The organism is Halalkalibaculum sp. DA384 (assembly GCF_043951955.1).
Taxonomy (GTDB): Bacteria; Bacteroidota; Rhodothermia; order Balneolales; family Balneolaceae; genus JAMQKA01.
In genome coordinates this window covers 1-57671 of sequence record NZ_JBINJE010000021.1, presented here as the reverse complement: position 1 = coordinate 57671, position 57671 = coordinate 1, and the positions used below count along the sequence as shown (strand labels likewise).

52 protein-coding genes are annotated in these 57671 nt (G+C 50.7%); 20 read left to right on the top strand and 32 right to left on the bottom strand.

All coding sequences use genetic code 11. The features are described 5' to 3' along the window. Positions 1-94: 94 nt before the first annotated feature. Together udk and ACG2E4_RS12560 are read right to left on the bottom strand one after the other, a co-directional pair. A complete protein-coding gene (gene udk / locus ACG2E4_RS12565; protein WP_395258031.1) occupies positions 95-712 on the bottom strand; it encodes a uridine kinase in 618 nt (205 codons plus the stop codon). 8 nt (positions 713-720) lie between these two features. After that, a complete protein-coding gene (locus ACG2E4_RS12560; protein ID WP_395258033.1) occupies positions 721-1920 on the bottom strand; it encodes an N-acetylmuramoyl-L-alanine amidase in 1200 nt (399 codons plus the stop codon). A gap of 501 nt (positions 1921-2421) precedes the next feature. Between ACG2E4_RS12560 and ACG2E4_RS12555 the strand changes: the two genes are divergently transcribed. Further along, on the top strand, positions 2422-2799 hold the full coding sequence (locus ACG2E4_RS12555; RefSeq protein WP_395258035.1) for an ankyrin repeat domain-containing protein: 378 nt from the start codon (positions 2422-2424) through the stop codon (positions 2797-2799). A gap of 64 nt (positions 2800-2863) precedes the next feature. On the opposite strand, the gene ACG2E4_RS12550 is transcribed toward ACG2E4_RS12555, so the two are convergent. Continuing rightward, positions 2864-3316, bottom strand: a complete 453-nt coding sequence (locus tag ACG2E4_RS12550) for an OsmC family protein (RefSeq protein ID WP_395276774.1) — start codon at positions 3314-3316, stop codon at positions 2864-2866. Positions 3317-3527: 211 nt separating this feature from the next. Here ACG2E4_RS12550 and ACG2E4_RS12545 point away from each other — a divergent pair, with 211 nt between their 5' ends. The 3 genes from ACG2E4_RS12545 to ACG2E4_RS12535 all read left to right on the top strand — a co-directional run bounded on the left by ACG2E4_RS12545 (position 3528) and on the right by ACG2E4_RS12535 (position 5638). Next, positions 3528-3710: a hypothetical protein gene (locus ACG2E4_RS12545; RefSeq protein WP_395258039.1), complete on the top strand. Its 183-nt coding sequence runs from the start codon at positions 3528-3530 to the stop codon at positions 3708-3710. An 81-nt stretch (positions 3711-3791) separates the two neighbouring features. Further along, positions 3792-4607: a UDP-2,3-diacylglucosamine diphosphatase gene (locus tag ACG2E4_RS12540; protein WP_395258041.1), complete on the top strand. Its 816-nt coding sequence runs from the start codon at positions 3792-3794 to the stop codon at positions 4605-4607. Further along, complete coding sequence (locus tag ACG2E4_RS12535) at positions 4604-5638, top strand: glycosyltransferase family protein (protein ID WP_395258044.1); 1035 nt, start codon at positions 4604-4606, stop codon at positions 5636-5638. The genes ACG2E4_RS12540 and ACG2E4_RS12535 overlap by 4 nt, the downstream gene beginning before the upstream one ends. An 86-nt stretch (positions 5639-5724) precedes the next feature. On the opposite strand, the gene ACG2E4_RS12530 is transcribed toward ACG2E4_RS12535, so the two are convergent. From ACG2E4_RS12530 to ACG2E4_RS12455, 16 genes are all read right to left on the bottom strand, one after another. Next, complete coding sequence (locus tag ACG2E4_RS12530; protein ID WP_395258046.1) at positions 5725-6267, bottom strand: DinB family protein; 543 nt, start codon at positions 6265-6267, stop codon at positions 5725-5727. A gap of 138 nt (positions 6268-6405) precedes the next feature. Beyond that, positions 6406-8547, bottom strand: a complete 2142-nt coding sequence (locus tag ACG2E4_RS12525) for a M16 family metallopeptidase (RefSeq protein ID WP_395276773.1) — start codon at positions 8545-8547, stop codon at positions 6406-6408. Next, entirely contained in the window at positions 8537-10069 is a 1533-nt protein-coding gene (locus tag ACG2E4_RS12520) for a M16 family metallopeptidase (protein WP_395258052.1), read from the bottom strand. Before ACG2E4_RS12520 ends, ACG2E4_RS12525 begins: the two co-directional genes overlap by 11 nt. 543 nt (positions 10070-10612) lie before the next feature. After that, positions 10613-11404, bottom strand: coding sequence for a purine-nucleoside phosphorylase (locus ACG2E4_RS12515; protein WP_395276772.1), 792 nt, complete (start codon positions 11402-11404; stop codon positions 10613-10615). After that, on the bottom strand, positions 11391-12215 hold the full coding sequence (locus tag ACG2E4_RS12510; RefSeq protein WP_395276771.1) for an MBL fold metallo-hydrolase: 825 nt from the start codon (positions 12213-12215) through the stop codon (positions 11391-11393). The genes ACG2E4_RS12515 and ACG2E4_RS12510 overlap by 14 nt, the downstream gene beginning before the upstream one ends. Before the next feature lie 75 nt (positions 12216-12290). After that, complete coding sequence (locus ACG2E4_RS12505) at positions 12291-13283, bottom strand: PhoH family protein (RefSeq protein ID WP_395258173.1); 993 nt, start codon at positions 13281-13283, stop codon at positions 12291-12293. Between the two features lie 243 nt (positions 13284-13526). Next, positions 13527-14213 (bottom strand): ribulose-phosphate 3-epimerase, encoded by a 687-nt coding sequence (gene rpe, locus ACG2E4_RS12500; protein WP_395258059.1) that lies wholly within the window; start codon positions 14211-14213, stop codon positions 13527-13529. 3 nt (positions 14214-14216) lie between these two features. Then, complete coding sequence (locus tag ACG2E4_RS12495; protein ID WP_395258062.1) at positions 14217-15050, bottom strand: PASTA domain-containing protein; 834 nt, start codon at positions 15048-15050, stop codon at positions 14217-14219. A 33-nt stretch (positions 15051-15083) separates the two neighbouring features. Next, entirely contained in the window at positions 15084-16052 is a 969-nt protein-coding gene (locus ACG2E4_RS12490) for a hypothetical protein (protein ID WP_395276770.1), read from the bottom strand. Further along, complete coding sequence (locus tag ACG2E4_RS12485; protein WP_395276769.1) at positions 16049-19453, bottom strand: hypothetical protein; 3405 nt, start codon at positions 19451-19453, stop codon at positions 16049-16051. The genes ACG2E4_RS12490 and ACG2E4_RS12485 overlap by 4 nt, the downstream gene beginning before the upstream one ends. Continuing rightward, positions 19453-22644, bottom strand: a complete 3192-nt coding sequence (locus ACG2E4_RS12480; protein ID WP_395276768.1) for a T9SS type A sorting domain-containing protein — start codon at positions 22642-22644, stop codon at positions 19453-19455. The genes ACG2E4_RS12485 and ACG2E4_RS12480 overlap by 1 nt, the downstream gene beginning before the upstream one ends. A gap of 20 nt (positions 22645-22664) precedes the next feature. Then, positions 22665-23768, bottom strand: a complete 1104-nt coding sequence (gene porV, locus ACG2E4_RS12475; protein WP_395276767.1) for a type IX secretion system outer membrane channel protein PorV — start codon at positions 23766-23768, stop codon at positions 22665-22667. 534 nt (positions 23769-24302) lie between these two features. Further along, on the bottom strand, positions 24303-25484 hold the full coding sequence (locus ACG2E4_RS12470) for an acetyl-CoA C-acyltransferase (RefSeq protein WP_395276766.1): 1182 nt from the start codon (positions 25482-25484) through the stop codon (positions 24303-24305). Between the two features lie 125 nt (positions 25485-25609). Beyond that, positions 25610-26746, bottom strand: coding sequence for a cystathionine gamma-synthase (locus ACG2E4_RS12465; RefSeq protein WP_395276765.1), 1137 nt, complete (start codon positions 26744-26746; stop codon positions 25610-25612). Between the two features lie 7 nt (positions 26747-26753). Beyond that, on the bottom strand, positions 26754-28001 hold the full coding sequence (locus ACG2E4_RS12460) for a tetratricopeptide repeat protein (RefSeq protein ID WP_395276764.1): 1248 nt from the start codon (positions 27999-28001) through the stop codon (positions 26754-26756). A 27-nt stretch (positions 28002-28028) separates the two neighbouring features. Beyond that, positions 28029-29345 (bottom strand): tetratricopeptide repeat protein, encoded by a 1317-nt coding sequence (locus tag ACG2E4_RS12455; protein ID WP_395276763.1) that lies wholly within the window; start codon positions 29343-29345, stop codon positions 28029-28031. A gap of 294 nt (positions 29346-29639) precedes the next feature. Here ACG2E4_RS12455 and ACG2E4_RS12450 point away from each other — a divergent pair, with 294 nt between their 5' ends. Further along, on the top strand, positions 29640-30464 hold the full coding sequence (locus ACG2E4_RS12450; protein ID WP_395276762.1) for an alpha/beta fold hydrolase: 825 nt from the start codon (positions 29640-29642) through the stop codon (positions 30462-30464). Further along, a complete protein-coding gene (locus ACG2E4_RS12445; RefSeq protein ID WP_395258090.1) occupies positions 30439-30816 on the top strand; it encodes a RidA family protein in 378 nt (125 codons plus the stop codon). Before ACG2E4_RS12450 ends, ACG2E4_RS12445 begins: the two co-directional genes overlap by 26 nt. 71 nt (positions 30817-30887) lie before the next feature. Here ACG2E4_RS12445 and ACG2E4_RS12440 read toward each other — a convergent pair whose 3' ends face one another. The 4 genes from ACG2E4_RS12440 to rplU all read right to left on the bottom strand — a co-directional run bounded on the left by ACG2E4_RS12440 (position 30888) and on the right by rplU (position 34398). Beyond that, positions 30888-32849: a M23 family metallopeptidase gene (locus ACG2E4_RS12440; protein WP_395276761.1), complete on the bottom strand. Its 1962-nt coding sequence runs from the start codon at positions 32847-32849 to the stop codon at positions 30888-30890. Between the two features lie 9 nt (positions 32850-32858). Further along, on the bottom strand, positions 32859-33524 hold the full coding sequence (locus ACG2E4_RS12435) for a fumarylacetoacetate hydrolase family protein (RefSeq protein WP_395276760.1): 666 nt from the start codon (positions 33522-33524) through the stop codon (positions 32859-32861). A 68-nt stretch (positions 33525-33592) separates the two neighbouring features. After that, complete coding sequence (gene rpmA / locus ACG2E4_RS12430) at positions 33593-33850, bottom strand: 50S ribosomal protein L27 (protein WP_395276759.1); 258 nt, start codon at positions 33848-33850, stop codon at positions 33593-33595. Between the two features lie 20 nt (positions 33851-33870). Further along, on the bottom strand, positions 33871-34398 hold the full coding sequence (rplU, locus tag ACG2E4_RS12425) for a 50S ribosomal protein L21 (protein ID WP_395276758.1): 528 nt from the start codon (positions 34396-34398) through the stop codon (positions 33871-33873). A gap of 162 nt (positions 34399-34560) precedes the next feature. On the opposite strand from rplU, the gene ACG2E4_RS12420 reads away from it, so the two are divergent. From ACG2E4_RS12420 to ACG2E4_RS12390, 7 genes are all read left to right on the top strand, one after another. Continuing rightward, entirely contained in the window at positions 34561-34767 is a 207-nt protein-coding gene (locus ACG2E4_RS12420) for a hypothetical protein (RefSeq protein ID WP_395258104.1), read from the top strand. Between the two features lie 88 nt (positions 34768-34855). Further along, on the top strand, positions 34856-35686 hold the full coding sequence (locus tag ACG2E4_RS12415; protein ID WP_395276757.1) for a tetratricopeptide repeat protein: 831 nt from the start codon (positions 34856-34858) through the stop codon (positions 35684-35686). 607 nt (positions 35687-36293) lie between these two features. Next, on the top strand, positions 36294-36824 hold the full coding sequence (locus ACG2E4_RS12410) for an OsmC family protein (protein ID WP_395258110.1): 531 nt from the start codon (positions 36294-36296) through the stop codon (positions 36822-36824). Positions 36825-37217: 393 nt separating this feature from the next. Further along, positions 37218-37703 (top strand): peroxiredoxin family protein, encoded by a 486-nt coding sequence (locus tag ACG2E4_RS12405; RefSeq protein WP_395276756.1) that lies wholly within the window; start codon positions 37218-37220, stop codon positions 37701-37703. 5 nt (positions 37704-37708) lie between these two features. Beyond that, positions 37709-38377 carry a cytochrome c biogenesis CcdA family protein gene (locus ACG2E4_RS12400; protein WP_395258116.1) on the top strand — a complete coding sequence of 223 codons (669 nt, stop codon included), beginning with the start codon at positions 37709-37711 and terminating at the stop codon, positions 38375-38377. Between the two features lie 94 nt (positions 38378-38471). Next, entirely contained in the window at positions 38472-38801 is a 330-nt protein-coding gene (locus ACG2E4_RS12395; protein WP_395258119.1) for a hypothetical protein, read from the top strand. Next, positions 38798-40273 (top strand): dihydrolipoyl dehydrogenase family protein, encoded by a 1476-nt coding sequence (locus ACG2E4_RS12390; protein ID WP_395276755.1) that lies wholly within the window; start codon positions 38798-38800, stop codon positions 40271-40273. Before ACG2E4_RS12395 ends, ACG2E4_RS12390 begins: the two co-directional genes overlap by 4 nt. 199 nt (positions 40274-40472) lie before the next feature. Here ACG2E4_RS12390 and ACG2E4_RS12385 read toward each other — a convergent pair whose 3' ends face one another. Both ACG2E4_RS12385 and ACG2E4_RS12380 read right to left on the bottom strand, forming a co-directional pair. Then, positions 40473-41195: a sulfotransferase family protein gene (locus ACG2E4_RS12385; protein ID WP_395258123.1), complete on the bottom strand. Its 723-nt coding sequence runs from the start codon at positions 41193-41195 to the stop codon at positions 40473-40475. After that, complete coding sequence (locus ACG2E4_RS12380; RefSeq protein WP_395276754.1) at positions 41192-42118, bottom strand: aminotransferase class IV; 927 nt, start codon at positions 42116-42118, stop codon at positions 41192-41194. Before ACG2E4_RS12380 ends, ACG2E4_RS12385 begins: the two co-directional genes overlap by 4 nt. 622 nt (positions 42119-42740) lie before the next feature. Between ACG2E4_RS12380 and ACG2E4_RS12375 the strand changes: the two genes are divergently transcribed. The 3 genes from ACG2E4_RS12375 to ACG2E4_RS12365 all read left to right on the top strand — a co-directional run bounded on the left by ACG2E4_RS12375 (position 42741) and on the right by ACG2E4_RS12365 (position 45830). Next, positions 42741-43082, top strand: coding sequence for a hypothetical protein (locus ACG2E4_RS12375; protein ID WP_395258128.1), 342 nt, complete (start codon positions 42741-42743; stop codon positions 43080-43082). 6 nt (positions 43083-43088) lie between these two features. Further along, complete coding sequence (locus ACG2E4_RS12370) at positions 43089-44699, top strand: FAD-linked oxidase (protein ID WP_395276753.1); 1611 nt, start codon at positions 43089-43091, stop codon at positions 44697-44699. A gap of 186 nt (positions 44700-44885) precedes the next feature. Further along, a complete protein-coding gene (locus ACG2E4_RS12365; RefSeq protein ID WP_395276752.1) occupies positions 44886-45830 on the top strand; it encodes a hypothetical protein in 945 nt (314 codons plus the stop codon). Between the two features lie 56 nt (positions 45831-45886). Here ACG2E4_RS12365 and ACG2E4_RS12360 read toward each other — a convergent pair whose 3' ends face one another. The 4 genes from ACG2E4_RS12360 to ACG2E4_RS12345 all read right to left on the bottom strand — a co-directional run bounded on the left by ACG2E4_RS12360 (position 45887) and on the right by ACG2E4_RS12345 (position 48516). Beyond that, positions 45887-46042, bottom strand: a complete 156-nt coding sequence (locus tag ACG2E4_RS12360; RefSeq protein WP_395258137.1) for a hypothetical protein — start codon at positions 46040-46042, stop codon at positions 45887-45889. A 217-nt stretch (positions 46043-46259) separates the two neighbouring features. Next, the gene (locus tag ACG2E4_RS12355; protein ID WP_395276751.1) at positions 46260-47102 is read right to left on the bottom strand and encodes a S1 RNA-binding domain-containing protein; all 843 of its coding nucleotides are present in this window, start codon (positions 47100-47102) and stop codon (positions 46260-46262) included. Between the two features lie 273 nt (positions 47103-47375). Next, a complete protein-coding gene (locus tag ACG2E4_RS12350) occupies positions 47376-47579 on the bottom strand; it encodes a hypothetical protein (RefSeq protein ID WP_395258142.1) in 204 nt (67 codons plus the stop codon). Between the two features lie 346 nt (positions 47580-47925). Further along, the gene (locus tag ACG2E4_RS12345; RefSeq protein ID WP_395276750.1) at positions 47926-48516 is read right to left on the bottom strand and encodes a DNA-3-methyladenine glycosylase I; all 591 of its coding nucleotides are present in this window, start codon (positions 48514-48516) and stop codon (positions 47926-47928) included. Positions 48517-48594: 78 nt separating this feature from the next. On the opposite strand from ACG2E4_RS12345, the gene ppc reads away from it, so the two are divergent. Next, positions 48595-51390, top strand: coding sequence for a phosphoenolpyruvate carboxylase (gene ppc / locus ACG2E4_RS12340; protein ID WP_395258147.1), 2796 nt, complete (start codon positions 48595-48597; stop codon positions 51388-51390). Positions 51391-51434: 44 nt separating this feature from the next. Here ppc and ACG2E4_RS12335 read toward each other — a convergent pair whose 3' ends face one another. Then, a complete protein-coding gene (locus ACG2E4_RS12335; protein ID WP_395258150.1) occupies positions 51435-52154 on the bottom strand; it encodes a uracil-DNA glycosylase in 720 nt (239 codons plus the stop codon). Between the two features lie 204 nt (positions 52155-52358). Between ACG2E4_RS12335 and ACG2E4_RS12330 the strand changes: the two genes are divergently transcribed. Further along, entirely contained in the window at positions 52359-53432 is a 1074-nt protein-coding gene (locus ACG2E4_RS12330; protein WP_395258152.1) for a branched-chain amino acid aminotransferase, read from the top strand. Between the two features lie 296 nt (positions 53433-53728). Here the strand turns inward: ACG2E4_RS12330 and ACG2E4_RS12325 are convergent, their stop codons facing one another. Beyond that, a complete protein-coding gene (locus ACG2E4_RS12325; RefSeq protein WP_395276749.1) occupies positions 53729-54658 on the bottom strand; it encodes a 2-hydroxyacid dehydrogenase in 930 nt (309 codons plus the stop codon). 202 nt (positions 54659-54860) lie between these two features. Continuing rightward, entirely contained in the window at positions 54861-55358 is a 498-nt protein-coding gene (locus ACG2E4_RS12320) for a VOC family protein (RefSeq protein ID WP_395276748.1), read from the bottom strand. A gap of 318 nt (positions 55359-55676) precedes the next feature. On the opposite strand from ACG2E4_RS12320, the gene ACG2E4_RS12315 reads away from it, so the two are divergent. Both ACG2E4_RS12315 and ACG2E4_RS12310 read left to right on the top strand, forming a co-directional pair. Beyond that, the gene (locus ACG2E4_RS12315; protein WP_395276747.1) at positions 55677-56393 is read left to right on the top strand and encodes an N-formylglutamate amidohydrolase; all 717 of its coding nucleotides are present in this window, start codon (positions 55677-55679) and stop codon (positions 56391-56393) included. Positions 56394-56622: 229 nt separating this feature from the next. After that, on the top strand, positions 56623-57405 hold the full coding sequence (locus tag ACG2E4_RS12310) for a queuosine precursor transporter (RefSeq protein ID WP_395258164.1): 783 nt from the start codon (positions 56623-56625) through the stop codon (positions 57403-57405). The last annotated feature ends 266 nt before the right edge of the window (positions 57406-57671 follow it).

Sequence of the window (57671 nt, the reverse complement as noted above, 5' to 3'; positions counted from 1 at the left end):
TTATCTGTTTTTGAAGATACATATGTAAGAGCAAAGCAGCGTAAAAAACCGTTCCGGGCTATACCGTTAATATCCCATTGGCGGATAATGCTGGCTAACCAGATAGTTTTTTGTGGATCAGGGCCTGGACCATCTCCAGGGCGACCTCATTTTCTCCTCCTCGCGGAATGATGATATCGGCATACCGCTTGCTGGGTTCCACGAACTCCAGGTGCATCGGTCGCACATGCTTTTCATATTGATTGAGCACCCCTTCGAGGCTGCGGTCTCGTTCAACGATATCTCTGCGAATACGCCGCAAAAGCCGGATGTCATCGTCCGTATCGACAAATATTTTAATCTCCATCAGCTCCCGCAACTGCTTTTCGCTTAGAATAAGGATGCCGTCAACCAGGATCACCGGTTTAGGTGTTACCACCCTGGTTCCCTCTTTTCGGACGTGGCGGGAAAAATCATAGATCGGTACTTCCACCTGGCAGCCTTTTTTCAGTGCTTCTATATGGCGGACCAGCAACTCGGTTTCGAGCGCGGAGGGATGGTCAAAGTTCTGCTTTTTACGCTCTTCGAAAGAGAGGTGAGCAAGATCCTGGTAGTAGGAGTCGTGTTCCAACACCACCATATTTCCAGGGTTAATCTGGTCGGCAATACGCCGGATGACGGTCGTTTTACCAGCACCGGTACCTCCGGCCACGCCTATGACGAGGGGATCCAAAAGTAATCTCAGTTTGTCTTAAAATTCTGGCTTTTTTCATATTCGAGCTTGTAATTTCGAATGGCCCTGAATATGGCAGAAGCGATAATGCTTTGGCCATAGTCGCTCGTCAGATAGCGCTGTTCACTCGGATTGCTGATAAAGCCCGTTTCCACGAGAAGAGCCGGCATTGAGGCGTGGAAGAGGACAATAAACCCGGCCTGCTTTACACCGCGGGAATGGCGTTTGGCACGATGGTCGAACTGGTGTTCCAGCATCCCGGCCAGTTTTTCACTGGTAGCCATATAGGCAGAGTTGGCCAATTCATAAATAAGCAGGTCTTCCTCGGTGAGCTCTTCGCTTCTGTCGGGACCCTCTTCAAACCGGATGACGCTGTTTTCCTTTTTCATCACTTCAAAAGCTGCCTGACTCCGGTGAAGTCCCAGGAAATAGACCTCTGTACCGCGGGTATTTCGGTTGCTGAATACGTTGCAGTGGATAGATATAAATAGGTCGCCTTCCGCCTTGTTGGCAATTTCTCCCCGCTCTTCGAGGCCCACGAAGCTGTCGTCCTCACGGGTGTAGACCACTTTTACATCCGGCAGGTACTCATTGATGTAGCCTCCCAGCTTTTTGGATATATCCAGAACCACATCCTTTTCGCGGGTCCCCTTGTAGCCGATGGCCCCCGGATCGTGTCCGCCGTGACCGGGATCAATGACCACGACATCAAACCGGATCTTATCTTTCATCAGCTGGTAGTCATTATCGCTTGAAAAGCCGCCTGAGGGACCTGCCAGCAGGCTGTCCCTTGAAATCGTTAAACTGGACCATATGATCGGGTCGATATTTTCAGCTATTGTTGAAACACGCTCTTCACTGGAAAAGGTAAGCCCCAGCAACAGGTCGCTGCTGTGGCGATCGTGGTACGCATTGGCAATAAAATATTGATCCTCGGGGATATAGAGGTCGACTCCCACGCCCAAAGGATGATTGTAGAAACCGATCTCATCATAGACGACGGTGGTTGTATCGTATTCGATTTCGGAGCTGTTGATCTGCTCGCCATACAGGGTCATCTGGATGAGGTCGGTCCGGGACTGCATAACCTTGAACGAGTCGACTTGCTGTTCGAGATGAAAGCGGACCACATATCCCTCTCCATCGCTCCGTTCAGCGGTCGAAACCCGGTTCAAAATATTGTCGACATCGGCTTGGCCATGAGCCATCCCGCCAAGCAACAGGAAAAAGAGGAGAAAAGGAGTACAAGCTCTTTTAAAAAAAGAGGCGGGACAGAATAAAGTCGAAATTATGTGCTGCACGGTTCTCACTGAATGCTGAAATATATTGCTTTTAGATGATGGTATTTATTAAAGCATATATTTGCATCTAATATATCAAATTTCGCAAAAGGTAATAGTATATGACCGAATACAAGATAATAAGCTTATCCAAAGTAAAAAAATATATCTGTTTTCCTTCTCGGGGACGTTTTAAAAAGGATGCTGATCGAAGGACAAAGACTGAACGAAATTTGAAATCCCAGGTTGTCTCTCATACCTGGGGATACTCGGGGATTGTACCGGGAGGGCACATACACGGTTTGCCAGTCGCTTGTTACAGCGGAAAGAGCTGTCACAGAAATACAAATTCAGTTGATTATATACCGCCAATGACGTACAATACAAATGTATTCCCACCTTAAATTTAGTAATACGGAGGTATAGAGTATGGACAAGAAAACCTTTCTGGACGCTTCGGAGAACGGTGATATTGATGCAATACAGTCAGCCATTCAGGGCGGTATCGACGTAAACACCAGTGACGAACATAAACGCACGGCGTTGATGAAGGCGGCCAAGCACGGCCATGCGGATATTGTACAGCTGTTGTTAAACAAGGGAGCCGATGTGAACATCCGCGATAATCGTGGAACCAGCGCCCTCTACTGGGCCGCAAGCAAGGGGCACAACCATATAGTTAAAATGTTAATTGACCACAAATGCGAGGTCGATATTGTCGACGACCGGGGCTGGTCTGCCAAAGACCAAGCCAACTATTACCATCACGACAGTATCGTGAATTTGCTGGAAGAAGCCGGGGCTTGACACCCGGCATTTTTTATGCAGGGCCTGCGCGATGTTCGGGCAGGCTTTTTCATGGGGATTGGCGCTATTTATGTGTTATGGACCCTTCGATCTTGATCTCTCCCAAAAGGGTCCGGTTGACCGGGCATCGATTTGAAATCTCCAGGAGGCGCTCGATCTGCTCTTCCGAGAGGTCACCCTCTACTATGAGCTCTTTTTCTATAAAATCGATCTTGCTTTTGGGATCATCGCAGTTTTCGCAGTCCTCGTCGTGCCGCTTGTTGTGCCGGAGTTCAACGTACAGGTCCTCTACCGGCCACTCCTTGTGGTTGGCATACATCTTCACTGTCATGAGCGTGCATGATCCCAGGGCCATCAGCAGGTAGTCATAGGGGTCGGGGCCGGTATCTTTCCCGCCCTTTACGGACTCGGGTTCATCGCCCTTGAGCTGGTGTTTCCCGGCATTGAGGGTTACGGAATAGGTCTCATCTTGTGGCAGAAAGCCGTGTACAATTTTTTGCTTCGAATCGTCAGCCATTGGATCTCTTTTTTGTTAAACTTGTGCCGTCAAGGTAAGAAAATAGGCCGTTTCCCGAAGCCCAAACTTTTTTCAACTTTGGGGTTAAAAAAGGAGTACACGGCCCTGTATGTTTGTTCCTGCGAGATTCCGCGTTCCCTTCTCCATTTTTTTACCACACCATATTAGCCCGAATTTCTCACAAGTATTTCGGATAAAATTACGTCACTTTATGAGTGACAATAACTTATATCATTTAAATTATCATTATTGTCTGGAAAAGGCTGGAAATTGGCCTTTTCCAGCTGCGTTGAAGCACAAATCACCTGTTCAACGTACCGATGTACACCTGCGCAGCCATTTGCCCTTCTCCTTGCTGAAAAACAAATCTCTTGGTGAGGTAAACCCGGGTTAGAACAATCACACTAATTTAATATTCTGGATATCAACAGGTAACACAGGTTTCTTTAATTTGGGATAAATGATTGACAAACCCATGAATAAACGCCCTGTTGATGTTGTCGTCCTCTCGGATCTCCACCTGGGGACGGTGGGCTGCCATGCAGTGGAGCTGGCCCAGTATCTCAATTCCATAGAACCGCGTATCGTGGTGCTGAACGGAGACATCTTCGATATCTGGAATTTTAAAAAGTATTACTGGCCAGACTCCCACATGCAGGTGGTCCGGTGTTTCCTGAGCATGCTGGCCAACGGTACCGATATTTACTACCTGACGGGAAATCATGATGAAGTAATCCGCAAGATATCGCGCCTGCAGATTGGTCCGCTCTTCGTCAGGGACAAACTGGTACTGGAGCTGAACGGGGAAAAAGTCTGGATTTTTCACGGGGATATATTCGACATTACCATGAAACACACCAAGTGGATAGCCAAAATTGGCGGTCAGGGGTACGACCTGTTGATCCTGCTGAACCGTCTAGTGAACTATGTCGGTGAAAAGCTGGGATACGGGAAAATCTCGCTCTCCAAAAAAATAAAGGACAGCGTAAAAAAAGCGGTCAAATTTATTGATGATTTTGAGATATCCGCGATAGAGCTGGCCATCCAGAACAGGTATGATTACGTGATATGCGGTCATATTCACCAGCCGAAGATCAGGGGATTTACGAGTGAGGAGGGATCCGTGATCTATATGAACTCGGGCGACTGGGTCGAAAACCTTACCGCCCTTGAGTTTGACGGACAGGAGTGGTCGATGTACAAATACAACGAGGATCAGTTCATCAATAAAGAAACCACGGTTGAAATTCCTGTCCGTAAATCTGTGAACGAAGTGGCTGTTATAGGATGAAGATATTATACGGAATACAGGGCACCGGTCACGGACATCTGAGCCGGGCCCGGGAATTGCTGCCGGAACTTGGGAGGCACGCAGAGGTGGATGTGCTGATCAGCGGCCACAACTGCCAGCTGAACCTGGAGCGCCCGGTTCGTTATCGAAAGTATGGCATTAGCATGAACTACGACAACACCGGGGGCGTATCGATACTCGAGACGCTGCGCGCGCTTCGCCCCGTCCGCTTCCTTGCCGATATCCATTCCATCCCGGTCCTGGAATATGACCTGGTGATCAGTGATTATGAGCCGGTGACAGCGTGGGCCGCACGAAAGGAAAATGTGCCAAGTGTAGCGCTTAGTCACCAGGCCGCGTTTCTTTCGGAAGAGACGCCGCGCCCCCAAAAGCGGTCGCCGGCGGCCGAGGCGATCCTCAAGCATTTTGCCCCGGCCGATCACGCCATCGGGTTCCATTTCAGGCCGTACGATCGGTTTGTGGAGCCGCCGATCATCCGGTCTGATATTCTTGAGCTGTCGCCCGAACACCAGAATCATATTACGGTTTATCTTCCGGCTTACGACCCGGATCTCCTGATCTCAATATTTCAAAAATTTGATCACCATCAATGGCATGTTTTTTCACCTGATTGCGAGCAGTTTTACCGGAGGAGGAATGTGCTGGTACACCCGGTTGGCAACAACGAGTTTCTCGAAAGTGTTGAAAGCTGTGGCGGGGTCATCAGCAGCTCCGGCTTTGAGATGTGCGCAGAGGCGATGTTTATGGGGAAAAAACTGCTTACGATACCGATCCGGAACCAGTATGAACAGCAGTGCAACGCCGCGGCTATGGAAGAGCTCGGGGTGACGGTCCTGGAGTCGCTCTTTGGGGAGGAAGATCATCTGGAAGAGTGGCTGGAATGCGGGCGGATTATCACCCTGAATGAGGTGGCGAATATCGAGCAGGTGGTTATGGGAATACTCTCCCTGGGTAACGCGGAAAACAGGTCTCCCTCTTTCGTTAAAGAGGAGCAGTTGGTGAGGGAATAAATCGCAGATACAGCCTCATCGAGGAATCAGGAATTGTGAACATCAGTTGCGTTTGGGGACGAATTCGGGCTGAGCTGTTTCATTCCCTATCCACCGGGTAGCTCAATTTCATACCGCTTTTCCAGCAGCTCCAGGTGGTGCCGCTCGTGCCCGGCAATAATGAACGGGATAGCACGGACCGACAGCGAGTAGTTGTTAGCAATACCCGTTCGATTGAGCATCTGTTCGCTGAACCCGGAAAACATCTGAATGTTGGAGGTGCGAAGCCCTTCATATTCTCCCTGTAGATTTTGCAGGCTCCGTTGATTCAAATTGGATTCTCTCACATATGCCTCTTGGTCGTACCCCGGTAATTCTCCCGGGTCGTTGCGGGAGATCGCCAGGGCCCGTACGGAAAAAACGCGTTCGTTGTCGATCAGGTGCCCGATCACCTCTTTGACCGTCCATTTCCCTTCTTTATAGCGGGATAGCGCTTTTTTTTCGTCCAGCGAATCGATGAGTGTACAAACCTCATCCCGCTGTTTGACCAATATATCGATGACATTGCCCGGGGGCAGCTTATCGATATATTTTTGGTAGAATGAACCGTATTCTTCAGTAGCGGGACGGGGATTCCAGATAGATTTCATGGATCCAGTATTGAAATTTATTTTAAGGAGTGTTGAAAAGCCATACCCAAAGTCCCTCTGGAGAAGAGAGACTTTGGGCGAATGAACTTTTTTTTTAATAAAGCTGGGTCGTTTTTAACGCGATAACCACGTTCGGATTTAATGTACTTCATGAGATTTTATAACGGATTCAGCCGCTTTTTCACCGTCACTGAATGTAGTTTCAGAGTAGGCATATGATATGCCATTTACGGTCTGCCAGTTGGAATAGCGTTCCTCCACATGCACCTGGCTGCCCTCCTGTGGATTGAACTGCTGGTACCGCATGATCCCGGGATAACCGGATTCGGGATCAACCAGATAGGTGATGTTTTTATCATTTATTTTGATGCTGAGCTTTGCGTACTGCGTGCCTTCGACCTCTTCCATACCGATAAACCGGGGATTCAGTTCGTCACTGTTGAGTGCCACGGCCAGGTATTTTCGGTTCAGGCTCTCCCTGAGCGATTGTGCCTGCTGCGGTGGCAGGGGACGTTCCTGGCCCATCATGGACATCGTGCCTTTACCGCCTTCATAGTTCAGCGTGATGGTACCGTTGGGGGTCTCCACCGTCTGGGTAATCGCATCGGGATAGTCCACGGTTTGCGTAACCTGCACGGTCATGCTGCCACCGGGAACATTGGAGCCAAACTGTGTGACTTCCGCCTCCACGGTAACGCTGTCGAGCTGCTGGTCTGGCGCAATGATCGCATCTGACATTTTATCCAGCAGGGCGCGGCCTTTCTGGGCATCACCGGCAACCTCCTCACCGGCGCCATCCTGCCCCGGTTGTGGGATACTGATATCGATTTCGTTGACGGTTCCATATTTTTCAAGCTGGTCTCCGATCTCCTGCTTGTTGCCCACCACCAGGATCTGCATGCTGTCTGGCTTCAGGTACTTTTGTGCCATCTTTTGAACGTCTTCTATGGTGGTGTTGCGGACCCCTTCGATAAACTCTTCAAAAGCGTCGGGCGGCAGTTCTCGGTACTCGTTGGATAGGCGGCGGCTCAACACCTCTTCATAGCTGTCGTACCGGAACACCATTGAATTAAGGAACTGGTCCTTGACATCACGGAGTTCCTCCGGCTGAATCGGTTCCTCCTGCAGGCGCTTGATCTGCTCAATGATCGCGTCGATCGCTTCGGCCGTAGTCGAACTCTTGGTCATCACCCCGGTGTAAAACTGCCCGGGATAGAAGGTGTTCATCTCATAGGAGCCAAATACTGCGTAGGCCAGCCCAAGGTCGGTACGCACCACCTGGAACAGCCGTCCCGAAAAGCCGCCGCTCAGCACTTCATTCATCACCTGCACTTTCGGGTAATCCGGATTGCTGCGCAGCCCGCCGATATGTCCCATCAGCACATAGCTCTGGTTTACATCCGGCTTGTCAACCAGGTTGATCGTGCGGTTGAACTCGTAGTCAATTTCCGGGAAGTCGAGTGCCGTTTTTTGCCCCGCCTCAATACTGCTGAATGCGTTGCTCAACTGCTTTTTTATCTGATCCGCGTCAAAGTCCCCGACAACACCGACCATCATATTGGCTCCAACAAAGTGATCGCCGTGGAAATTGACCAGGTCCTCCCGCGTGATGTTATCCACCGTCTCGTATTCCGTGAGCCGCCCGTATACCGAGTCCTCCCCGTAGATCAGCCGTTCGAACTCACGGGATCCGATCTGCTGCTGGTTGTCATTGCGTCGTGAAATACTGCTTTTGACCTGCTTCTTTTCAAGCTCAATTTTCTCCTGTGGCAGGGCCGGATTCTGCAGGAGATCCACAAAGATTGGAAGGAGTTCGCTAAAATCCTCCTTCAGTACATTCATGCTGGCTCCGCCGGAGGTAAAACCGATACCGGTCTCCATGCTTGCGGCCCGATTTTCCAGGATTTTATTGAGCGTATCAGCGGGATAGTTCTCGGAGCCACCCGAGCGGATCACCGAGCCGGTGATGGATGCGAGGCCGGCTTTTTCGTTGGGTACCAGCACGCCGCCGGTGCGAATGTTGACGGAGAGATCGATGAGCGGGAGCTCGTCATCTTCCACCAGGAAAACCTTGATGCCGTTTTCCAGCGTAAAGGTCTCTACTTCCGGGCGCTGGAACTCATTTAGTTCGGGGAAGTTGAGCTCGTCGTACCGTTTTTGGGCATGCACAGTTGCAAGTCCTGCGCACAAGATCAGAACTACAAGACTGGTAAACCGTTTCATCATTCGTTCTCTTGACTGGTTCATGAGATTCACGTTACTCTTCTTATCAGTTTGCATCGGCGACCTCCTCTGACTGTGACTGTTCTTCGTTCCTGATGATACCAACGGTGCGATTGTCTTTGGTAAAGTAGGTCTGCGCTACGCGTTGCAGGTCCTCCAGCGTGACCGCCTGCAGGTCGTCGAGGTCGGTAAATACACTGCGCCAGTCGCCTTTTTGAGCTTCGGCAGCGGCGAAGGCGCGGGCCAGCCCGGTGTTGGAGTCAAGGCTGCGGATCAGGTTGGCACGGGCGTTGGTCTTGGCCCGTTCCAGTTCAGCCCGGGTGATGTCACCGTTCTTGATTTTTTCGATCTCCTCGTAGATGGTCGTCTCCACCGTATCCAGGCTGACGCCCTGGTTGGGAACCGCCAGTGTCATGAACATCGTCTCAAACTTGGTGCCGGGAAACCCGTTGAACGCCGAAACCTGCAGGGCGGTCTGCTCATCCTCTACCATGCGCTGGTAAAGACGGGAGGTACGACCCTCGGAAATAACGCTGCCTAAAAGCTGAAGCGCTTCAAAGTCGGGGTGATCCTGCGCCACGGTGTGATAGCCCATCAGGAAGATCGGCTGGTTCTGCTCGATCATCTCAAACCGGCGCTCCCCCCGCTGTTCCGGCTCCTCGGTATAAACGGGCGGGGGTTCCGGACCTTCCGGTAGGTCACCAAAATAGGTTTCGGCCAGCTCTTTTATTTCATCGGGATTCACATCCCCCGCGAGGGCGATCGTGATGTTGTTGGGGACGTAGTACGTGTCGTAGAACTGGCGGGCATCCTCCATTGTGGTGGCAGTGATGTCGGAATCCCAGCCGACCACCGGGCGCCCGTAGGGATGGGCTGTGTAGGCCACCGCCAGAAATTCTTCCACCAAACGTCCGACCGGGCTCGACTCGGTGCGCATGCGGCGCTCTTCGCGGACGACCTCTTTTTCAACATAAAACTCGCGGAATACCGGGTTCTTAAAACGGTCCGATTCCAGGCTGAACCACAGTTCGGTCCGGTTTTCCGGGAGGCTGTAAAAATAGACCGTTTGGTCGGCGCCGGTCCCGGCATTGAGGCCGGTCCCCCCGTTGCGTTCGATAATCTGTGAAAACTCGTTGTTGACCACGTACTGCTTTGCCTCCTCCTGCTGCTGCTGAAACTGCTCCCAGAGGGTGGAGAGCCGGGCAGAGTCCGGAGTGGCGCTGTACTTCTCACTGAGCCACTGCCGGTAGGTTTGGTCCAGCTTTTCCAGGACTTTTTTCTCCTTTTCCCAGTCAGTGGTGCCGATGTAATGGGTACCCTTGAACGCCATGTGCTCAAAAATATGGGCGATGCCGGTATGTCCCACCGGTTCGTTGGCCCCGCCGACATCAACGTAGGTCACAAAGCTGACTACCGGCGCGATCGGTCGCTCGACGACGAGGAATGTAAGGCCGTTGTCAAGGGTGAACTCGGTTACTTTTTCTTCGAAATCTTCAAGAGATTGCGCCCCGGCATTGAACCCCGTAGAAAAGAGCAGCAACGCAAGGCAGATAGTGAGGAGCAGGTTGTTAGACTTCATGCGTCTCCTGATTGGATTAATGTTTGAAGTTGGATGAGAATTGTTGAGCTGCTTGAATAAATATGCAAAAAAATTGTACCTCATGAATTCTAAACATTGAAATGATAAAATAATGATCGAAATCAAACTGTCAACTGGCGATTGTTCTCGCATACACTCGTTGTGAATTAACGAAAAATTGCTTCAGGTGTTACAATTTGCCGGGAGATCGGTCAAAAAAACGAGGTGATCTTGTTACAGATCCGTTCAGAACTGATTTATGGTGTGATTGTGAATCTCTATTGGTTGGATGCAGTACCAGTATCCTGCAGCGAGTTTCCCGGTTTATGGAGCTCGCACCTGTTAGATCATTCCGGAGAGATGACAGAATGTAATTTGACCGTATTCAGGAAATTGTAGCCGGTAACAATAGCTTCCTAGAGGGCTTTACAAACCCCTCGTTTCCGCCTGGCAAAATAGCAGGTTCTGCAAAGGTCCCTCTGAATTATTAAAAAAGGCTTCTATTTTCATGTCAAAAAGTATTCAAAGGTGAAGCTGAAGAATTTATAACATTTTGATAAGTGCTTTTATCAGCACGCTGAAATCCGTGGTTCGGAGGCCGGCAGCCTCGGCGACCTCCTCGTGGCTCAACTTGCCGTGGTTGACTCCCGTCGCCATGTTACTGATCAGTGAAATTGCGACGGTTTTGATGCCGAGCCGGGCTGCTTCCGTCAGTTCCGGGACGGTACTCATTCCCACCGCATCGGCTCCCATAGTGCGAAAAGCGCGAATTTCAGCCTTGGTTTCATAGTTGGGGCCCTTGGCATAGAGGTACGTTCCCTGCCGGGTAACGATGTCCCGTTCCGCCGCCAGCTTACGAACACGGTCCACCCACGGGCGATGTGAATAGCGAAACTTTGCGTGCCCCGTTGGAGAGACAGCATGGTTCTGGCGTATTATATCCTCAATCACCATCAGGTCGCCCACCGAAAAAGTGGTGTTGATGGCGCCCGCAGCGTTGGAGATAATCAGCTTTTCCGCGTCGAGAGCCCGGGCGAGGTATACCGGCAGGGCGGTCTGTTCAAAAGAGAAGCCCTCGTAATGGTGGAACCGCCCCGAAAAAGCGATAACGTTGCTGCTGCCAACCTTCCCGCAGATCAGATTTCCCCTATGTCCCTCGACAGAAGTTGTGGGAAAGCGGGGAATATCAGCATAGGGGATCGCGCCCGTAATGTCGATCTGACCGGTAAAGTCACCCAGACCCGAACCCAGTATGATAACGGATGTTGGAGCATCCGGAACTCCTTTCCTGTACAGGTATCGTGTAATTTCGCTGATATAATCAGGAATCGGCATCGGCGGCGATGTTTTCGATCGTGTAGCCTTTTTTTTCACTGTAGTCACTCAGGCGGAAGAGGGGATGGTGACTGTCGTGATAACCCATGATGATATAATCTTCCTCATATGCCTTTTCCAATATTCGTTTTCGTATTTCCATGCTGCGTTCCGGTTCGAAGTCGTATTTGGCGGCAAACTTCCGGTTAACCTCGCCGCGCACGGCCAGTACGTCACCGGCCATCATGTACCGGGATTCTCCATCATCAAACCAGATTATTTGGGAGTGCTCGGTATGGCCGCCTACTTCCTCCACCGTAATTTCCGGGTAGGGGGCCGCCTGCTCATCCAAAAAATGAAGATCGGCCCGGGTATCGACAAAGTGCAGGAACTGGGTCTTCTCATCGTCGTAGTAGGTGTCTTTTTGAGTGGTCTGCTGCCAGGCCCGGTCCGAAACCCAGAGCCGGGCATCGGGAAATGTCAGTTCCCAGAATCCTGAGCTGCGTCCCGCGAGTCCGCCGATGTGATCGTAATGCAGGTGGCTGCAGATGATGTCGGTGATTTCATAGTCGGCGACCCCGTGGGTTGAGAGATTTTCCTTGATGGTTTCAGTGCTGGTATCTGCTCCAAAATCGCCGATACCCACATCAAACAGGTAGTTCCTGGTTTCGGTTTTGATCAAAAAGGGGTTCAGGGATATTTTAAGGGCTCCCTTCGCCGGGGGATCGTCACGATCAATTCTATTAAATTTTTTGTCGGTGCCCACGCTGAAGGTACCTTCGTAAAGCGGGTGGACTGTTGCGCTGGTTTTTGTTCCGGGTTGTTCTGCCATTAAAAGATCCAGTGCTGAATATTAGTTTTTGCTCCGGCCTGACATTTCAACATTCAAAAAAGTGTGAAGCCGAGGCTACTTGCCACGGTCGTTCTTTGATTCATGCCGGTCGTAGGCGTCAATAATTTCGCGAACCAGCCGGTGCCGAACTACATCGTCTTGATTGAGATAGACAAAGCGGATGCCGTCGATATCTTTGAGGATATCCTGGATTGAGATCAGCCCGGAGTGTCTTTTTTGGGGAAGGTCGGTTTGTGTAATATCGCCGGTGATGATCGCCTTGCTGTTAAACCCGATGCGGGTCAGGAACATCTTCATCTGCATGTTGGTGGCGTTCTGGGCTTCATCCAGGATAACGAAAGCGTTGTTGAGGGTACGACCGCGCATGTACGCCAGCGGAGCAATTTCGATCACATTTTTGGCCAGGTGCAGTTCCAGCCGGTCATACTCGATCATCTCCTCGAGCGCATCGTAGAGCGGGCGCAGGTAGGGGTCGATCTTTTCGCGGAGATCGCCGGGCAGGAATCCGAGTGTTTCGCCGGCTTCCACCGCCGGGCGGGCCAAAATGATTTTTTTAACCTGCCGGGACTTGAGCGCCCGGACCGCCAGTGCCACCGAAGTATAGGTTTTGCCCGTTCCGGCGGGACCGATGGCAAAAACGATATCATTCTGCTCAGAAGCTTCTACGATCTCTTTCTGTCCGGGCGTTTTGGCCGTAATGGTCTGGCCGGACTGAGAGTTCAGGATAAAATCTTCCGAGGTACCGGACGGCCCGCGCAACGGGTTGGTTGTGGTGGTTGTCGAGTCGCCACCCGTTTTAAGGGCAAGAACGGTGTCGACATCACCGGTGGTCAGGTCACCATTTCGGTCGACCATGTCGATAAGCTCTTCAAGCACTTCTGCCAGCTCATCAAGATCTTTTTCCGGCCCCTTCAGTTTGATGCTGCGGCCTCGCACGGTAATGGTGGTATCCGGGAATGCCTTTTCAAGTTTGGTGAGATGCTCATCCTCAAAACCAAGGACAAGGACAGGTTCTACATCTTCTATATGAATGGTCTCTTCACCGATGTTCTGTTCTGTCGCGATAGGCGTTCCTCAACACATTTAATTACACTTAATTCACGGGCTTTGGGAAACCGCAGGCTACCCTTTTTGTTCAGGGAATTGAATTTGGGCAAACGCCATGGTTTCCAAAACCAATTTCAAAAATAAAGATAAGGATTTATGTGAAATGTATTAAAAAAATTGTGAGTGATGAAGATCGCCGATCCGAATGTTCTGCATGTCATGCAGCTGGCATGTCACCGGTTCCTATACCCACTCCTGGCTTCCCGCGACAGCCTTTTTTTGAAGCACTTGAATGCGTTTGGGGATATTTTTCGCCTTGAAAACGGCGCTGCCGGCCACCAGTACGTCGGCCCCGGCGCGGGTCACCTTCTCAATATTTTCAGAGTTTACCCCACCGTCTACTGATATCAGGTAGTTGAAGTTGCCCTCTCTGCGCCAGGCAGCCATTTTTTTCAGTCGGTCATAGGTATTGGGAATAAAATCCTGTCCGCCAAAACCGGGATTGACGCTCATAATCAATACCAGGTCCACCAGATCAAGTACGGGTTCTATGTTTCGGAGAGAGGTGGCCGGATTTACCGCCACTCCCGCCAGCGCCCCGTGCTGCCTGATCACCTGCAGGGTCCGGTGCAGGTGCGTACAGGTTTCAAAGTGAACCGTAATTTGATCGGCTCCCGCATCAATAAAATCTTCGAGGTAGCGGTCGGGCTGCTCAATCATCAGGTGTACATCCAGGAACAGGTCGGTAACCCGGCCGACCGCCTCAATAATTCCGGGCCCGAATGTGATATTGGGTACAAAATGGCCGTCCATGCTGTCGCAGTGGATCCATTGCGCCCCCCCCTGCTCGCACTTGTTAATCTGTTCGGCCAGATTGGCGTAGTCAGAGGCCAGTATTGAAGGTGCCAGTACCGGGAGTGTAAAATCCATTTGTTAATTTTGTTCGTTTTGCTGGAGGGTATCAGATTCAATGTAGGTGGTATCTGCCTGAACCGCCCCCGATTCGCTCTCCTCTTTGACGTCGAACCGTTCAGAGACAACAAGATTTATAGTTTCGCCCTCCACCACCTGATCCTCCCGGGGAGTATAATCAAGCACGAAGTTAGGCTCAACCTCTTTGCTGGGCTGAAAGCGGAGCTCTCCCACCCGCAACCCTGCCTCCCGCAGTTTTTGCTGGGATTCGGTAAGGCGAAGGCCGACAATGTCCGGAACGTCAACCATCTTTTCTCCCAGTCCGTCGCTCACGACCAGGTCCACGACGGTTCCCTTGTCAACCGTTCGGCCGGGCTCAATCGACTGGCGCATCACGCTGTTCTTGAATCTCGAGGACTCATAACTGACCGTTCCCACGGCAAGTCCGTAATTTTGAAGCTGGATTTTGGCGTTCCTGAACGAGAGATCCTCCACCTTGGGTACCGTCACCGTGGGGTTGGATTCGGTATTTACCGTGAGATATATTTTTCGATTTGGTTTTACTATTTCAGCAGGAATCGGGGTCTGGTCTATCACGTAATTTGCGGGAAAGGCCATGTTTGCCCGGCGGTCGGTTACCTCGTATCTCAGGCCGTAGGAGGTCAGCAGTTCCTCCGCCTCATCAAGAGACAGCTCACGCACGTCCGGTACAGTCACCCCTTCGTAGTAATTGGTGTATTCAGGCATGACATATTCGTCGAGGACCAGTAACAGTCCTGATCCCACAAGTATTACGCTCAAAAGCGTAACGTAGAATTTTTTGCTGGTTAGTATGTCTTTCAGGTAATGTAGCATGATATCTCGAAGATACGGTTCATAACGGTTATCTTAAAAGTGATATTTCAGGATAAATTGACGAGCCCCGAAAAGGCTTGATTCCGTTTCCAGCCGGTTGTTGTTGATTTTGACCGTAATAAACGCATCAAATGCGGAAACTACATGATTTAAGAGCATGTAGGCCAGCATGTTCCCGGCCACGCGGTATTTGTCGTTAAATTGATCGGCAAGGCTGGCACCCTCAAAAAAATGGGGTGGCATATCCTCCCCGTTCCATGAAAGTTGATATTGGCTGTCCAGGGGCTCTCCGCGGCGATCTATCCCAAAATCATTCCAGCCGGGACCGTATTGGTAGTATTTGCTGATCAGTTCGTAGTATTGCTGGGACCCGTACTCCGGCATAAAATGGGAGAAGTTGTTTCCCGCCGTTCCGTCGGGTGTAATGAACGGGGTATGGCGTTCCACCTCCCGCAGGGTTTGCAAATCTACTGTTTCCCAGTCTATGTCGGGATTATAGGCGGCATGCCGCCCGTTCACCTGCTGCTCCAGTTCATCGATATGCTCATTCTGGCTGTATATCCCGTTCGATTTATGGTAGTCGACCAGCCATTGGGCATAGGTGACGACACTCCAATTCCTGTCGGCAAACTGTTCATACTGTTGCTGGAGCTCTTTTGCCCGCTGCCGGCTGCGCAGGTGGACGGCCAGCAGGATCGCATCCGCCAGGAAATAAGCGCCGGCCCGCATCCATTTGCTGTTGGCAGCCTGTCCAAGCCCGGGGATCAGTCCTGAGCTGAGGAGGGCGACGCCCGGTTTGGTTCGCATGGCCTGTACGAGTCCGGATGGTGAAGAGGAGCGGCCTCCCTGATAGCGGAAATCCCGCATCGTTAGCGGGGTCTCAACGGAGAACCTGTTTTCCGTCTTTACCGGATCCGAACAGAGGTTCTTTCTCAACGGCTGGGCCGCCAGAGTTCCGGATGCCAGCAAGAAAACCAGGCTGTAGCTGAATATTCTAGTCATTTGTTCAGAATTTCGAAATCAAATGTTAACCCGAAATGAATAAGAGGCTCTCTTCCGTAGGTAACCTTCTTGGAAGCCGATCCGGTGATAAATTCATCAGGTAAGGTAACATCAAACTGGTTAAATCCGTAAGCTCCGCTGATAAAAAATTTGAGCGGGTACAGATAATAGCTGTTCAGTGAAAATCGGAGTTCCGCTCCAAGCCCGGTTTTAAGCTGTTGACCTGTGCCCTCCGGCCCGTTCCAGCCGTTGCCGACCTCCCCGAACAGTCGGAGGAAGAGCTTGTCAAAAGTATGACGCCCAACCTGTTCGTTGATATCGGTAAACAGCGGGAAAATATAAGAAAGCTGGGAAAAGGCCGTCGTATTCCCTGAAAGAGCGAAATAGGGATAACTGCGCATGCCGGTAAACCCGCCGATGTAGTCGAGATAAAAGGAGTCGGCAGGATTGTTGAAGTAGCTGAAAAGCCGGGAGAAGACCTGTCCCGTGGAGCGTTCTCCCATCCTGAACCCGTAGCGCGCACTCAGTTCCATCGAATGGTTGCGAGAGGAGCGGTAAACAGGGGACAGGGTACCTTCCTCAATCTCAAAATTTTCGAGCAGTTCGCTGGGCCGGTAACTGTACCGCAGGCTGGCGCGCAGGCCGAGGGGAGCGCTGTCACTGTGTGGATAGGGCAGAAAATCCTCATAGACATAGGCTGCGGTCAGCATGGTACTGCGGTAATATTCGGTGGAGCTGGAGGGAACCAGCTGCTGCAGCTCGCGTGAGAAAAAGGCGTCGGTCTGTACGCGGTACGGGGTGTAGCCGAGCCCGAGCTCAACCATGGAATAGGCGTTTATTTTACTTCGCAGAAACAGGTCGATCTCCCATATGTTGTAAGCGATATCCACGGCTGTGGTATCGGGCAGGCAGGAGGTGCAGGGAAACTCCTCGACGGAAAGTCCACCGTCAACATTTCGGCGCATGTTGTACAGCTCTACCGCAAGCGTGGGTGACCATCGTTTCTTGATAAATGGAAGCCCCCGGTATTCCGTAATGAGAAACAGGTCGCGATCCAGGTCGCTGAGACGCGAGAGGCTGAAGAAATCGCCTACACCATCCGCATCGCGGGAGCCCAGCCCGAAGAGCGCCCCGCCGAAGATGTTGAACCGATCGGTAACTTCGCGGGAGTCAAAATAGGTCCCCACTTTCAGATCCCGCAGCAGGTTTTCTCCAAGTTCCCCGACCCGGCCCGCCTTGAGCAGCGAATGGTTGCTGCCATGGAACTTGGAGTAATTGTCGAATCGAATGACGGGATAAAAATTAAAATTGGTGAACTCCTGCTCATAACGATACAGTTGCCGCCGGTCACTGGTGTTGGCGGTAGCCACGTTGAACGTAACGGTGCCCGTATCAGCCCGCGCAATGGTGGATTCCGGTAGAGGGTCGAGATCCCGATCGTCATATTGGAGGATATTTGAGTATTCGCCAAACGACCTGGCGGAATCTCCGGAAGCAACGGCCGATATTAGTGTGCCATAATCGGGTTGATAGCGGCCCCGAGCGGCTGTGTCCTGGGTTTCCGGCAGTTTTTTGGAGACGATTTTGTATCCCTCCGACCGATATTCTGCGTACATAAGTGTTCCAGTGCTATCCACGTCAGGCATAAATGCACCGCCCGTAACGCTGGTCAGTTTTTGGGGATTTGGGGTCCCCTGCAGCGGAATCCGGTAGATGTTGAAAATTCCATCAGGATCGGCACTGTAGTAAAGGTACCGCCCGTTTTTTCCCACAATGGGATCACGGTAGTCAAGCAGTGATTTCTTGAGCACTGTCTCGGTCTGCCCGTCTGGCAGGTTTATGCTCCGTATGGAACGGCCGTGGTTTTCGCCGTAGGCAAAATAGATCGATTGCTCGTTCGGGTGCCATGCTGGAGTATAAATTTGCTCCCCGTCGTTGAAATCAGTCAGCTTTTCTATAGAGCCATCAGCGGGATTTACCAGCACCAGGTTGGCCGTTCCCTGCTGCAGCTGGACAGCTGCTATATGATGTCCGCCGGGACTCCAGGCAGGATCGTACAACCTTTCACTTTGCGTCAGTTGGTCGGTTTTTTCGGTCTCAAAATCATAGAAAAAGAGGTCGTTATACCGTTCTCCGTGCGGGTTGAGTCCGGCTCTCGTGAAAATCAACCGGTTACCATCCGGTGAAAACGAAAATGACGAACGGATGCGGTTGATCAGCGGCTGTTCACTAAACCCGCATTGGTATTGGATTTGGTTCCCGGCGGGCACTGAACCGAGATCCAGCATAGTGAGGGTGCCATCTTGCTGATTCCGCTTTTTGACATATAGAGAGACGGCCGACTCGGTAATCCTTTTGTTAGAAAGGTAAGCTACCCGGGAGCCGTCCGGAGAATATTGGGGATGGAAGTTGAAAAAACCCTGCGATTCGACTACGTCGGTACGTCCCGGTTGGATCGACCGTACAGCATTCTCGTAAAAAGATGTTTGCCGGGCGACCCATTCGCTAAAAAGCCGGCCGCTGCTCGTTCCGGTGGCCTGCTGAATGGCTTCGTCAATGGTTGTGATACCCCGTTGGCCCAGGGCCTGGCTGATATCGCGAAATATCGTCTCCCCGAACTGCTGGGCGAGATAACGGGTAAATGCAAATCCCTGGTTGTATACTTGCTCGCGCTCCAGGCTGGTCTTGGAGCTGAAGGTTCCCATCTCGTCAAAGGAGAGGTACCGGTCATTGAGCACGGCTGTGCGCAGGACCATGTCACGGTGCGAGTCCCAGGTGTCATAGCTCCACCCCGTGCGCTGGTACTGGGCGACCCCCTCGGCGAACCAACCCGGTACACTTATCGAAGAAAAGGGATAGGTAATCAATCCTTTGGGATATCCGTACAGTACATCGGGGCGGCGGACATCCTCGTAGGAGAGCCACTGGAAATAGATTGCGGGTAGATTGCGTCCCCGTTTCATGGCGCTTTCCAGCTGTACGATATGAGTAAATTCGTGGCTTACCACATCCCGAAGCCAGTTGTGGGTGCCCCGCAGGGGGGAGTTGAGGGCGGGAATCCAGATCTCAATCTGGTTGTCGAAAAAGTAGGCCGCACCGTTGGAGTAGTCCTCCCGGTCATTGAGCACAATGCTGGTCCTGGAGGTCGGTTCGAGCCCGTATAATTCCGTAATATGGGGATAAATCTCTTCGGCGATACGGGAGGTTACCTGTGCCGATCGGCTGTTCCCCTCCTGGAAGTGAACCAGAAAATGTTCACTCTCCAAAGTATACCATTTGAGGTGGTGGAAAGGATAGTCGTAGTTTGAGGGTGAGAGCTGGGCCGCACCCTGTTGCGGCAGCAAGATGCAGGCTGCGAGACAGAAAAGCAGGAGTCCAATATGTTTGGATCGATTCGACATCAGTGTACTACCGCAATTTTGACCAGTTTGCTTGCTTTTTTTCCATTGACATTGGCCGTAACCCGGGCAAGGTAGATGCCGCTGCCCCAGCCGGCTGTGGAAATACGCTGCTCCTCCGGGGATCCCCCGCGCACATCGAAACGCTGATCAAAGATGATGCGGCCACTCACGGTAATAATTTTTATTTTCACCTCTCCGGGACCGGAAGTCTGGTATCGAATGTGGGTCTCATCCCTGGCCGGGTTGGGCCAGTTGTAGGTCTCTGACCGAACCAGTATGGAGGATGTCGCTTCCGGCGGGGTGCTTCCTGAAATGCGCCCTGTAACCTTGTTATACGGTTCATTGCCGTAGCGGCTCCCCCAGCGGGTATCTTGCAGCCGGGGAAGCGCCCAAGCCTTGAGATCACCTCTGTGGCTCACAGCATACAACCGCGTCCCAAAAATAACCGGATGAACCGGCTGGTGGCCTGCTTGAACAGCCGGACCGACATACAGGGGAAATCCGGGAATCATTTCGCCCTGCTGATTGTAGGCCGCAAGGTTCATGGAAACGGAATCCTGTACCACAGCGATAACCTCAAGCGACTGGTCACCGTCAAGATCAGTAATGAGCGGGGTCCCGGTAAACTGGGCTCCCTGTGGAGGTGTGAGAGGAAACCCGCCGAGAAACGCGCCGTTGGCATTGAGGGCATCCAGCCGGTTCTGTTCGTGGTTTACGAAAAGAAAATCGAGGCGGTTGTCGTCGTCAAAATCAGCCATGGCCGGCCAGCCGTAGTTTGGAGATTTAAAAAGCAGCTGGCGTGGATTTTCGGCTTCTGGATCGATCAGATAGAAAGAGTCATCCTCGGCCAGGTAAAACAGGCTGCGGTCGGAAGTGAGCTTCAAGGCCCCGGTATACAGCCGTGCACTGCCAGAAGGGAGGGAAAGGCGAAACGAACTCCCCTCAATCCGAAGTTCGTTTTGTGACAGAAATGAGTAGGACCCCCCCAGTTTGGAAGCGCGTTGCTGGGGAGCCTCCAGGTCGGTGAGCCGGGTGCCATCGGACATATAGTAACGGTGATCGGTGAAATCCAGGTATAAAATATGGTCGCTGTCCGAGCTCAAAAATCCCTGATTGGGAACTCCGGTATTACGCCAGCGGTTTTGCCACTGGTTACCGTCCCAGCTCCATGCTGCTATGGTGATGTCGTCTTGTTCCGGCTTGTCGGCCAGCACCAGGGTTGATCCCACATAGGCTTGTTGCGGGGGACCTGTTTGAAAGTCAAAAAGCGTGGCCGCAGGCTCATTAAGCTGAAGGGCATAGGTGGTGGAACGGCTGGGAATCACCAGGAAGCTGTCTTCCCGGGAGGCGTACCCGGAAATTGAGAGAGGGTAACTTTTCCAGTGGTAATCGCTGCCTGAAGTATAGGTTTGCCCTTCGGGCAGGTTTTCTTCAGGAAGGGAAACGGGCTGCACGGTCTCTCTGCCGGTGCGTCGGGCGTGAAAGGTCGCGACGGAACCGGGGGAGGAAAAGTTGTAAAATTCAAAAAATGATGCTGCCCCGGAGTTGCTGTTGTTATTGGGCCGGGTATCGGGACCGAACCGATTTTCATAGAGGCTGAGGGTATCCCCGAGAGCGGTTATCACGGATGCATCATTGTCTGCCCACCAAAAATCGAATGCTGTGCCGTTGGAAAAATTGGTGTTTTGTCCTTCAACCGGGCGCCCGATATCCTGGGCTCCATCCGCTTCCTCCAGGTCAACTCCCTGTCGACGGGTGTTGGCGTTTACTCCATTTTCCGCGATCTGTTGCTCAATAACAGCTTCATCGATGTGCCAGATCAGCACCCCGCCGTTGAGCAATCGATCATCCGAGGTACCGGGCTCTCCGTCTGCCCCCCGATCAAGTCCGCCGGGCAGGCTCCAGTCAAAATTGTCAATATCAACCAGCACGCCGGGGGGCAACTCCTCCTCAAAACCGGATTCCTGGTTGACAAACGCCTCGTCGTAGTTGTCAAACGATGTCTGTAGTTCTGATCCATCCGGTTGCCGGATGGTGAGGGTAGCCCCGTCCCGGGCGGGATCGCGATGGCGATTTTCGACAAGGAAATATTCTCTGCTGGAGAGCGCGTGCCGGGCCGCCGAACGGGAAGGGGAGCGTAGCGAGGTGGCGGTGAGGGAGATCGGCGAAGCGGAATCCAGGTCTATATTGAACGGGCTGATCCATCCCAGGTAAGTCTTCTCCCATGCTGAGGGTTCTGGCGGGAATAGACCGTTGTAGGAAAAGATGGCCGCCCCGTCCATGAGTCCGAAGCGCCCGATCCCGGAAGCGCCGGTGCGGGTATTGAACAGGTCCGGCAGCCCGAGGTGGCTTCCCAGGGTTGCGCAGATGAGACCATTTGTGGAGAGTTGCAGCACGAACTCGGTCTCCGTCACATCGACTCCGCGGCGGGAGAGCGTGCGCGGCAAAATAAGGGAGTTGGATACGTTGAACGTCCCGTTGTTGACTGGAAACCCCTCAAAAGCGGGATCCTCAAGCAGGCCGGCCAGCGATTCCGTACTCAGATAGAGTGACGGGATATCCTGAGGCGTAATATCCAGGGAGGTCCCCGTTAGTTGAATGTCGCGCCCGACCCCGGCGTGGAAGATCACAAATGCCGTGTTCTGCGGATTCAGGCCGGTAGTGTTAAAACCGCCGGCTGTCTCCACGGCCTGCCAGGTATCACGGGCCAGGAGTGCCAGCTTTTCGTTGGTAAACCGTTCTCCGGTGGGGGCGTAGAACTCCATTTTCTGTTCGAGATGATAGACGTCATCCAGCACGCGGTAATCGACAGAAAGCGCACCTCCGGATACGCGCTCAAAATAATTTTTGGCAAACTCCAGGTGAGCCTCAAAATAGGACTGATTGTGGGGAAGGGGATCAATGCTGACCTCATTGTTTTCCAGGTAGGGAAGGGAACCGGGCTGAAACGTTCCATTTCCCGAAGTCAGCCGGTTTGAGTCGGGCTGAAATGCTACCCGAACCGCCACTATATTGAGGGTTCCGCTGCCGGTTTGACGGGTGGAGAGATCGACATGTTCATTAGTGGAGAGCGGTCGACTTCGTTCTATATTCTGCTGGCCGTAGGCCGGCGAGATCCCCAAAAGCAGGAGCATGCCTGATAACAGCACGCTCTTGACAGGAAAAAAATGATGGGATCCAGGCGTCGACATTAATGTCAGATTTCAGCCCGTTAAAAGTTGATAAGCAAGCTAAATCGCGTGGTGTTGGCCAGCGGGTGTTCCTCTTCAAGTGCGGCGATATAGCTGAAGTCAACGCCAATCAGGCTGTATCGAAGTCCGGCCCCGAGGGTAAAAAATACCCGGTCGCCATTTTCAGGATGCTCATAGTAATAACCCCCGCGGATGGCAAACAGGTCGTTGTACCAGTATTCAATGCCGGTGCCGATCATAAACTGGTCCATTACACCCAGCGTAACATTTTCAGTCCCGTTGTTGCGGGTGAATTCATCCCATGAGGAGAACAGTGCTTTCACGGGGCTCTCTGACCCGGTGGAGTCGCCCCGGGCCATAATTTTTGAAATATCGTTGGCGATGGTAATCGTATTGATTCCCTCCGGGTCCAGGTTCCATTCCAGTGCCCAGCCCATTCTCAGTACTGTGGGCAGGGGATCTTTTTGGGCATTGTCGGTATACTGTATGCCGGGCCCCAGGTTCGAGAGGTTAAAACCAGCGCTGAATTGGGCATCGCGGCGTAGAAATTCGAACGAGTTGCTGCGATACAGGGTAGAAAGGTCCACTGCGATGCTGGATCCGGGGTTGATGGTCTGCTGTCCTACGGTGCCTTCAGCGAGGCTGCTGTATATAAAACGCACTCCCCCGCCGATGGCAACATTTTCATTTATTTTTCCACCGTAGGAGACGCCCCCGGCGAACTCGTAACTATTAAACCGCCCTTGCTCAAGGCCCTGCTCGTTGGTTCGGATCTGTTCTCCAAGATTCAGGTAGGTGATATGGCCCCCTATGGTACCGATTCCCTCAACATAATATTTACCGACCAGGTAATCATAAAAAAGGTCGGCATTGAACGCGGGCAGCCATTCGGCGTGGGTGATGCTGATCTGGTTTCCCTTCTGATAGGCCAGTCCGGCCGGGTTCCAGAATACCGCAGAAGCATTGTCGGCAATGGCCACCCCGGTATTCCCCATGCCGGCTCCCCGTGAGTCGGGCTCAATTTGCAGGAAGGGGACCGATGTGATTCCCACTTGTGCTTTCAATGGGGAGAGCGTCAGCACGAATAATATGAGGGACAGAGAGTAGAGTACTTTTCTAAGCATGTCAGCTAAATTTCAATCAGTATTGTTTCAGTAAATATAATGAATAAGATGATGCGTTGAAGTATAGCGCTGTTCCACGTATAAGTTCCTCTGTTTCTCAAACGAAATTTGAGGGCATTACGGAACCGTCGCCTTGCTTCGTCCGGCATCCTTTCGCACTCGAAATCCTCAATTTTGGGATACAAACAGAAATTCTGAATTTGCCCGGGCTTTGATTCCGCTCCCACCCGTTTTTTAAGTCCTTGAATGCCAAATTCAGGAAAATCTGATCTTTATAGCAAACAATGGCAGCGAAAATTATGCTATTTGAATAAGTTTCCAACGGTTATCCCGCAATGAAATTATTTATTACGTTTGCGACAGTATGTTGTATCCCCGCCTCTCCCGATGTTGTTTATCGTTGAATTTGCCTCATATTTCTGTTTAAAGTTCCGTTGCGCGATAATAAAGGGCCCAAAGACAAGGTTCTTGCTGACCTGTTTCTGCATGCTGAAGAACTGCTTGGCCCGGGAGGCTTTCATTCCGGTCCGGAATTTAATCCATCCGTTCAAGTACCAGAGCCGAGGCCCCGCCTCCTCCATTGCAGATGCCGGCACATCCCAGCCGTCCTCCTGTCCGTTTCAGCGCGTGAATCAGGGTGACGACAATTCGTGCGCCCGAACACCCAATGGGATGCCCCAGGCTGACCGCTCCCCCGTGAATATTCACTTTTTCGGGATCCAGTTCCAGGATCTGGTTGTTTGCCAGGGAAACCACGGAAAATGCTTCATTGATCTCAAAAAGATCCATGCTGCTTTTATCCAGCCCGGCACGTTCGAGTGCTTTTGGGATCGCCTCGGAGGGAGCTGTGGTAAACCATTCAGGGGCTTTGGCCGTACTGGCCTGGCTCAGAATGCGGGCCAGCGGGGTGAGCCCCAGGGACTTCGCTTTTTCAGCAGTCATCAATAACACGCCGGCGGCACCGTCATTGATGCTGCTGGCGTTGGCAGCCGTTACGGTACCCTCTTTTTCAAAGACCGGCCGAAGGTGCGGGATTTTATCAAAGTTTACCTTTTGGAGTTCTTCATCCATCGTCATTTTTTGGGTGTTACCCTTTCGATCTTTCACCTTCATCGGGATGAGTTCCCGCTCAAAATACCCGTTCTCGTGGGCCTGTATCGCCCGCTTGTAGGAGGTAGCGGCAAACTGGTCCTGCTGCTCCCGGCTGATATTGCATTCGCGGGCGCATATTTCTGCCGCATTTCCCATGTGGAAATCGTTGTACACGTCCCAGAGTCCATCCACGAGGATGCCATCCTGGACACTGCCGTGTCCCAGCTTTGAGCCAAACCGGTGATCCGGCAGGTAATACGGCACGTTACTCATGCTCTCCATTCCGCCAGCTATCACTATATCCGCTTCACCCAGCTGGATTTGATTGGCTGCAATCATTATCGCTTTCATACCGGAGGCACAGACCTTGTTAACTGTGGTACTGGGGGTAAGGTCGGGGAGTCCGGCTTTTAACGCTGCCTGGCGTGCCGGGGCCTGACCGATGCCGGCTGACAAGACATTGCCAAGCACAACCTCGTTAATATCCCCCGGTTTAATTCCGGTTGACTTGATTATCTCCAGGATTACGGAAGACCCAAGTTCGGGGGCAGTATAGGTAGAGAGCATTCCGCCAAAAGCCCCGATGGGCGTTCGTTTTGCTTCTGCAATTACTACCTTTTTCATGGGTCTTGGGTCTTGGGTCTTGGGTCTTGGGTCTTGGGTCTTGGGTCTTGGGTCTTGGGTCTTGGGTCTTGGGTCTTGGGTCTTGGGTTGCTGCAAATATTCACTCCCTGATTTGCAGCAAACAGTTAAAATGCCTGTTCCAAATCCTTAACGAGGTCGTCCCCATCTTCAATTCCCACCGACAGACGGATCAGTGAATCTTTCAACCCGGCTGCTTCCCGTACTTCTTTGGGAATGGAGGCGTGAGTCATCGAGGCGGGATGGCTGATCAGTGATTCCACCCCTCCCAGGCTTTCTGCCAAGAGGAAAATATCGGTTTGTGCCATAAAGTTTTGTGCGGTTTCCACCGAATCATCTTTGAGCGAGAATGAAACCATCGCTCCAAAATCGCTCATCTGTTTTTTTGCGATTTGGTGCTGGGGATGGGAGGGAAGACCCGGATAGTTGACCTGGTCGACTTCCGGATGCGCATCTAAAAATTTGGCTACCTGCCGGGCATTTTCCACCGACCGCTGCACACGTACATGCAGTGTTTTAATGCCGCGCAGGGTCAGGTAGCAATCCATCGGTCCCGGAACGGCCCCGGTGGTTTTAACCTGGAACCGAAGTTTTTCCATAATTTCTTCATTTGAACTTGCCACGGCTCCGCCGATCACGTCGGAGTGTCCCCCCAGGTATTTTGTGGTGGAATGGAGGACGGCATCGGCCCCCAGGTTCAGCGGTTTTTGCAGGTAGGGAGAGGCAAACGTGTTGTCTACCACCGTCCAGATATCTTTGTCGCGGGCTATTTCGGTTACCGCTTCGATATCGACAACCCGCAAAATCGGGTTGGTAGGGGTTTCAATCCATATCAGTTTGGTGTCGGGAGTGATCGCCTCCTGGACCGTATCAGTATCGGTCATATCCACAAAACTGAAACGGATATTGTAGGGCTCAAACACCTCGCGAAACAGGCGGTAGGTGCCGCCGTACAGGTCGTCGGAGGCGATTACATGGTCGCCCGGCCGAAACATCTTGATAACGGCATCCATAGCGGCACACCCACTTGCAAAACAGGCACACTGGTCGGCATCTTCCAGGCCGGCAATAAGCTTTTCAAGCGCCGTTCGTGTGGGATTTGTTACCCGTGCATATTCGTGTCCCTTGTTAACACCCGGGGCCTGCTGTGCATACGTTGAAGTTTGAAAGATCGGGGGCATCACCGCGCCGGAGGTCTCTTCCGGTTCTTGTCCGGCGTGGATTGCTTTGGTATTGAATTTCATAAATGAGCTATAAGTTTGCTTTGACTTTTGCCTCGTTTGCCTGGTCTTCCATTCCGAGGTAGGAATAGGCCTGGTACAGGCTCTCCCAGAACCCGGCCTGATCCGGTTGCTGTTCAACCAACTCTTCATACAGGGTGACAGCATTCGTTAAATTGGATTCGATCTGGTCCGAAATTGTTTCCTGGTACTCTTCGGGGAACAGCGGTTGTACCTGGCTAAGCTTTGCGGCATAGTTTTTATAGCTGTGGGCCAGCTGCTGTTTAAATTCAGGATTTTCGGGGTCGAGCTGAAGCGTTTTCTTGAACTGATTTTGGGCCCGCTGCATTAACGTGTCGGAGCGGGCTTTTACTTGTTGTATCGCCTGGGAATCCTGAATATCACGGGATCGCAGCGAATCCAGCTGCTGCATTGCCAGCTTGTATAACTCGGTCCCGTAAGACTCCAGGTAGATGATGTTTTCAGGCTCGTTTTCCACCAGCCGGGCAAGCAGCTGCGCTGCTGACCGATGCCGGTTTGATGTAATATAAGCGTTAGCGAGCCCGTGCAGCAGGTTCAGATTGTCATCTGAAAAAGCTTCTGCCTCTTCATAAAGCTCCACCGCCTGTTGATGTTGGCTGTTTTCGAGGTACAGGTAGGCCAGCTGCTCCAGGTAGGATCCGGGCAGGCGATCAATTTGACGGCGAGCGGCCTCCAGCGTCTGAATCGCCTGGCCGGTCTGATGATCCCGGTAAAGGGCCCGCGCCTTCATCCTGTACGATATGGCACTGTCGGGGATAATGATAATGGCGTTGTTGAAGTGGGCCGCTGCCGTGCTGAAATCGGTGCTGCTGAGGGTGCTGTCCGTCTGGAGAATTTCGACCCCCTGGTTGTGTTCAAAGCTCCAGCTCACTTGCAACAGCTCATCGACCGTTTCTTTTCCCTGCGGATTGCCTTCGTTTTGATGCAGGATACCGGCTTCTGCAAGTGCCTGCTGCATCTGCCGATAATAATCTGCCCGTTTTTCCGGCGGAGTTTGCCGCTGGGCAAGACTGCTAAGCACCTCTCCCTTTTGAAAATATGCCTCGGTATTTTCGGGGTTGTCAGCAATTTGTGAATCGATACGGGCAAGACGTTTTTGCAGATCCCGATCAGCTGCGGTACGTTCGGTCTCCGTGCTGTTCTGCGGTGCCAGTGTCGAACATCCGGTTCCAATAAAGAACCCGAATGCAATCCCGATAACCGGGATCACCATTCGGGTAAAATACGTGTGCTTCAAAAAAATATTACTATTTAAAAGTTTGAATTACATGCCTGCTTTTTGCTCAGCTTCCTTGGCTTTTTCATCCATTCCGAGCGCAACATAAACCCGGTAGAGCGACTCCCAGTAGCTGGTATTTTCCGGATCTATCTCGGTGGCATTTTCATAATACTCCATGGCTTGCTGCAGGTTTTCCCGGGCCTGTTTATCCAGTTCGGCGGCCTTTTGATTGTCGGTCGTTTGATTGCGCTCCTCAAACAGGGCCGAAGCTTTGTTCTGGTAGATTACCCCGAGCGTATTGTACGCAGAGGCGTCATCCGGTCGATACTCGAGAACGGTATTGAGCTCCTCGATAGCCCGGTCTGTCAGGTTGTTGATCCTGTTCTGTAAAGACTCGTTCGTACTTTGCAGGCTCGATATCTGCTCTTTAATACTGCTGCTGTTGCCGGAGTTTTCTTTAAGCTGTTGTTCCAGCTCAAATATTTTGTCGTAATTGGTGCTGAGCGAATCGTTTAGCTGGAGGACAGTTTGGTAGAGCTGGGTGCCCAGCGCAAGGTGATACTGCGGGTTATCCGGGTCCCTTTCGATTAAGTTCTCCACCGTGGAAATAGCCTGATTAAACTGACCATTGTTCATGTAGGAATCCGCCAGTTTTTCGCTCAAGAAAACACTGTCGGGATATGCCTGCTGTGCCTCGTTCAAAATATTGATCGCCTGGTCGAAGTTTTCTTCAAACCGGTAGAAGTCAGCCAGCCTGTTGTAGTCGGTTGCGCTGGGTGTCTTTTTTAGCTGCAGGACCTTTTCCTTGGCTTCGATTGCACCACTGATGTTGTTGTTCATCGCCTGGATCTCGGACAGGACATCCCAGGAGAGGACACTGTCCGGCATGATCGTAGTGGCATTTTGCAGGTGCTGGGCAGCCAGCTCAACAGGGTTTTCCATGGTCTGGCGCAAGCTGTCGCTGGTGGCGAGCTCAATAGCGCGGTTGTGTTCATTGCTCCATATCGTGGTTTTGACGGCCCCGAGATTCTCAAGTTCACCCGGTGGATCTTCCATTTTTTCCGCAAGCTCCTGGGCCTGGGCAAATGATTCATTCATCTTTTTGTAAATTTCCTGTCTGGCAGCAGGGTCCTCTTCCTCCTGGGCGATGTCACCATAAATGACGCCCTGGTAGTAATAGCCCAGCGGATCTTGCGGCTGGTTTTTTATCGATTCCTGTGCTGCCTCAAGTGCTGCATCCAGATTCCCATCCTGCATCTGGGATATGGCATCATCAACATAGGGGTTGGTGCTGGAACACCCGGCCAGAAGAATCCCGATAAGAACTGTGATCACTGATAACGAAAGTGTTTTCCTAAACATAATGAGAGTTAAGTAAAAATTGCGATTACATATCCAAAATCCGCTTTAAAGTAACTATATAAAGAGCTTTCTGCAATATGGCCTTACAGAATTTATTATATTCAAGAGTGCTTTGAAAAACCAGGGATTTTGCCCTGGCCCCAAACCTGAGTGAATTCGAAACCGGAGTTTATATCACGTAAATGAGGATGTCGAATTCACGAAAAATACTAGGACCGGGGAAGATGACGTTTTCAAAGTTCCTCATTCAACAGTTGTCAAGATAACGGCATCACAGGATAAAATTCAGGATTTATGTTTGGCAAAACGAAATTTGAGGTCCGGCAAGCCGAGGGATACCGGTATATTGACCTTGCCGATTCCAAAAAGGAAGGCCGGACGCTTGTCCTGCTTCACGGCATGTTTGGAGGACTCAGCAATTTCGATCCTCTGCTTAACAGAGTACAGCACAGATCTGTTTTTGTTCCTGAAATTCCGGTTTATTCCCTCGAAAAAGCGAGACTTACGATTCCCGAGCTCGCGAACTGGTTGAGCCAGGTGTTGAAAGAACACGCTGTTAAACAACCAATTTTACTTGGCAATTCCATGGGGGGACATATCGCCCTGCAGTATGCGCTGACTCATCCTGATGAGGTCGAGGCGCTGGTCCTGACGGGCAGCTCTGGGCTTTTTGAAAATGACCTGGGCTCGAGCCGCCCCAAACGATATGACCGCGAATATGTGAAAGAGCGCGCTTCACTTACTTTTTATGAAGACCTGGTCGATGATACGATTATTGACGAGATCCTGGAGATATTGCAATCTCCCGCCAAACTGGGACGGTTGTTGAGAGTCGCCCGGTCAACGCATGAGCACAATCTTGAGGATAAGCTAAACCAGGTACAGCAGCCGGTATTGCTGATCTGGGGAAAAAATGATGTGATCACGCCTCCCGAAGTAGCGGAGCTTTTCTGCGAGAAACTCCCGAACGCCACCCTCGCATGGATAGACCGGTGCGGGCACGCCCCGATGATGGAACATCCCGACAAGTTTGCCGCCCGTCTGATCAATTTTCTAGAAACGAATCAATGTTCAAGAAACAACGAGGAACAACATGAAGAAGATTATTCACACCACTAAAGCGCCAGAAGCGATCGGTCCGTACAGCCAGGCGGTCGTATACAACGGACTCATACACTGTTCCGGGCAGATAGGATTGGACCCTGGTACCATGGAGTTTGCAGGCACGGACGTGCAATCCCAAACCCGGCAGGTGATGAAAAATCTGGAATCGGTGCTGAAGGCGGCGGGATCTGATTTCAGCAAAGTGATCAAATGCTCTATCTACCTGGACCAAATGGATGATTTTGGGGTGGTAAACGAAATTTACGGAGAGTATTTTCCGGAGGATCCGCCGGCTCGCGAGACGGTTGCCATAGATACACTACCTAAAAATGCAAAGGTCGAGATTAGCTGTATCGCTTACCTTTAACCTGTGTTTGAACCAATTTCTTGGTGAAAAATGCAGGTTAGTGGCATATATTTGGCTGTATGGGCCTTGGGTTAGTCGAGCACAAACTCTTTCACTACACGGTTGCCGACCCTGTCGGTTGCGACCACCCGCATGATATAGCTCGATGCCGGTTTAAAATCCGGGTGGTAGTATAAAATCCGCTCGTCTTCAGGTTCAAACTCGGCAATGCCCCGTACACCATTGATGTAAAATTCAGTCGTGCGATAGTCAATACCGGAACGCGTATCCTCTGCCCGAACCATCCCCATCCAGGTCCCGTCTGCCCGCCTGAGAATACGGGGACTGTGAATTTCGGGAGCGGCGGTATCGGGCAGCAGGTAATAGGTGCCCAGCTTGTCCCCTTTCGCTTTCAGGACCGGACCCCCGCGCCGGGTTGCAACATAGTTTAACCGCCCTTTTCGCTTGTCATATTCATAAAGTGCAAGGGTAGTGTCCTGCTGCTGCGCCTCGTCTAGAATATAGGTTAACTCAAAGCTGCCTTTGAGGGGTTGCGTATCGGGTTGAATATTAATTTCCACAGAGTCGGCCGAATGGATGTGACCGGTCAGGCTTACTGAAAGTGTATCATACACGGTGTTTGGGAGGAACGTAGCGTACGCACGAATGCCGTCTCCGAAGGCTCGCCCCTGTTGGCCCGGGAACATCCGGTACAGGTGCAATGTTCTGCCTTGCCGGCCATATCCGGGCTGGTGAATCGTCAGCAGGTCAGATTCATCGATCGCGATAAAAGGATCCGGAGTTGCTTTCCTCGGGTACACCGATCTGCCGTTTCGATCTATCGAAATCAGGGTGTAGGGCTGGCTTCGGTCAGCCGCACTGTTGATATTAATCCAGTTTTTGTGCCATTGCCAGCTATCCTGTGCAGCGGTAAGCGTTTTCGGGTATCTCGGCGTACCATTTCCACCGTGTGGGCCACCAGGCCCGTTTGTCTGGTATTCGTGTTCAGCCATGGTGCGGGGCTGTACATCTATTTTTACATGGGCAACCGACTGGTTGCCGTTATAATCCTCGGCTATAATGCGCAGCTCGTGGAGTCCCTCCGGCAGGTTTATCCCTCTTTTTTGAGAGCCCGCCCGATAAAATGGAAGGGTGTTTCCATCAGCAACATATAACCGCTGGTACGCCTTGCCGGTACGCTGCAGCAGGGGATAGATGCGGTCGAGGAACATTTGGCCGGTGTCATCATAGGAGAAGCTGTCAACCCGCGAGTGGAACAGGAGCTCTTCATCCCGCATCAGCTTCAGGTCGTAAACGGCGTACGCGTTGTGGACCCTGTTTGCCCGGTCATAAATATCGACTGCCAGCCCGATGCGGCCGCTGGTAACAACCGTGCCGAAGTCATGGAAAGTAGAATCGCGGGTGGGGCGTCTGGTGTATATCTGGTTGCGTCCCTCGATGCGCGATGTGGGGGAAAGGGGCTCGATCGCGAGTCCTGAAAACCGGGGTGGTATGTTGTCGGGTATGGAGAGATTCGTTAACAACGGGTTAAAGGGCTTTTCGGAAGGGGTGCGCAGCTCAAAATGCAGGTGCGGGGGACCTATGCCGGTGGCCCCTGAATAGGCGATACGGTCTCCCCGGTTTATCTGGATATCCAGGGAATCCACTACAATGTCAATTTTATTGGAGTAGTCGCGAAACCGGAGAGAATCGGCTAATTGCTGAATGTTTTTTTCAAATGAGAGCAGGTGGGCATATACCGAGTAGGAGCCGTCATCATGTTTCAGGTAGATCGCCTTGCCATACCCACCGGGACCGATGGCAATACGGTGGAGTTGCCCGTCACGGGTAGCATATACGTCATATCCGCGCCGCCCCCAGGTTTTGATATCCAGCGCGGCGTGAAAGTGACGGGAGCGCGTCTCACCGAACGTTCCGCTGAGGTAGGGACTGGCATTGGTGGGCCAGAGATAGTCTGTCGTGTCCGGCGTAAACTGGGCCGAAACAGCGGAAGGAAATATAAGCAGGATCCATAACAGGGATGTAGTTCTCATTGCCCGTAATTACTGGTTGTCGACGTTTACAGATAACGTGCAAAGTTCATCTCCAAGTGTAGCTTTAACCTGGTCCCCTTTTTTTAGCGGGGAAACGCCTGCCGGGGTTCCGGTAAATATCAGGTCGCCGGGATGCAGCGTAAACACCTCCGAAAGATACGAGATCAGCTGCTTGATCGGAAAAATCATCAGGCTGGTGTTGCCCCTCTGCCGAACCGTGCCGTTTACTTCCAGCGTGAGATCCAGGTCTTGCGGATTTTTCCCGGCATTGGCGTCAGCAAACGAACTGATCGGGGCAAAAGTGTCAAAACCTTTGGCAACAGACCAGGGATGGCCTGACTTTTTGGCCTGGTGCTGAAGATCGCGGGCCGTAATGTCGATTCCCACTCCATACCCGGCCACGTATTCGAGCGCCCGCCCGGGAGCGATGTTTTTTCCTTTTTTACTGATCGCCACGACGAGCTCCACTTCGTGATGTACATCGGCACTCTTCCTGGGAAGCTGAATCGTTCCACCGTTAAACAGCAGGCTGGTGATCGGTTTCAAAAAAACGATCGGTTCGTCGGGCTGCTCGTTGTTGAGCTCCCTGATATGTTCCACATAATTCCGGCCGATACAGAAAATGGTGTTAATCTCAAGGGCCGGAGAGAGTCCCGGTATTTTTGGGCGATTCATAGATCCGTCTGCATAAAAAAAGCCTTAATTCCAGCTGGAATTAAGGCTTCAGATTTTAAAATTGTGTTTTACTGAGCCGTTTCAATGCTCACATATTTACGACCACCGCTGCGGACATGAAACATGACCTGCCCGTCAGCTTTGGCAAAAAGCGTGTCATCCTTGCCGCGACCTACATTTTCGCCGGGGTGGAACTTGGTTCCGCGCTGCCGCACAATAATATTGCCTGCACGGACGTGTTCCCCGCCGTATTTTTTAACGCCCAAGCGTTTGGAAATCGAATCGCGACCGTTCTTGGTAGATCCTTGACCTTTCTTATGTGCCATAATGAACTAAATTTCGTTGATTATTCTTCTTGCTTGCTTTCCCAGGCATCCAATACCGTTACCCGGTCTTCTGTTTCGGGAACAAATCCTTCGAGCTCCTCCAGCGGGGTGTTCCTGATATGACTGATCGCTTCTTTGGCCGTCATATCGGTGGAAACCTGTGCAGACTCCTGTTTCGGCTCTTCCTTTTCATCGGCTGATTTTCCGGCCGAAGCGCCTGCACTCCCACTGCCGGAAGTATCGATTTTGTTGATTTCGATCTGGGACATCGGCTGCCGGTGACCACGCTTGACGCGATAGCCCTTGCGGCGTTTCTTTTTGAAGACGATTACCTTGTCAGACTTGACATTGTCGAGCAAGGTAGCCTCGATAGAAGCCCCCTCCACAACCGGCTGGCCGACGTCTACTTTTCCATTGCCGTCGTTAATCAACAGCACGCGGTCAAACGTCAGCGTACCGCCGGACTCATCGGCTTGCTTGTCAACAAACAGGACATCGCCTTCGGATACTTTATATTGATGTCCACCAATTTCTACTACTGCGTACATCGAAAATGTGATGTTAGATTAATAATTTCTTCTTTTGAACAGATTCCAAATATAAGCTTTTGCAATCCTAATACAAAGTGAAAATTATGCTGAATGATTATTCCTAAAATAGTATTTTTGTACCTAGACGAACAGAACTTTTTCCAATTAAACAGATCAGTGATGAGCAAGGAACTACCCGATCTTCACAAGCAGGCCTTTATGTTTAAAAACACCAAGCGATTTCAGCATGACGGAGGCCGTGCCTGGATCAAGGATTCCCAGCTGCACGAATCCCGCCGAGATCATAATGGACGCCTGCAAACTATTAACAAAAAGAAAAAACAGGAACGAGTCGAGGGGTCCAAAGATCACAAACCCTCTTTTTAACCTGTGTGTCAGATTGTTGAATCTGGATAACAAATCAATAGACCGGCAATATTAGCTTACCAATTCCGAATTTTTCAATACAGTGAAGATGGAGTACGATGTAAAAGATTTTGAGAAGGATGTGCTTGAAGCGTCACGCTCAACCCCGGTAGTTATCGATTTTTGGGCGGAGTGGTGCGCTCCCTGCCGCCAGCTGGGTCCCACGATCGAAAAATTGGCGGGCGAAGCAGAGGGCCGATGGAAGCTGGTAAAAATAGATACCGAAAAAAATCCCGATCTTGCCATCAAATTCGGGGTACGGGGCATTCCGGCGGTAAAGATGATATACCAGGAAGAGGTGATTGCCGAATTTACAGGGGCGCAGCCGGAGCATCTTATCCGGAACTGGCTGGAGGAAAACCTTCCCGACGGCGATGCCGCCCATTCGGAGGAAGTCCTGGAAAAAATAGAGCAGCTATTGAGAGAGGGAGAGCGGGACCGGGCTCGCTCATTTGCTGATGCCGAGGTAACCGAGAGGTCCAGCGCGGAATTAAAGGTACGGTATGCCATGCTGTTGCTGCCGGATCGGCTGGAGGAAGCCCGGGAATGGATGGAGGAGATCGACGAGGCAGCGAGATATGAATATGAGATCGAGTTCCAGGTCCTGGAAACGGTGTCTCACCTCAAGGAGATTGTGCAGGGAGCAGCGGAAGTCTCGGGAAGTGAAGAAGCCCTGCAGCTCTACCGGGACGCTGCAGCGGCAATGATGGAAAAAGATTTTGACACCGCCCTGTCCACATTTATCCGGGTATTGCAGGTAGATCGAACTGTTGATGATGACGGGCCGAGAAAAGCATGTATCGCCTGTTTTACGATGCTTGGTGAGCAGAACCCGCTATCCGCTGAATATCGACGCGCTTTTTCAATGTCGCTGTATTAGAATATATTAGGCCGACCTCATCTAGTTAACTATCCATCCCTAACATTTTAATATGTTACTTATCCACCGGGATGGATTAATAGAAGGGCACCTTTAAAATAACCGGGTTTGCTGTGTAGGTATGTCATACAGAGTTTGTTCCCCACGAATGTTTTTTTGGTCTTTTAGAGGGCAAAACCCTCAATTCCTCGTTCCGAGGGAGTTCTACTCCCGTTTAAAAGGTCGATACAGTCGGTGGTAAGCCACCTCCCAGCAAAATAGCAGGTTCTGTAAAGGTCCCTTTAAGAAAAAGTAAGAACCTGTCGCTTGGGGTCGTCAATAAAAACTGGCAGTGTTAACTGGATGGCAACTACACCCGTTTGCCGGGAACCATCGCTTGGAACGGTGTGTTTGTCCTTTAGACGGGTGGATCACGCAAAAAGCAAATATGATTTTTTCTAAGCACATACTTTCTGTCGCTGATTGTTGTTGCTGTTGTATAACAACGGGTGATGGGGGTATGTGCAGAATGTGCTAAAACCGTTCTGATTACAACATCAAGCCTCATCACAACGATTTGTGGTGAGGCTTTTTTATTTTTAATACGAACCCAAAAAAGCAATACACTATGTCTGGTACATGCCAAACACTTGATATCGAAACGTATACGAAAACAAAAGAAGCGGTAAAAGAGGACCCTTCGCAAGGCAAGGGTGCTTTTGAGACGGAAACGATCTGGAAAGATGGGGCTGTAGCTGTCAACAAGGCCCGCAGTTTTGAGATAACCACCGACGAACCCCAGCCGCTGGGTGGTGGAGATACCGGGATTGATCCGATGGAGCTTCTGCTGGCCTCTCTGGGTTCCTGTCTTACGATCGGGTGGGTGACCAACGCCAATTTTCATAATATCGACTATAAAAATCTCAGGATAAAGGTATCGGCTCCCTTCGACCTGCGGGGATACCTGGATATTGACGACGACGTACGCCCCGGTTTCCCCGAAATTAATTACGAGGTAGATGTGGAGACCGATGCGGATGAGGAAACGCTGCAGAAAATTAAGGAGGCTGCCGAGAAAAACTCCCCCATGTTCGACAATATCGCAAACGGGGCCCCGATCTCCGGTACGATCAATCACACAAAAGCAGTGACCGGGTAAGTTGGACTGCATTTTGTACCTGCCGGGTGCTGTGAGCCTGGCAGGTACTCTTTCGTTAACGATGGTATGAACAATTTTCGGCAACCTGTTGAAGCATTTCTCACATTGCGGTAGAGGAAGAACAAGGTTGGGATAATCCACTGATAAAGTGTTGATAACGGGCTGTATTTGGTCATCGACACGCCGGCAGTTTGGAGACGAATTTCGTAAGAAAGCCAGTTGTGATCCAATCAATAAGAATGGAAACAGAAATTCCGGAATGGATTGTCAGAAAGATACGAGTTCAATACGGGGCTCCTGTCAATATCAATAATTCAATTACACTAAGTACTCATGTATATGTATAAATCAATAAATAGCACCACTTTTTTGGTAATACTCTTGCTACTTGTAATGGCTTGTACTTCTGAACAGTCAGAGTCAACTGAACAGCAGTCATCCACAGGTAGTGAAACCGAGTTGGGGGAAGCTCCCGATTTTGAAGTGACTACCATTGCGGGCGAAACAGTGAGCCTGCAGCAATCGCTGGCAGAAAACAAGCCGCTGGTTGTCTATTTTACCGCTTCATGGTGCCCGATCTGCGCAAAAAACTGGCCGGTCCTTTCGGTGGTATATCCCGATTATAAAGACAAACTGAATTTCGTCGCGATCGGCATCGATCCGACTGATGATGAACAGGTGATGAGAGAGCTTTCCGAGGAAAAGGGATTTACCTTCCCGATTACCCGGGGATATCCGGATGTGATGGTCGATTTTGGTGTGGAGAGCCAGGCCACCACGGTTGGAGTGAATCGTGAAGGAGATATCGTTTTCCAGAAAAATAAAACCGCCCTCAGTGAGGAAGAGTACCGCGCCCTTTTTGACGAGTTGGTGAACTGACCGATATGGACTTTGTCTATTTCTCGTTTATTCAGGGTGTATTGGCGTTTTTGGCGCCCTGTGCCGTGGCTTTGCTGCCCGGTTATATCGTGGCGTTTATTTCCCGTAACTCCGAAGGGGATCCGGCCGTGGTTACGCGCATGGGCCGGGGGCTTAAACTGGCGCTGCTCAGCATCCTGGGCATTTTGGTGGTCTATGCTGTCGCCGGGGCGATGATTATTATTGCCGCCCAGGTGTTGAAAGAGTACATGAAGTGGATCACCATCGGTATGGGAGCAGTGCTGATTCTGCTGGGTATTCTGATGGTGGCGGGAAAAAACATTTCGTTTTCCCTGAACCTTAACAACCCGACGCATAAAACAGAATTCGTCGAGGCCTTTGTCTTCGGAGTGGCCTACGCCATCGGGGCGCTCGGGTGCCTGTTCCCGCTGTTCCTGGTCGTAGCCACCCAGGCTATGGCAGCCCCGACGGCCTGGCAGGGCGCATCCTATATCGGGGCGTATTTTGTGGGAATCAGCGGCATGATGATCGCCACGATATTGCTCTCCACGGTTGCCAAAGATCTGCTCATGAGCTCCCTGAGAAAAATCCTGCCTCACATGGAACGCATTACCGGCGGATTACTTATTCTTGCGGGCGCGTATGTGATATATTACCAGATGGCGCTTTTTTAAATATTTTGGGAATGAATATCCCCAAAGCCTGCGTGTGAAATAGCTGGTATGTACCCGCTCTGTGTTCATAATAAATGAAAGGAATAGTGAAATTATGGAATTGGAAGCAATCCACCAGTGGCTGATGAATCTGTCGGCCGACTACAATGTGAATCCCTATATATTTGCGGCTATCTACGTGGGGGCGATACCCTTTTTTACCGCCTCCGTAGCCTGGGTTGTCCGCAACAAAAAGCGCGATAAACCGATCACCCTGCCGGTCTTTTCCACCGGCTTTTTCCTCTCTTCAGCCTATATTTACCTGCTGATAGCGGGTGAGAATGTACCGGGCTGGGTATATGTGGTTGTGGTCGGACTGCTGGGATACGGCATCTATGCCACTTTCAATAAAATCAAGAACAAGAAAAAAGAGATTTCTGTATGAGTTACGACTATGACCTGTTGGTAATCGGGGGCGGTGCGGCGGGACTCACGGCCGCCGGAATGGGCGCAAATTTCGGGGCAAAGACAATGATGGTGGAGGCAGATAAGCTGGGCGGCGATTGCACCTGGACCGGCTGCGTACCCAGTAAAACGCTGCTTCACGCAGCTAAACTGGCACAAAATGCCCGTGAGGCGGGAAAATTCGGGCTGGAGATATCCTCAAATGTAAACTTTTCCGCCGTCATGGAGCATGTTCGGGCCAAGCGGGAAGAGGTATACCGGGAAGCCGACGACCCGGATATTTATCGCGATATGGGGATCGATATTGAATTTGGTCGGGCGCGGTTCGTGGATGCCCATACCGTGAACATTCAGGGCGACGGGGCGAGCAGGGATGTCTCCTCTCGCTATTTTGTGATTGCAACCGGCAGCAGGGCGACTGTCCCACCAATCCCGGGCCTGGCGGAAGTTTCCTATCTTACCAATGAAACTCTTTTTGAGGCGACTGAGCAACCTGAAACCCTGGCTGTTGTCGGCGCAGGCCCGATCGGTATCGAGATGGCGCAGGCATTTCAGCGGCTGGGAACCCAGGTTACGGTATTCGATATGCTGCCCCGGATCCTCTCCAATGACGACAAGGAACTGGCCGGCATGCTGAAAGAACGGCTGCAGCGCGAGGGGATCGATTTTCGGCTTTCGGCTTCTGTAAACAAAATATCGGAGACCCGGTCCGGAACAGTTCAAATAGCTGCCGATATTGAAGGAGAATCAGCAAACTGGTCGGGCGAAGCTCTTTTGGTGGCTACCGGAAGGGCCGCCAACCATCAAAATCTGAATCTCAAGGACGCCGGGGTCGACTTCACCAAAAAAGGTATTACGGTTGACGATCGCTGCCGCACCAGTCAAAAACATATCTATGCGGCCGGGGATGTGACCGGCCGGTACCAGTTTACCCACATGTCGGAACACATGGCCAAGGTGGCGGTGACGAATGCACTGCTCAAAGTGCCGATGAAAATAGATTCCGGGCATGTACCGTGGAGTACCTACACTGATCCCGAGCTGGCACACGTGGGGGCAACCGAGCAGCAGCTGAAAGAGAATGGCAGTTCCTTTGAAACCTACCGGTTCCCGTATGATAAAATTGATCGAGCCCTCACCGAAGACGCCACGGATGGGCTTATTAAAGTATTTGCCAAAAAATGGAACGGGAAAATCCTGGGTACCACTATTTTTGGAAAACAGGCGGGTGACCTGATCGGTGAATACGCCCTGGCCATGCGCAATGGCGTCACCCTCCGGAATATCGCCGATACTATTCATCCCTATCCCACCTTTGGGCTGGGAGTTCGCAGGGCAGCCGACCAGTGGTATGTGAAAAACCAGTCGGAATGGCAGGTAAAACTGATTAAAAAAATATTCGGTTACCGGGGGAGTACTCCCGATTTAAGTGACAAGGACCGGATCTTGTAATTTCTAGAGGGCTTTGCAAAACCCTCAATTCCTCGTTCAGAGGGAGTTGTACTCCCGTTAAAAGGTCACCAAGGTCGGTAGTATAACTACCTCCCATCAAAGGCAGGTTCTCCAAAGGCCCCTTCTAATAACCAATTTTGGGCGGATAAATTTAGATTCAAGCAAAATTGGAGGGGGTGTCGGTTTCTCCCCAACCTGGTTAAGAGCGTGTGACGAGCTTTTCGTAGATAGGCTCACATTCTGCCAGAAGTTCCTTCAGATGCTCCGGAAAGGGAGCGGTTTTGGGTTTGTAGGGCTGAAAACCGGTGGACCGGTGTACGTTTTGGTACCAGTATTTGGCCCAGACTCCATCCTCGGGACGGGGACCGGCCGGCCATGAAAGCATCGCTCTGTCGAATGGAATTTCAAGAGTATCGCAAATTTCGGACAGCTTTTCTTCCGGGTTTATCAGCACCTCCCTGGAATCGATGACCAGCGGTTCCTGCCCGAGAGTAATCAGGTATTCCAGCAGCTCTAGGTGTTTGGCATAGCCCACGTCGCGCATCGTCGGCTGTTCCACCTTCTGGGCGTAGGAGGGCAGCATATCCCGGGGATCGCGGGTCAATATAACATTGATCGTTTCTTTCATAAAACTCCAGTCCAGATCCACAAGGTGGTGAGTCATATTCTTGAAGAAAACCACCGGGGTTTCATACTCACCGAATATTACATCTCGTATGACCTGTTCACCGTCATTAAGCTGGTCGGCAATAATCTCTTCCGCTCCGGGGTGATACTCGTCGGCGTCAGTGGAGGTCAGGTAGTGGGCATACAGCGGCTCATCGACCACCGTGGTGTCCTCTCGCTGGGCAAAAGAGTACATCAGGGCGGTGGAGATATTGCGGGGCCCGCTCCACAAGCAGATTCGCTTCGTGTCACTCATCTGTTGTCTCCTTTTTGTACCGCTTTGCGGATCGCTTCCGTATACAGTTCGTGCACTTTTTGGGTCACCGGACCCGGTACCGAGCGACTGATGGTTCGCCCGTCTACTTTTGTAACGGGCGTTACGCCCCCGAAGCTGCCGGTCACAAAGGCCTCATCTGCGCCGTAGACATCGAACAGTGAAAAATTCTTTTGATGGCAGGGAATGCCGGCTTCTTCGCACACCTCAATGATTTTGCCCCGGGTGATGCCGTTCATACAATACTGCCCGGTGGAGGTCTGGACTTCCTCGTCGTTGACCATGAAAAAATTGGTGGCGTTGCAGGTAGATACAAACCCGTTGATGTCAAGCATGAGTGCTTCATCAGCCCCGGCTTCCAGCGCCTGGATGAGTGCCTGCACCTCATGTAGCTTGCTGTGGCAGTTTAGCCGGGGATCAAGATAATCCGGCGAACCCCGGCGTATGGTGCTGGTAAACAGGGTGACCCCGCGCTTCCGGCTCTCGGGATCAGCCTTTTTGTGTTCAGCGACAATGACCAGGTTTGGGCCGGATATCGTCAATCGCGGATCCTGGCTGGGAGTTTTTTTGATACCACGCGTCAGCATTACCCGAACGTGTACGTGGTTGTGCATGTCGTTGGCTTCCAGGGTTGTCCAAATCTTGTCGGTAAGCTCTTCCCGGCTCATCCCGATATCCAGACCGATGGTGGCCGCCCCGGTCCACAACCGATCCAGGTGTTCATCCAGAAATACCAGCACGCCGTCATGCAGGCGCAGGGCCTCCCAGACGCCGTCCCCCACCAGGTATCCGCTGTCGAATACTGATATTTTGGCTTCCTCGCGGGGTTTCAATTCCCCGTTGATATAAATGAGTACGTTTTCGTTACGCGGATCTTCAAGGGCGTTGTGGGTGCCGTGGGTCATCTCTTTCTTCCTCTGGTGTGTTCAATTTAATGCATGAAAAAGTAAGGACGGTTCGGCACTACTTCCAAAAAAAATAGAGCAACGATGAAGGTCCGGGTTTGTTGGAACGCAGATGACACCGGTCAAGCCGATCTCTGCAGACAGATCATGTGAAAGCTGATATTCCGTGGTGATCGGCAATATCGGTAGTACTGGTGTTCTTCCAGTAAAAGACCGAAATCAAGGATTTGCCGTAACATTATGATGTACCGCAGATTATTCAGGAACCGGTTAAAAAAGGTGAATACCCTGTTGAAGGATGAAACCGGGTTCTGCTTTGATATTCAGTCATTTCTTTTAACTTTATAATTAACTTAAAGTTCGGGGTAAGGTGGTGTTTAATTGTGGCATGGAGGGGCACAAACCGGGCTGTTTACCCAGATATTGCCGCAAACAGAAGTACCCTTGCAGTCCGGCAGGGTTTGCAAAATTAGAAGTTTTGTCCAGGGCGGAATCTGACCAAGTTTAAATGGGTCAATTAAGCTTCCGGCGTTACAAAAAGCGGCTTCTCCCGTTCGCCGGTAGTGAAAAATGTTCTTTTAATCATATCTGCAAAGCATAGTATCAGGTTATGGAAAAAATCATGATTTCAAGTATAAAGCCACTCGGGTTGTTGTTGATAGCGTTGTTTTTGAGCTCCTGTTACAGTGTCAGGATCAAGACGGTGGAGGGGGTGCCGATGCCCGATCCCGTCAGTGACCGTACCGACTACTACCGCGATATGATGGTGATAGAAAAGGATACGGTGATAAATATGGGAGCGGTAGAACAGGATTTTACCATGTTGATCAAAGAATGTGGGGCCGACGGGCTGCATACCGTGGAGTATAGAAATACGCTTGGCGGTGTTTTGCTGAGCGGAATCACATTCGGAAGAAAACGACAGGTAAAACTCAAATACGTTTGCATGAAACCTTCAAACTAAAGGACGATGGCAAAAACAACACCTTATCAAAAGTCGGAATGGGATACGCTGCACAATAACGGTCCGTTCCCGTTAAAACTGCTTTATGTAACTGAGCTGGGAGGAGAGAGCATGTTCCCCTCCAAGACCGAGCGATACAAGGACGCCGCGGGAGAGGTTCAGCGCCTGATCCGGGAAACGGCAGAGGCAGGAGAGGGATTCCGGGCATACGGTTCCCGCTGGTCGCTCTCGAACATTGCCCACCACAGAGACCGGATGCATTACAACGGATACATGAACCTGCACCTTCCACTGGCCGGTGAGGATTATCATCCGCAGACTGGCTATGATCCTTCCGACCTTTTTTTCTTCGAGTGCGGGAATACGATCAAAGAGCTGTCCCAGACGTTAAGTTCGCACGGGAAATCGCTGAAGACAAGCGGTGCCAGCAACGGCCAGACGATTGCAGGTTCTGTTTCAACCGGTGTCCACGGATCCGCGATTGATGTCGGCTCCATACAGGATTACGTGGTGGGACTGAACCTTATTATCGGCCCGGAGCCTGATGATATTATCTACCTGGAGCGACACACCCGCCCCGCCCTGAGCAATACCTTTGCCGACAAAATAGGGGCGAGAGTCATCCGGAATGACGAGCTGTTCAACGCAGCGCTGGTTGGCCTCGGGGGATTTGGATTTATTCACGGCGTAACGATAGAGGCAGAGGACAAGTTTTTACTGCGGCGCCACGTGGTGAAAGTTGACAAAGATGTTGCCCTTGAACTGGCCGATTCGATGGATTTCAGGAACTCGGAATTCAAGATCGAGGGGGAAACCGATGAGGAGGGAAACCCGCTCCGTCCCTATCACTACAAAGTGTTTATGAATCCGTACAATGACGAGGAGGAGTATGTGGTGGAGGCGATCTATAAAAAGCCGTACGAGGTGCCGTATCCCGATCCCTTTCCGGTTGTTCAAAAATCGGTATACCGGGAGCTGATTTATCTTTTTGTCAAGATTGCGGAAGATCTCCCAAATATTATTCCCAAGCTCATTAAACAGCTGAATGATGTGGTCCTGCCCTCCGTTGACCAAACGACGATTGGAACCCACGCTGAGCTCTTTTGGGATTCGCAGTACCAGGGACCGGCTTTTGCCTGCTCTTTCGGGGTGGACCATCGGAACTCCTCGAAGGCGTGGGAAGTGCTGGCAAAGGTTGCGAGGGAGGAAGGTCCTTTTCCCGGGCTTTTTGCCATGCGGTTTGTCAAGCAGTCGGAGGCCATGCTGGCGTTCACAAAATTTCCAATAACCTGCATGATTGAGATTGACGGGGTGCTGTGGGAAAAGTCGGATAAACTTCCCAGCCTCACCGAATTTTCCCGCATGATGATCGAGGCGCTGCAGGAAAATGACATCCCGTTTACTCTGCACTGGGGTAAAAATGCCGACTGGGGATACCCGAACCTGGTAAACCATATGTACGGGACCGATGTGGTGAACAAGTGGAAAGAGCTGCGGAGTGCCCTGCTTTCCCCTGAGATGGCCCGCGTGTTTTCCAATGATTTTATGGACACCACCGGCCTCTCTTCGGTCATTGACGATGCGGATGAGGATTTGATCGCCTCACTGGATGAATAAAGACGGTATGTTTGAAAGTCTTTGCAAAACCGTTGTTTTTGGCCAATATCGTCATTTTTGCGGATGCGAACCCCTCATTTATGAGATATAAACTGTGGTTCCGAATCCGTTCAGGGGTTGATCTTGACCAAAACTCCTGGTTTTTCAAAGCACTCTTTGAAATGAAAATAGGTGGGAGGTCCGGCGATGACTGGTTGGAATCGGATCAGAAAAAGTGTCAGGATTGCGGGTGATACCATAGAAAAAAGGAGCAACAAGCTGGCCCATATTGTGGCCTCTCTTGTTGAATCGGCAGGTGTGGGTGTTGCCGACGCGCTGCACAGCACAGGTGCAAAGAGGGCGATTGAACTGCTGTTTACCTGGATGGGAGGAAGCCTGAAAGGTATATTTTCGCTTTTGTCAACGGTCATCAACGCGGTTTTGGGCATCGCTGGTGGGCTTGTCGGGGGATTCATAAAGATAGCGGGTGGACTGCTGACAGCACAGGGACGGGTAATGGCTGAAGGGGCCGGGGATATCGTTTCCGTGATTTTCGGGAGTATTATTCTCGTGGCGGGCAAGCTGGTCGCCCTGATTCAGGCAGCAATTGCTATCCAGGATTTTGAACGGCCGTTAACCACATCCGAGGAGAGAATGCTTAAAAGAGTCTTCAGGGATTCGCTAAACTGCCACGTAGTACGAGTGGTGGAAGGGCGCTCGGGACTGTTCGGGCTGAGTGAGCGTGCATTTACTCTGGGGAATACGCTCTACATGAAAACGGAAATATTCCCCGATTATCTGCTGATTCACGAAGCCACCCACGCATGGCAATATCAGCATATGGGTGCGCGATATGCCAGCGATGCCCTGATGGCCCAGTGGTTTCTCCCCGATGCGTACAACTGGCAGAAAGAGATTAGTGACCGAAAAAGAGCTGAATGGACTCTCTTCAACCGGGAGGCCCAGGCAGAGTTTTTGGCGGATATCTGGAAGTATGGGGAATTGAAGAACAGCAACGGTCAAAGGGCTGAGGAGGGAGGTGGCGCTTTTTTCGACGCAGATGGTCAGGGCATGCTTGCACATTTCAAGATTCACAACAAGGACTACACCGATATGGCCAACGACGCCGTTAATAAAATTCGGTATACGTAGTTATTGTGGCAAGCACAATGGGGTAATACGTATACCGAATTGGTAGATGATATATCCTATTTAAATCCTTGAACCAGCCCAAAGAAAAAGGTAGTAATCAGCAAACCCATTACAATTTCGAGCTTGTATGGAGAAGCATATTGGAGAATGACATTGACCACAAGCTCCCCGTAGGAGAACAGCAGGTTCAAAAGTTCAGTTGCAAATTCCATGATTTTTCCATTTTGGTTGCCACTTACTTTAAAGAGTGGTCCGGGTACAAAATGTTACAAAAATTAGTGTATTTTAATTTTTCGGGAAAAAGTATGCTTCTTGTCGGGTTTGCAACAGTATCTGGCAGGCAATGATCTGTTTTCCGTATAATGAGAGCCGGGAATCTGTGGGACGAAGGGAGGGGATGCGAAACACGTACGGTTTTCTGTTTGCCGCTCAAACTGCCAGGTATATGCCATCGTCTTCAATGGTTATAATATTCTGCTTGTAGAGGCGGCCGATCGCTTTTTTGAACGTTTTTTTACTCATTTCCAGCCGTTGGTGGATCTCTGCAGGGTCGCTTTTGTCATGCAGGTCCAGGTAGCCGTCCAGCTGTTTAAGGCGCTGCAGAATATGTTCGGCGTTGGGTCCTACCTTTTCGTATCCGATGGGGCGGAGGGTCACGTCAATTTTCTGGTCATCCCGTATTTTTTTGATGTAGCCGGTGGTTTTATCGCCGTAATATACATCCCGGAAAAATTCATTGTGGTAGATCAGGCCCTTGTGCTGTTCATTGATGATCACGTTGTATCCAAGTTCGGTTTCAGTCCAGATCCAAAGGTCTACCTCCTCTTTTTCGGCCACCGTGATATCACTGTTATCGAGATAGCGATCTATTTTGGAGGTTGCTACCAGGCGGTTGCTCTTATCGTCAAGATACATGTAAACCAGCCGCGTCTGGCCCTCCTGCATCTTCTGGGTTTGCTCGCTGTGGGGAACAAAAAGATCTTTGTCAAGTCCCCAGTCGAGGTACGCCCCGTAGATATTGACCTCGTTAACCCGTAACAAGGCGATGCTGTTGAGCGTTATTTTGGGATCCTGCATTGTGGCTGTAAGGCGTTCTTCCCCGTCTTTATAGAGAAACACGCGAACATTTTCTCCTTTCCGGAGCTTTCGTGAGGCCAGCGTTCCGGGCAGCAGCACTTCCCCGTCTGCCGGGTGGGAGGGATGCCGCAGGAAATAGCCGTATTCCGAATTTCGCGCTACGTTCAGTGTTTGATAAGTGCCAAGTGTAAACATAAGAGTCTGCTGTTGGTGAATCTAAAAAGATCACGCAAGGTAAGAGGAATGGTTCTGACAAGTCAACATTTAATCGAAAGGCATTAAATGTTCCCCCGTAAACGGTTGGGCACATAAGGGGCTATTTTTCAAAAGTCTCCATTAGAGTAGGTGAATGGAAAATGAACAAACGACCGCTTTGTTCACCTGGTTGCATCCAGGCGAAAAGTGATACAGGTATGGTTAAACTTTTATACCTGATGATGAGGATTTTTCGTTATATCCCAAATGGATTTACCCGTTTTCCTGTAAAAATTCCTGGGTAATTTCCCGGGTTCGTTCAGCTCCCATATATTTCTCCAGGTCGTAGAGCGTCACTTTTTTTTCGCCATTGTCGTAGGTATACCCTAAGTAGCCATCGTCAATCTCAGATTCAACTTCTGATGGCTTCATGCCGAGCATTTGACTTATCTCTTCAATAGAAAATTTTGAACGCATAGCGGTAAGCTTTATTCGTTTTATTGTAGATGAAATAGACCATTCGATGGATTTGTAACGAAATATAAAATAGAAAAAACTTTGCTTTAGTGGAATTCAAGATATTTTTAGATTTTTCCCCGCAAGAATGATTGATCTGTTTCGCGTCGATTGAGTAATAGCAGGGAGCTTTGCAAAACCACTACTGAGTTCGCAAGCCGGTTTCTCGGATTCGAATTCCCACATTTCAATCTAAAAAACGGTTTCGAATTTACCCAGCCGTTGATCCCGTGTAAACGTACTGGTTCCCCTTCCTGTTAGTCACTTGTCAATACCTGAAACCATATGACAACGCTGATAAATACCTTTATAAACTAAAATTTTGATGCTCTTTTTCAACCTCTTTGTGTCGGAAACAGTCAACCGTATGGTCATTCACCATGCCAACTGCCTGCATGTGCGCATACATAATAGTACTCCCGACAAATTTGAATCCCCGCTTTTTGAGATCGGATGCGAGCTTGTCAGACTCTTCCGAGGTGGACGGAACTTCGCGGATGGACTGCCAGCGGTTGTTGATCGGTCTCCCTCCCACAAAAGACCAGATATACTTGCTGAAGCTGCCGAAAGCTTCCCGGATGTCGATAAATTTTCGGGCATTGTTGACCGCCGCCCGTATCTTCTGCTCATTCCGTATGATCTCCGGATTTGATGTAAGCTGTTGAATTTTTTTCTCGCTGAAACAGGCCACTTTATCAACGTCAAAGTCGGAAAATGCCTGGCGATATCCCGCTCGTTTCTTCAAAATTGTGCTCCAGCTGAGGCCGGCCTGGGCGCTCTCAAGGATCAAAAACTCGAACTGTACCCGGTCGTCGGTTACCGGTACCCCCCACTCTTTATCGTGATATCGTACATATTCGGGGAAAGTATCCTCACACCACTCACATCTATTTTTCATATATTAGGCCTCCGTCGGATTAGAAATGCCTGCGTAATAACAGAACAAGTTAAAAGTAATTAAACAAGACCAATACGAATGCTGTGGGAACAAACTACTAATTATTTTGCCGAGAAAAGTGGAATTAGTGAAAAACTCGGAGATCAGATTAAAAGTCTTTCTCAATTTTTAGAGGAGGCGATAAGAGACAAGGATGACGCCGATCTGATTGAAGATATCACGGAACTGCCGAAGCTGGCCTCAAAGGCTTTTGACGAGGGCGATGAGGAGACAATGGAAAAGCTGAAAGAAAAAATCGGCAGCTTGTCCACCGAAAAAATCAGTTCGCTTCTCCGATATTATACGGTTTATTTTCATCTTATCAATTCGCTGGAACAGCACGAAATCACCCGTATCAACCGGGAGCGATCATTTGATACCACGGCCGATGCGCCCCGGACGGAAAGCATCGCCGAGGCGGTCTATCAGCTAAGCGAGAAAGGGTACAGCAAGGAGGAGGCGCTGGAGGTTATCGGCAAGCTCGATATTCAGCCCACCATCACCGCCCACCCGACCGAAGCGCGTCGCCACAGTATTTTGGTGAAACAGCAGCACATTACCTCGATGATAGCCAAGCTGGAACAGGAGCAGTACACCCCGGATGAACGAAAAACGGCGGTCCTGGAGATTTTGAATGAGATCCACCTGCTGCTGGCCACCGATGAGGTTCGTTCCGCCCGGGTTACGGTGGAAGACGAGGTGGAAAACGGCATGTTCTATTTTATGAATTCCATCTGGGAGACGATTCCCGTACTGTACGATGATCTTCGCGAGGCGTTCAAGACGTATTACGATACGGTCCCCGAACTGCCGATTATTCTCAAATACCGGTCTTGGATCGGGAGCGACCGCGACGGAAATCCGAAAGTGACCACGGATGTAACCTGGAACACAATTCTGGAACAGCGCGAAAACGTGTTGAAGCTGTACCTGGAGGAGCTGGACGAGATGCGCCGATACCTGAGTGTGTCCAACAACAAGTATTCGATCACGGAGGCCCTTGAAGCTTCTATTGAGCAAGACAAACAGCATTTCACCCTTTCTGACCGGTACCAGCGATTATACAAGCATGAGCCGTACCGGCAAAAAGTGACGCTAATCATGCACAAGCTCCGCCACCAGCTGAAAGCCCTTCGCGAGGGTAGAAAAGCGGAAGTGATTGAAGAGGCGCAAAAGTATACGGCGTCCGATTTTATCGGGGATCTCCAGCTGATACGGGAGAGCCTGGCCGAGGGGGGACTGAAAGGAGTTAGCAGCTACGGCAAGCTTAACAACTTGTTGATTCGAGCGCGTACCTTCGGGTTTCATCTTGCGGGACTGGATATCCGCCAGCACAGCAAGCTGCATGAGCAGGCGGTAACGGAACTGCTTTCCCTGGCAAAAGTCACCAATGACTACCCCGAACTCTCGGAACAGGAGAAAATTGATGTGTTAACTCAGGAGCTTTCCAACCCGCGCCCGCTGTGTCCCGCCAAGGCCAATATCTCTGACAATACGCGCGAACTGCTTGATGTTTTTTCCATGATCGGGGAGATGCAGGAGCTGGATAAAAACAGTTTTGGCTGTTATATCATCAGCATGACGCACGGTATAAGCGATATGCTCGAGGTACTCATTCTGGCGAAGGAAACGGGGCTGTGGAGTTACGAGCAGGATGAGGTTAAAAGCCAGCTCGACCTGGTTCCACTGTTTGAAACGATTGAGGATCTCGAGGATTGCGGGGCCATAATGAGTAAAATCTATGAGAATGACCTGTATCACAAACAGGTAATCGCCCGGGACGATTTCCAGGAGATTATGCTGGGTTATTCCGACAGTAATAAGGATGGCGGATACTGGATGGCGAACTGGGCCCTTGAAAAAGCTCAACAGGATCTTGGAAAGGTATGCCGCGAGTATGATGTGGATTTTAGGCTCTTTCACGGTCGCGGCGGAACGGTAGGTCGTGGCGGTGGCCGCTCGAACCAGGCTATTCTGGCACTTCCGCCCATTAGCAATAATGGGCGCATACGGTTTACCGAACAGGGCGAAGTGATATCGTTCCGGTATTCTCTTTCCTCGATTACCCGCCGGCACCTTGAACAGATTGTAAACGCGATGCTGCGAATTACGGTTTCCGACGAGGACCCGACCCAGGGTAACCGGGACCAGCTGGAAGAGGTGATGGAGCAGATTGCCCGGCGCTCGATGAAGGCCTATCGCGACCTAATCGACGATCCGGAATTCTGGCCGTGGTATACCGAAATCACCCCGATTGAGCATATCAGCCGCCTGCCGATCGCTTCACGACCGGTTTCGCGCAAGGGACCGGATGCGGCGGATTTTGATAACCTGCGCGCAATTCCGTGGGTTTTTGCATGGACCCAGGTGCGATTTAACGTGCCCGGATGGTACGGCATCGGGGTGGCACTCAAGGAGATGATTGACCAGGACAAGGAAAACCTGGAGCTGTTTCGCAGGTGGTACAACGAGTGGATCTTCTTCAAAACGATCCTGGATAACGCCCAGCGTGAAATGGCGCGAACGCACCTGCCAACGGCAAAATCATACACGGCCGAAGCCGACGGCAAATTCTACGGGATCATATCGGATGATTTCCGGAAGGCGGAAGAGGCGATAACGGCCATCACCGGGCTGGATGACATTCTGGACAACAGCATGGTGATCAAGCGGTCCATCTGGTTCAGAAATCCGTTCACCTATCCCCTCAACCTCATGCAGGTAAACCTGCTCAAACGCTGGAGAGCGGCGGGCGATAAAGAGGAGGAAGAGCTCCGCGAAGCCTTGTTTCTCAGCATCAACGGCATTGCCGCCGCCATGCAGAGCACTGGGTAGGAATATCGAACCGCAGAAAAAGGAATGCCGAATTTTGATTTTCCTTACTTCGGTATCCGAGATTTCTTGTTCGATATTCTGCGGTTCATAATCGCCTTCATCTGGCGCCGGAACTTGGGAGCTCCACCATTCGCGGGATGCCGTACGGGGATGTAATCCAGTTCAAGCCTGTCAAGGCACTGTTCCGATTTTCGGCCAACCGCAATGACTTTTGCGGAAGGAAAGAGATCAAAAAATGCTTCCAGCACGGGAATACCGGCCTCCAGTTCGGCATCGGTGGGAGTCCGGTTGCTGAGCATCCCATCTCCGGCATCGTATGGATGCCACGCCAGCGCGTTCCAGAGTACCACCTCGAACGGGTCTAAACCCAGAGTGTAGAGCGCCTTCCACATAATGGTTGCAGTGGGTTCAGAAAACCCTTTTTCAATTACTTCGGGACTGCTCGTTCGCTCTGGCTTCAACTCCCGGAACACGTCATCCGGCGGAATGTTGTGTGGTTTTTGTTGGTGGCCAAGCAGGATACGCTCGGAGGTCATGGCAATGCCGGTAAAATGTCCCCCCTGATATCCCAGCGCTTCGGCTACGCACAGGTATTTTGCGGAGTCAAGGCGGTCGGCAAGGTACGTCCGTAGCTGCCGGCGTCGCCTGCGGGGCGATTTCTCATCAAGATCATGCTTCTCATCCTGCTGGTACCAGGGATTAAAGAACGACCCTTCCGGGGTTTCTTCCAAGAGGTTGAACAGATGGTCTAATCTTTTTTTCACAGTAGTTTATTCAGGTCCGGGATTGAAGTTAACCATATGAGGGTTTTGCAAAGCCTTCAACATGATAAAAAATATCGGTGTACGGATGAGAAGAAAATAAAGTAGCCCCTTGTTTTCAATAAAAATGCAATACGTTTTCCATTTCGTTACATTTATTATGTTTCTCGTATCTCTTATCCGAACCATTTAAAATGGTAAGTCTGTATGCCAAGTGAACACGCTACTATCGAAATTCAGCGAGTAAAGGAAAGTCGTCTCCAGGAAGTGGATCTTGAAAGTCCCGGGTTTGGCCGGATCTTTTCCGACCATATGTTTGAAATGGAGTATCGGAACGGTCATTGGGGATTGCCCGGTATCAAACCTTACGGGACGATAGAGGTTGAACCCGCGCTCAATGTGTTTCACTATGGGCAGTCGGTATTTGAGGGGACCAAGGCCTATTATGCGGGAAATGATACGGTAAACCTGTTCCGGCCTGAGAAAAATATTGAGCGTATGGCCAGGTCCTGCAAACGGGTATGTATTCCGGAAGTGGACCCTGATCTGTTTATGCGGGCCATTGAGCAACTGATTCGGCTGGACCACCGGTGGATTCCCCAAAAAGAGGGCAATGCCCTGTACATCCGGCCATTTGCCATGGCTTTTGAGCCGGTGATTTCGGCCCGCTCCGCCAAGGTGTTCCGATTTTATATCATTACATCTCCGGTCGGATCGTACTACTCTGCGCCGGTGAGCCTGGTAACGGCTGGAAACTATGTACGCGCAGCCAAAGGAGGCACTGGGGAGATAAAAACCGCCGGCAACTATGCCGCAAGCTTGTATCCCGTACAAAAGGCAAACGACAGGGGATATGACCAGGTTCTCTGGCTCGATGCCGACCAGCACCGGTATGTGGAAGAGGTGGGCACGATGAATATCTTTTTTTTAATTGAAGATCGACTTGTGACGCCCGAGCTGGGGGGTACGATTCTACCGGGCATTACGCGGGATTCGGTCATCCAGCTGGCCAAGTATTGGGACATTCCTGTTGAAGAACGCCCCGTGCCGATAAGGGAGGTCATGGAAGCGGGTGAAAACGGCGCGCTGCAGGAGGTTTTCGGAACGGGTACGGCAGCCGTCATTTCTCCGGTAAAATCTATTTCGCACGATGGAGGTACGATAAAAATTCACGATAAAGGCCGGGGTCCGCTGGGACAGCGATTGTATGACGAAATTTACGGTATTCAAACTGGCAGGCGGCAAGATCCTTTCCAATGGATTCACCCGGTGGACCTGTAAACAGAAGCAAAGAGACGTTGGTGACTCCTCATCCATGAACTATATAGGCCTTCCTCAAAAAGTCACGGCAGGCCTTTTTCCGGGACAGGCGTGTTCCTTTTTGTGTGAACAAAACGAAAAAATCACCGCCTGTCATCGCTTCCCCTTCGGCTAAAAGAAACTCAGATGTTCCCGGTAGCAGACTTATCTAAAATAGAGATTTTCTACAGTCTGCGCATTTGTCAAAATTCCTCGCAGGGTTTCTTAACCCCTCATTTTTAATTGTTCCGGGAAATAAGCCGGTGTGTACAACGGCATTAATATCCTTTGTCCCGATCAATTTTATTTTTTACTTCCATTCCTGATAGAGCTCGTTTGTAGTTTTCGATCACTTGTCCAGCTACCTCGCGGGGGAGAGTGAAGCTGGCGGAATGGGGAGTAATCATAATATCCTGGCGGTTCCAGAACGGGTGGCGGTCGGGCAGCGGTTCTTCAGAAAACACATCAAGGCACGCGCCCTCGATCCACCCGGTATCCATGGCGTAGATCAGGTCCTCGTCCACCAGGTGCTCTCCGCGAGCGGCATTAATGAGATATGCCGGGCGCCGCAATTTCCTGAAAAGGGCCAGGTTAAGTATCTCTTCTGTATCGCTCGTCAGTGGAAGCAGGCACACCAGCACGCGGGTCGACTCCAGGAACTGGTCGAGTTCATCAGAGGCAAAAGTGTCAACCCCCTCGATTGTCCTCCTGGTGTGCGACCAGCCGTTTACCTGGTACCCGTTTTGTGCCAGGATTTCGGCCACCGGTTTGCCCAGTGTTCCCAGTCCCATAACTCCGATCGGTATCTCGTCTGGCTTTTTGTTTGGGTGCTCGCTCCATTTTCGTTCTGTTCGCTGCTGGTAGTAGGCATACATGTTGCGCTGATAGTTGAGAACGGTCATTAATATATACTCCTGCATCTGGCGCACCAGGGAGGGAGAGACAATCCGGCATACGGTTACATTCTCGGGAAGCACATCATCCCGCAGAATATGATCCACGCCGGCTCCAAGCGAAGAAATCACCTTGAGATTGGGAAACCGGTTCAGTGTCTGCTTCGGCTGATTCCAGCTAAGGATAAACTGAACGCGCTCCCTGTCTTCAATATTCGGCCAGATCTCGATGTCAAGGTTGGGATCTTCCTCCAGCAGTGCCTCTTTCCAGGCCATTAGATTGTTGTGATGCGGGGCGAGAAGCAGTAGCGACACAGCGAACGCATGGATTTATTTAAAAGTGGAGTTCAAAAATCAAGAGTGTGGACTAACATCAACGACTGTTTGAATTCAGGGTCTCAGTTGAGACCCTTTCTATGAGCATGTCGATTGCAGTACAACTGATGTCAGGCAACAAAAGCGATTTTGTAAAGTCTCCTGTGGTTTATTTCAGAAGCTGCGATTATTACCCCTGAGTTTACGGCGCATTGCTGTTGATCTCAATCCAGTAACCATCCGGATCCTGAAGGTATACCTGCCGAACTCCATCGGGACGCAGTTTTATTTTATTGGGATCTCCCTCCCAATTGTAAAAAGGAATTTTTTTATCACGCAGGTTCTGAATGAAATTGTCAAAATTTGAGACCGCCAGGGCCATGTGCAAGTATTTGTTAACGCTCACCATCTCCTCCTCCAGCAACAGGTGAAGTTCCAGATGTTCTCCCATTGAAAACCAGCGGCGGGTCGGCTTTTCTGTTTTATTTTCTACTTCCTGAAGGCCCAAGACCTCCTGGTAAAATTCAGCAGACTTGTCCAGGTCGCTTACTACAATAGCCTGGTGCTCAAAAGTGGCGGTGTATTCTTGTGCGCGGGAGCTTGTAACACCCAGGGAAAATATAAATAGTGCAAGGCATGGAAGATACCGGAAAACGGTTCGGATATTGACGGGAAACGGGAAAAGGGAATAGCGTTGCATATCTTTTCATTAAAGGCTTAAGATGGTTTATTTCATGCAGATCTCCGAGAAGCTGCCATTAGCATATGTACTGTTAAAAAAGTAACTCCGCAAGTACTAATTTGACTGATCCAAATCATGGGATGACCAGCTTCTGCCGGGAAAGGAAAATGGAATGAAACTTCATTTCTGCCACTTCAATTATAGTGGTAAATACTTGCGTTAAGTCTGTCAGGCAAATACCAATACTCTCGCAAAACAGGGTAAAAATACCTGAAATCGGCCGAATAGAACCAAGATCTGTCAACTACCAGGAACCAGAAGATATCCTCGAAAAGTATGGATAAAGAGCTTATCATAACCTGTGAGCATGCAGGCAATGAAGTTCCCAGCGGGTACCGGTCACTATTTGAAGATGATCCCGAAATTCTGAAGACTCATAGAGGTTATGACATCGGGGCGCTTGAGCTCACCCGCACCTGTGCCAGGAAACTGAAAGTAAGCCCGTATCTGCATTCGGTCACTCGTTTGCTGGTGGACCTGAACCGATCTCTTCACAGCCCTGAACTGTTTTCCGAGTTTATGGAATCGCTGGATGAAAAAGGAAGGCAGATGGTTCTTGAACAATATTACAAGCCGCACCGAAATACCGTAGAGGCACAGATTGAGAAGATGGTAAGCAAGGAAGTCCAGGTGCTGCACCTGAGCGTACACACCTTTACCCCCATATTGGACGGTTCATTGCGGGAAGTCGATATCGGATTGCTGTTTGACCCGTTCCGATCCAGCGAGACCCGGTTTTGTCATATTTGGAAAAGACTGCTTGAGCGTGATTCCGATCTGAATATCCAGTTTAACAATCCATATCCCGGTGTCATGGATGGATTTTCCACCTATTTGCGTACTAAATATACCGACTCTGAATATGCCGGACTGGAGATCGAGGTTAATCAGAAATTTCCCGAAAATCGCTCTTCCGGCAAGCGGTGGAGTCAGGTGCAGGAGCTGGTGGCAGAAACACTGAGGGAAGCTTACCAGGAGTGGAGGGCAAATTAATCCGGTATTGAGTTGGCTGTTACGACTCTGCGACCGATCGTGCTCAGATCTGAGCTTCCTGTTGTCTGCAGTGTTCTGTATTCGGGTGCTCTAAATTTGGATTGAGTTTAGGTGCTGATCTCAAAAAATGAAACTATTGTGGATTTAAATTGTTTTTCGGTATTTGCGGTACGCTCAGTGTGAAAAATCCCATACCATTTCAGACCAACTCAAACTGCCTGCTATATAGATGAAGCTGTTCACAGAACGAACGCCTTTTAAACGCGATGTTTTGTTCCTTTCCCTGTCCGGCATTTTCCTGACCTCCCTGGTGTTGGGGAATGTTATCGGCACGACTAAATTTGTTACTATTTTCTCCTTAGAGTTGCCGGGATGGCTGAAATCAATTACCCCCAGTCTTGTGCGGGACGAAAATATCTATACGATGAGTGTTCCGGTCGGGGTTGTCGCCTATCCATTCACTTTTTTGGCAACCGATCTTATTTCGGAACTATTTGGACGGAAAAAGGCACAGATGGTTATCTGGGTGGGATTTGCCATGAACATATTTATGCTTTTTCTGATGAGCGTGAATCACTGGCTCCCCAATACGGCAGGAGTCAGCGGTGGAACCAGTCTTTTTGAGGGAGTCTATGAGTTTATGGTAGGAAATACTATTGCCAGCATGATTGCCTACCTCACGGCTCAAACAGTTGATGTACGCCTGTTCCATTTTTGGAAACGTTTGACCCGGGGTAAGCACCTCTGGTTGCGCAATAATGCCTCTACAACCGTAAGTCAACTGGTTGATTCTACAGCGATTCTCTCAATCTTGTATGTGGCAGGCAATTTGGGAGACAATGTGGACAATATCGGAGCCCTGGCCATCCTTATTCTCAATTCCTATCTGTTCAAGTTCTTCTTTGCATTGTTTGATACCCCACTTTTTTATCTTGGGGTTAAATTATTTAGGAATTACGAAGAAGATCCTTCGGAATTTAGCTTGTTGGGGCCAGATCCTGACAGTGCATAAGGTTTGGCTCCAAAGAAGATGATGGAAAAAACTTTCAAAAAAACATTGACAATGCCTGCCCTATAGTCGTATATTTTGTTTCCGTTTTGGAGATGGGTTGAAGCCAATTTTCGAATTGATTTCAACCCAATTTTTTGCTCTGAATTTTTGTGTTCAGAGAGCTTCAAGATGTTGTTCTTTTCCGTAATGAGACAGACAGATAATCGCATAGTGCGACCCGTCATTCTGCGAAGCAGATGACGAAGTAAAGACGGCCGGGAGGCAAG

Bases quoted from the DNA above. Each gene is read 5' to 3' on its own strand.
- ACG2E4_RS12440 (WP_395276761.1), bottom strand. From the start codon at position 32,849: ATGAGAACTACATCCCTGTTATGGATCCTGCTTATATTTCCTTCCGCT.
- ACG2E4_RS12465 (WP_395276765.1), bottom strand. From the start codon at position 26,746: ATGAAATTCAATACCAAAGCAATCCACGCCGGACAAGAACCGGAAGAG.
- ACG2E4_RS12555 (WP_395258035.1), top strand. From the start codon at position 2,422: ATGGACAAGAAAACCTTTCTGGACGCTTCGGAGAACGGTGATATTGAT.
- ACG2E4_RS12495 (WP_395258062.1), bottom strand. From the start codon at position 15,050: ATGCTACATTACCTGAAAGACATACTAACCAGCAAAAAATTCTACGTT.
- ACG2E4_RS12375 (WP_395258128.1), top strand. From the start codon at position 42,741: ATGATTTCAAGTATAAAGCCACTCGGGTTGTTGTTGATAGCGTTGTTT.
- ACG2E4_RS12560 (WP_395258033.1), bottom strand. From the start codon at position 1,920: ATGGCTCATGGCCAAGCCGATGTCGACAATATTTTGAACCGGGTTTCG.
- ACG2E4_RS12490 (WP_395276770.1), bottom strand. From the start codon at position 16,052: ATGACTAGAATATTCAGCTACAGCCTGGTTTTCTTGCTGGCATCCGGA.
- ACG2E4_RS12345 (WP_395276750.1), bottom strand. From the start codon at position 48,516: ATGAAAAATAGATGTGAGTGGTGTGAGGATACTTTCCCCGAATATGTA.
- ACG2E4_RS12530 (WP_395258046.1), bottom strand. From the start codon at position 6,267: ATGAAATCTATCTGGAATCCCCGTCCCGCTACTGAAGAATACGGTTCA.
- ACG2E4_RS12410 (WP_395258110.1), top strand. From the start codon at position 36,294: ATGTCTGGTACATGCCAAACACTTGATATCGAAACGTATACGAAAACA.
- ACG2E4_RS12520 (WP_395258052.1), bottom strand. From the start codon at position 10,069: ATGAAGTCTAACAACCTGCTCCTCACTATCTGCCTTGCGTTGCTGCTC.
- ACG2E4_RS12445 (WP_395258090.1), top strand. From the start codon at position 30,439: ATGAAGAAGATTATTCACACCACTAAAGCGCCAGAAGCGATCGGTCCG.
- rpe (WP_395258059.1), bottom strand. From the start codon at position 14,213: ATGGATTTTACACTCCCGGTACTGGCACCTTCAATACTGGCCTCTGAC.
- ACG2E4_RS12455 (WP_395276763.1), bottom strand. From the start codon at position 29,345: ATGTTTAGGAAAACACTTTCGTTATCAGTGATCACAGTTCTTATCGGG.
- ACG2E4_RS12315 (WP_395276747.1), top strand. From the start codon at position 55,677: ATGGATAAAGAGCTTATCATAACCTGTGAGCATGCAGGCAATGAAGTT.
- ACG2E4_RS12435 (WP_395276760.1), bottom strand. From the start codon at position 33,524: ATGAATCGCCCAAAAATACCGGGACTCTCTCCGGCCCTTGAGATTAAC.
- ACG2E4_RS12320 (WP_395276748.1), bottom strand. From the start codon at position 55,358: ATGCAACGCTATTCCCTTTTCCCGTTTCCCGTCAATATCCGAACCGTT.
- ACG2E4_RS12330 (WP_395258152.1), top strand. From the start codon at position 52,359: ATGCCAAGTGAACACGCTACTATCGAAATTCAGCGAGTAAAGGAAAGT.
- ACG2E4_RS12365 (WP_395276752.1), top strand. From the start codon at position 44,886: ATGACTGGTTGGAATCGGATCAGAAAAAGTGTCAGGATTGCGGGTGAT.
- ACG2E4_RS12310 (WP_395258164.1), top strand. From the start codon at position 56,623: ATGAAGCTGTTCACAGAACGAACGCCTTTTAAACGCGATGTTTTGTTC.
- ACG2E4_RS12380 (WP_395276754.1), bottom strand. From the start codon at position 42,118: ATGACCCACGGCACCCACAACGCCCTTGAAGATCCGCGTAACGAAAAC.
- ACG2E4_RS12470 (WP_395276766.1), bottom strand. From the start codon at position 25,484: ATGAAAAAGGTAGTAATTGCAGAAGCAAAACGAACGCCCATCGGGGCT.
- ppc (WP_395258147.1), top strand. From the start codon at position 48,595: ATGCTGTGGGAACAAACTACTAATTATTTTGCCGAGAAAAGTGGAATT.
- ACG2E4_RS12390 (WP_395276755.1), top strand. From the start codon at position 38,798: ATGAGTTACGACTATGACCTGTTGGTAATCGGGGGCGGTGCGGCGGGA.
- ACG2E4_RS12350 (WP_395258142.1), bottom strand. From the start codon at position 47,579: ATGCGTTCAAAATTTTCTATTGAAGAGATAAGTCAAATGCTCGGCATG.
- ACG2E4_RS12510 (WP_395276771.1), bottom strand. From the start codon at position 12,215: ATGGCAGAACAACCCGGAACAAAAACCAGCGCAACAGTCCACCCGCTT.
- ACG2E4_RS12385 (WP_395258123.1), bottom strand. From the start codon at position 41,195: ATGAGTGACACGAAGCGAATCTGCTTGTGGAGCGGGCCCCGCAATATC.
- ACG2E4_RS12515 (WP_395276772.1), bottom strand. From the start codon at position 11,404: ATGCCGATTCCTGATTATATCAGCGAAATTACACGATACCTGTACAGG.
- ACG2E4_RS12535 (WP_395258044.1), top strand. From the start codon at position 4,604: ATGAAGATATTATACGGAATACAGGGCACCGGTCACGGACATCTGAGC.
- ACG2E4_RS12370 (WP_395276753.1), top strand. From the start codon at position 43,089: ATGGCAAAAACAACACCTTATCAAAAGTCGGAATGGGATACGCTGCAC.
- ACG2E4_RS12355 (WP_395276751.1), bottom strand. From the start codon at position 47,102: ATGTTTACACTTGGCACTTATCAAACACTGAACGTAGCGCGAAATTCG.
- ACG2E4_RS12450 (WP_395276762.1), top strand. From the start codon at position 29,640: ATGTTTGGCAAAACGAAATTTGAGGTCCGGCAAGCCGAGGGATACCGG.
- rplU (WP_395276758.1), bottom strand. From the start codon at position 34,398: ATGTACGCAGTAGTAGAAATTGGTGGACATCAATATAAAGTATCCGAA.
- rpmA (WP_395276759.1), bottom strand. From the start codon at position 33,850: ATGGCACATAAGAAAGGTCAAGGATCTACCAAGAACGGTCGCGATTCG.
- ACG2E4_RS12485 (WP_395276769.1), bottom strand. From the start codon at position 19,453: ATGTCGAATCGATCCAAACATATTGGACTCCTGCTTTTCTGTCTCGCA.
- ACG2E4_RS12540 (WP_395258041.1), top strand. From the start codon at position 3,792: ATGAATAAACGCCCTGTTGATGTTGTCGTCCTCTCGGATCTCCACCTG.
- ACG2E4_RS12550 (WP_395276774.1), bottom strand. From the start codon at position 3,316: ATGGCTGACGATTCGAAGCAAAAAATTGTACACGGCTTTCTGCCACAA.
- ACG2E4_RS12525 (WP_395276773.1), bottom strand. From the start codon at position 8,547: ATGCAAACTGATAAGAAGAGTAACGTGAATCTCATGAACCAGTCAAGA.
- ACG2E4_RS12405 (WP_395276756.1), top strand. From the start codon at position 37,218: ATGGCTTGTACTTCTGAACAGTCAGAGTCAACTGAACAGCAGTCATCC.
- ACG2E4_RS12545 (WP_395258039.1), top strand. From the start codon at position 3,528: ATGAGTGACAATAACTTATATCATTTAAATTATCATTATTGTCTGGAA.
- ACG2E4_RS12395 (WP_395258119.1), top strand. From the start codon at position 38,472: ATGGAATTGGAAGCAATCCACCAGTGGCTGATGAATCTGTCGGCCGAC.
- ACG2E4_RS12400 (WP_395258116.1), top strand. From the start codon at position 37,709: ATGGACTTTGTCTATTTCTCGTTTATTCAGGGTGTATTGGCGTTTTTG.
- ACG2E4_RS12360 (WP_395258137.1), bottom strand. From the start codon at position 46,042: ATGGAATTTGCAACTGAACTTTTGAACCTGCTGTTCTCCTACGGGGAG.
- porV (WP_395276767.1), bottom strand. From the start codon at position 23,768: ATGCTTAGAAAAGTACTCTACTCTCTGTCCCTCATATTATTCGTGCTG.
- ACG2E4_RS12480 (WP_395276768.1), bottom strand. From the start codon at position 22,644: ATGTCGACGCCTGGATCCCATCATTTTTTTCCTGTCAAGAGCGTGCTG.
- ACG2E4_RS12415 (WP_395276757.1), top strand. From the start codon at position 34,856: ATGGAGTACGATGTAAAAGATTTTGAGAAGGATGTGCTTGAAGCGTCA.
- ACG2E4_RS12420 (WP_395258104.1), top strand. From the start codon at position 34,561: ATGAGCAAGGAACTACCCGATCTTCACAAGCAGGCCTTTATGTTTAAA.